Below are 42,423 nucleotides of genomic sequence, written 5' to 3'. Positions count from 1 at the left end.
GGATCACCGGCCGTTCGAACTCCCCCGCCACCTCACGGAAGATGTGCACGGCCTCCGACTCCAGCGCGTCCAGATGGGAGAGGGCGTACGGCACGCCGGTACCCTCCTCCACCTTGGCAACGGTCGTCGTCATGCCAGTCCCCTCTCGGTGAGCAGCGCGTGGACCGCGGCCGCGGACTCCTGGACGGTCTGGTCCTGCGACTCGATCCGCAGATCCGGCGTCTCGGGCTCCTCGTACGGGTCGTCGACCCCGGTGAGCCCGGTCAGCTCGCCCGCGGCCTGCTTGGCGTACAGACCCTTCACATCGCGTACGGAGCACACCTCGACCGGAGTCGCCACATGCACCTCGATGTACGCGGTGCCGCTCTCCTGGTGGCGCTTGCGCACGGCCTCGCGGCTGTCCGCGTAGGGCGCGATCACCGGCACCAGCGCCTTGACGCCGTTGCGGCCGAGCAGCTCGGCGAGGAAGCCGATGCGCTGTACGTTCGTGTGCCGGTCCTCGCGGCTGAAGCCGAGGCCCGCCGAGATGAACTCACGGATCTCGTCGCCGTCCAGCACCTCGACGAGGTGGCCCTCCTCGCGCAGCCGGCCGGCCAGTTCGTACGCGATGGTGGTCTTGCCGGCGCTCGGCAGACCCGTGAGCCATACGGTGGCTCCGGTCGTCACTGGTATCTCCTGGTCCTCGGGGGTCTTGGTCATGAGCCGTGCAGCCCGCACTCGGTCTTGCCGCGGCCCGCCCAGCGGCCGGCGCGCGCGTCCTCGCCCTCCAGCACCCGGCGGGTGCAGGGCGCGCAGCCGACGGACGTGTAGCCGTCCATCAGCAGCGGGTTGGTGAGTACGCCGTGTTCGGCGACGTACGCGTCCACGTCGTCCTGCGTCCAACGCGCGATCGGGGAGACCTTGACCTTCTGCCGCTTCTCGTCCCAGCCGACGACCGGGGTGTTCGACCGGGTCGGGGAGTCGTCGCGGCGCAGCCCGGTCGCCCAGGCCGCGTACCCCTTGAGACCCCGCTCCAGGGGCTCGATCTTGCGCAGCTTGCAGCACAGGTCGGGGTCGCGGTCGTGCAGCTTCGGCCCGTACTCGGCGTCCTGCTCGGCGACCGTCTGGACCGGGGTGAGGGTGAGGACACGGACGTCCATCACGGCCTCGACCGCGTCACGGGTGCCGATGGTCTCGGGGAAGTGGTAGCCGGTGTCGAGGAACACGACGGCGACGCCGGGCATGGTGCGGGAGGCGAGGTGGGCGACCACCGCGTCCTCCATGGAAGAGGTCACGCAGAAGTTCTTACCAAAGGTGGCTGTGGCCCACCTGAGAATCTCCAGCGCGGAGGCGTCCTCCAGCTCACGTCCCGCCTGCTCGGCGAGCGCCTTCAGATCGTCGGTCGTACGGTCTTCCTGAACCGCGGTCATGTTCCGTCCCCTCCGGTGTCCCGGTGCTGAAGGCTCCCCTTGTGAAGGGCGTTCGCCTCCGGAGCGCTGGAGACGTTGTCGAGCGGACGCTCGTGCTCAGCCCCTCCTTCGCCGGGGCCTCCGCGCGCCCCACCACTCGACTCCGTCGCGCTCCTCCGGCTCACGCCCCGGGCCAAAAGCCCGAGGAACTTCAACTGGAAGGCTCGATTGCAGGCTCCGCATTCCCAGGCGCCGTGGCCCTGTTCGTTCGGACGCAGGTCCTCGTCGCCGCAGTAGGGGCAGTGGAAGGGGGCGGCGCGCTCGCTCACGACAGCGACTCCTCGCCGGCCCGCGCGGCCCACGTGGCGAACCGCTCGCCGTCCTCGCGCTCCGCCTGGAAGTTCTTCAGCACACGCTCGACGTAGTCCGGCAGCTCGTCCGACGTCACCTTCAGACCACGGACCTTGCGGCCGAAACCGGCCTCCAGCCCGAGGGCGCCGCCCAGGTGCACCTGGAAGCCCTCGACCTGCTCGCCGGCGTCGTTCAGGACCAGCTGGCCCTTGAGACCGATGTCCGCGACCTGGATACGGGCGCAGGCGTTCGGGCAGCCGTTGATGTTGATGGTGACCGGCTCGTCGAACTCCGGGATACGGCGCTCCAGTTCGTCGATCAGGGAGGCACCGCGCGCCTTCGTCTCGACGATCGCCAGCTTGCAGTACTCGATGCCGGTGCAGGCCATCGTGCCGCGCCGGAAGGGGGAGGGCCTGACGCTCAGGTCGAGCGCCTCCAGGCCCTCGACCAGCGAGGCGACCCGGCCTTCCTCCACGTCGAGCACGATCATCTTCTGCTCGGCGGTGGTACGGAGGCGGCCCGAGCCGTGCGCCTCGGCCAGCTCGGCGATCTTCGTGAGGATCGTGCCGTCCACACGGCCCACGCGCGGGGCGAAACCGACGTAGAAGCGGCCGTCCTTCTGGCGGTGCACACCGACGTGGTCGCGCCAGCGCTCGACGGGCTGGGCCGGGGCCGGGCCGTCGGTCAGCCTGCGCTTGAGGTAGTCGTCCTCCAGGACCTGGCGGAACTTCTCCACGCCCCAGTCGGCGACCAGGAACTTCAGGCGGGCGCGGGTGCGCAGCCGCCGGTAGCCGTGGTCGCGGAAGATCGAGATGACGCCCTCGTAGACGTCCGGGACCTCGTCCAGCGGGACCCAGGCGCCCAGGCGCTGGCCGATCTTCGGGTTGGTGGAGAGGCCGCCGCCGACCCAGACGTCGAAACCGGGGCCGTGCTCGGGGTGCTCCACGCCGACGAACGCGACGTCGTTGATCTCGTGCGCCACGTCGAGCAGGGGCGAGCCGGAGATCGCGGACTTGAACTTGCGGGGCAGGTTGGAGAAGTCCTTGTTGCCGATGATCCGGCGCTGGATCACGTCGATGGCGGGCGAGCCGTCGATGATCTCGTCCTCGGCGATCCCGGCGACCGGCGAACCGAGGATGACGCGGGGTGTGTCACCGCAGGCCTCGGTGGTGGACAGGCCGACCGCTTCGAGACGCTCCCAGATCGCCGGCACGTCCTCGATGCGGATCCAGTGGTACTGGACGTTCTGCCGGTCCGTGAGGTCGGCCGTGCCGCGCGCGAACTCCTGCGAGATCTCGCCGATCACCCGAAGCTGTTCGGTGGTGAGCCGGCCGCCGTCGATCCGGACGCGCAGCATGAAGTACTCGTCGTCCAGCTCCTCCGGCTCCAGGATCGCGGTCTTGCCGCCATCGATCCCGGGCTTGCGCTGCGTGTACAGGCCCCACCAGCGCATCCGGCCGCGCAGATCGTTGGGGTCGATCGAGTCGAAGCCCCGCTTGGAGTAGATCGTCTCAATGCGTGTCCGCACATTGAGACCGTCGTCGTCCTTCTTGAACTGCTCGTTGCCGTTGAGCGGGGTGAAGTGTCCCGCGGCCCACTGACCCTCACCACGGTGACGGCTCACCTTGCGGCGGGGCGCGGCGGCAGGGTTCTGCGGGGTGGCGGCCATGTTTTTTGGTCCTTCGGGACAGGCGGAAAGCTGCTCTTACCTGCGCGCACGGGCGCATGGTCAGACTGGCGCGGCTCTGCGCAGGCTGAGGCAAAGGGAGGGGGGCGGTGCTGAGCCCGTGGCCGGAGGCCACGTTGGATGCAGCGTCAGCTCGCCGGACAGATGGCGCTGGACATGCGGCCGAGGTCGACGTGCCGCCGACTCACCAAGGCAATCCCAGTTCCAGACATGACGGAAGCGTGTCACGGCGATCTGGACACAGTCCAGCATTGTCCGTCATGCGGACACCCTTGTCTCGCACGGTGAGACGCGGGTGTCGTCGGTCACATAGCGGGGTCACAGCAGGCCGAATGCTTGCCGGCCGGCCGTCTCCGGGCAGGTCAGATTGCGTGCGCCCCCGGCCAGGGGCCGGGGGCGGGCACCTCCGTCTCCTCCTCGACCTTGGTGTCGAAGAGGGCGAAGCCCCGGCGCAGATAGTTGTCCATCGCGTGCTCCCCGTCCTTGCTGCACGTATGCAGCCAGACCCGCTTCGTGGGCGCCAGGCCCGGCCACCGCTCCCCGAGATCCCAGGCGCGGGCGGTCCCGTACGACAGCAGGTGCCCGCCGATCCGCCGGCCCCGGAAGCCGGGGATCAGCCCGAAATAGGCGATCTCCACGACCCCGTCGTCCTGGGGGTCGAACTCCACGTACCCGGCCGGAGTGCCCCGGTCGTAGGCGACCCAGGTCTCCACGCCCGGCCGCTCCAGATACTCCTGCCACCGCGCGTACGTCCAGCTCAGCCGGTCGGTCCAGCGGATGTCGCCGCCGACCGAGGCGTACAGGAAGCGGCTGAACTCCGGCGAGGGCACTTCGGCGCGGACGATTCCGACGTCCCCGTCGGGGACCTGGGCGGGCAGCAGGTCGGTTTGCGCGGTCTGTTCCAGGGACCAGGTGGTCACGGCGATGTTGCTCATGGGGATCAGGGAATCATGGTTCGATTCGCCGCGGGCCCGGTGAGGGCTGGTCGCGCGGTCCCCGCGCCCCTGAAAGGGGCGCGGCTGTGCGCCGGGATCCACCAGCGCCGTCCGGCTCGTGTGGGCGTTATCTCAGGGAACCGGTGATCGACGACAGGGGTACGGCGTACAGGACCCGCTCGGGGATCGCCTCCCCGTGCCAGCCCGACCGTTCGTCCGCCGCCCGCTCCGTCAGTGACCAGACCTCGCCGGTGCCCTCCCAGTAGGAGAGCGACTCGGCGTGCTCGCCCCAGCAGCGCCGGGACTCGTCGTCGGAGCCGCAGCGGGCCGCCTTCGCGCCCTCGGAGTCCAGTCGCCACAGGGTGCCGTGCCGGTCCTTGGCGCCGGGGGCGTGACCGACGTACCAGTCCGCCTTCTCCTCGCCCGCCGAGCGGTGCGAGAGCACGCCCTGTATGCCGGTGGCCTTCGTCGAATACGCCTCGACCGCGTTCACACGGCCCAGGACGTTGGCGGCGAGGAGGCCGGAACGGTCGGCCGCGCCGCTGAACGAGTAGCGCCACAGCCGGGAGCGCTGATCGGCGCCGGCCGGGAACCACTCGCTCGCGACCAGGCTGTCGGGCGTGGAACTGCGGTCCAGGGAGAGCGAACCGAAACAGGGGGTGAGGTCGTCAGCCGTCGGGTCGCACGCGCCGCCGGTCAGGCTGTACGAGGCGACGGCGGGCATGACGTACCCGTATCCGTGCGCCGACCAGCCGCCGGGCACCCGGCCGACCGCCGGGCTGTCGACCGAGGCGCGCTGGATGCGGTTCATGTCGTAGACGTACAGGGACCGGTGGTCGGAGTCCGTGGCCGAGGCGGTGACCAGCAGCTTGTCCTGGTACCAGACCATGCCGGAGATCGACGAGGAGAGCTTGCGGTAGTCCGAACCGTCCTCGGTCGGGACGACCAGGAGCACCCAGCGGTACGTCAGCCTGCTCAGGTCGTTCGCGTCGATGACGGCGACCCGGGCGAGACCTCGGGAGACCTCGGGCTCGCCCGGTTTGGCGTCGTTGTGCGTCCAGCCGGAGAGGATCACACGGTTGGCGCCCCAGTGGCCGTCCTCGTCCGCGTCGCCGGAAGTGGTGACGGACTGCGGCAGCCAGCGCTGACTGGCCGCGTCGGCGTCGTCCCAGCAGTACGCGCGGGTGGCGGCCGGGGCGACCGGCAGCGCCTCCGCCTCGGTGGAGGCACACCCGGCCGCGTTGCGCATAGTGCGGTTGGTGTGCTCGAGGACGCTGCTCACACCCACCGTGCCGCCCATGGAGGTGGCCAGCCGGTCGAGGGAGGCCTTGGCGACCAGGTGTTCTTTGAGCTGGAAGTCCTTCAGTTCGGCGGCGGACGTGACGGACTTCAGGGGCCCCGGGTTGTCGCTGCTCACGGCCTGGGAGACGCTGACGATGGTGGCCGCCGCGGTGAGGGCGAGAGCGGTTCCGGCGAGGACGCCGCGCAGCGCTCTGCCCCTCCTCTGCCTGCGGTGTCTGCCGCGATGTTTCATTCATCCTCCCGAGGCAGGCCAACTGTGGCTCGCGGTCCGTGCGTTGCAACCGGGGACGCAGTGTGGGGGGCCGTGGGAAGGATGGTACGTCAGGGGGCACCGGGCCCGGTCGAATACCCAGGAATCCGTGCACCTGTGTTGACATCGGGGGCCGTTCGGGTGTGTTTTCTCACCCCGGCGTCACGGCCGGGTCACTGTGCGTCGCCCGGTGCCGCCCGTCCCTCGGCGCTCCGCCCCCGTGCCACGGCAGGCGCCGTCGAGTGGGGCAGCAGATCGCGGGGGTCGTCGGGGAGGAGGACGGCCACCTCCACGTCCTCGCTGAAGCGGTACGGGCGGTGGTCGAGAAACGCCCCGAGATACCGCCGTATCCGCGACATCTCCGCGCGTACGGTCACCGTGCGGGCCGGGTCGCCGAACACGTCGTCGGCCAGGCCCGCCGCGCTGCGGCCGACGGGGTGCGCGGCCAGGAGGTAGAGCAACTCGGCGTGCCGGGGACTCAGTTCGTGGGTCCAGGAACCCGCCGGACCCGACACCGTCACCGACCAGCGGCGCGGCCGGCCCAGGTCCAGCACGATCCGGGTGGCGCCGCGGGGCTCGGGCTCGGCGGCCGCGCGGATCAGCCAGCCACCGGCCAGCGGCTCCACCGCGCACAGTCCCAGCGCCGGCAGCCAACGGCGGCCCGGGGACAGCACCTTGGGCAGGGCGACGCGGTTCGTGTACGGCAGGCCGGTGACCGCGGCGGTCCAGCCGTCCCGGTCCACCGCCAGGGCCCGCCCCCCGAGCCGCGCCAGCACCGGCGCCGCCGCCGCGCGCAGCCGCTCCAGCGAGTGATGGTGCCGCTCCCGCAGCCGCGCCTCGGCGAGTTTGGCGACCGAGTCGACCCAGGCGAGCGTGGTCGGGTGCACGGTCTCCAACGGCCCGCTGACATCGACCACGCCGATCAGCCTGCCGTCGCGCGGGTCGGTGATCGGGGCACCGGTGCACGTCCAGGTGGCGAGCGACCGTACGAAGTGCTCGGAGGCGAAGACCTGCACGGGACGCCGGGCGACCACCGGGGTGCCCACGCCGTTGGTGCCGACGACATTCTCGGCCCAGTCGGCGCCGGGTTCGAACCCGAACGTGTCGGCCCTGCGCAGCACCGGCGTACAGCCCTCGCGCCACAGCACCCTGCCCTCCTCGTCCGCGACGACCATGATGTGCTGGGTGACGTCCGCGACCGACAACAGACCCTGCCGCAGCACCGGGAGGACATGCCGCAGCCGGGAGGACTCACGCCGCCGCTCCAGCTCCTCGGGGGTCAGCAGCCCGGCCCGGAAGTCGTGTTCGGGGTCGACGCCGCTGCGCAGCATGCGCTCCCAGGACTGGTCGATCACGGGGCGCGGCGCGAGGCGCGGTCGCTGTCCGGTGAGGCGGGCCGCGCGTACGTCGCTGAGCAGCCGCGCCGCCTGCGCCGCGTCACGGGCGGCGAGTTGCGTCACATCCATCGGCGGGTTCGCCACTGGGTCCTCCCGTACAAGGGCGCGGCCAACCGGTTGCCGTGCCGTGGGGCGACGCTGCCCGCGCCCCGTATTGACAGCTTGTCTCATGGTGGCGCCCCGCGGCGCCGGAGCGGCCCAGTCCGCACACATACGCCAACAAGTTGCAACCCCCTGCAACCCTGGTGAACGGCCCTGCGGTGCCTGAAACTTGGGCGACGCCGCCGCGCGGCGTCCGTGCTCCCGATACATGCGGGGCCAGTGCGCGGGGGTGGTGCCGTGTCGGCGCAGCACCACCCTCGCCACACGCGGGGCTATGCCACCGGCCGCGCCCGCTCCACCACGGACGCGAGATCCAGGGTGTGCGGGAGGGTGCCGAAGGCGTTGCCCCAGTCGCCGCCCAGGCGTGAGGCGCAGAACGCGTCGGCGGTCTCCGGGGGCGCGAAGCGGACCAGCAGCGAGCCCTGGAGCACCAGTGCGATCCGCTCCACCAGCCGCCGTGCCCGGCCCTCGATGCCGTCCAGGTCGGCGAGTTCGGCCAGCAGGTCCTTGATGGCGCCGTCCAGGCGGTGGTCCGCGCCGCGTGCCTTCCCGACCTCCTGGAGAAACGCGTTGAGGGCGGCGGGCTCCCGCTGGATCGCCCGCAGCACATCCAGCGCCTGCACGTTCCCGGCGCCCTCCCAGACCGAGTTGAGCGGCGACTCGCGCAGCAGCCGGGGCATGCCCGACTCCTCGACATAGCCGTTGCCGCCCAGGCACTCGGACGCCTCCACCACCAGAGGGGTGCAGCGCTTGGTCACCCAGTACTTGGCGGCAGGCAACGCGAGCCGCAGAAAGGCCCGTTCCTGCTCGCCGTCGTCGTCACAGGCGGCGGCCAGCCGCAGCGCGAGCGTCGTCGCCGCCTCCGACTCCAGGGCCAGATCGGCCAGTACGTTCCGCATCAGCGGCTTGTCGGTCAGCTTCCCGCCGAAGGCCTCGCGGTAGGTGCAGTGGTGTACGGCCTGGGCGACGGCCTGTCGCATCAGCGCGGCCGCGCCGAGCACACAGTCGAGCCGGGTCGCCGAGACCATCTCGATGATGGTGCGCACCCCGCGCCCCTCGTCCCCGACCCGGCGCGCCCACGTCCCGTCGAACTCGACCTCGCCGGACGCGTTGGACCGGTTGCCCAGCTTGTCCTTGAGCCGCTGGATGCGGAACTGGTTGCGCGTGCCGTCCGCGAGGACGCGGGGCAGCAGGAAGCAGGTCACCCCGCCGGGGGCCTGCGCCAGAACCAGGAAACCGTCGGACATGGGGGCCGAACAGAACCACTTGTGGCCCGTCAGCTCGTACGTCCCGTCCTCGGCGAGCGGCCTCGCGACGGTCGTGTTGGCCCGTACGTCGCTGCCGCCCTGTTTCTCCGTCATGCCCATCCCGAAGAGCACGCCGGCCTTCCGGTCCGCCGGGCCGAGCTCCTCCTCGTAGACGGTGGACGTCAGCCGGGGCTCCCACTCGGCGGCGAGTGCCGGGTCGGTGCGCAGCGCGGGCACCGCCGCGTGGGTCATGGACAGCGGGCAGCCGTGGCCCGCCTCGGCCTGCGTCCAGACCACGAATCCCGCGGCCCGCCGCACATGTCCGCCGGGTCGCGTCCAGGCCGCTGTCAGCCCGGCCGAGACGCCCTTGCCGAGCAGCCGGTGATAGGCCGGGTGGAACTCCACCTCGTCGATCCGGTTGCCGTACCGGTCGTGCGTCCGCAGCTTCGGAGGGTTCTCGTTGGCGAGCGCCCCCCATTCCTGCACCTGCGCGGAACCGGCGGACTTCCCGAGACCGGAGAGGTCCCCCCGGGCCTCGTCCAGGAGTCCGGGATCCAGGTGCCGCTCGACGGCCGCCACCAGGGCCTTGTCGGCGGTGAACACGTCATATCCGACCAGGGGCGGCGCCTGGTTGGTCACGGTGTGGGTGCTGGCTGCCATACGAAGAACGTACCCCCCAGTACGGTGTGCTCACCGGATTCCCCCGCAGCACAGCACCCGTGCCCGGACCGCCGCTCAGGCCGGCCGGGAGAGTGCCGCCAGTTCGTCGGAGGCCAGGGACGTCATGTCCTGGGTGTCCTGAAGGGTCTCCAGCCAGCCCGGCCGGTACACCGTGTCGAGGTAGCGCTCGCCGAGGTCCGGTGCGATCGCCACCGCCGTGAGGTCACGTCCGTCGTGCCGGGCCAGCCACTGTGTCGCCCCGCTGATCACCGTGCCCGTGGACCCGCCGAAGAGGAAGCCCCGGGAGGCCAGCCGGCGGCAGACGCGTACCGCGTCCGGTTCCTCGACGCGGATCACCTCGTCGATGTACGACTCGTCGAGCAGCTGCGGCCGTACGCTCGTGCCCAGGCCCGGGATCATCCGGGGTCCCGGCGGCCCCCCGAAGGTGACCGAACCGACGCTGTCCACGGCGACGATCCGCACCCGCCGGTGCCACTGCCAGAACCAGCGCGCGCAGCCCATCAGCGTCCCGGTGGTGCCCGCCCCGACGAAGAGGACGTCCAGGCCCGGGAACCGGCGGGCGATCGCCGGTGCCGTCGTGCGGTAGTGCGCCCGCCAGTTCCCGTCGTTGGCGTACTGGTTGAGCCATACGTACCGCTCGTCGGAGGCGCACAGCGCCCGGACGTAGCCGATCCGGGCGCCAAGGAAACCGCCGTGCAGGTCGGGCCTGTCGATGATGTGCACCCGGCTGCCCAGCGCCTCCATCAGGCGGATCGCCTGCGCGTTGCAGCGTGAGTCCGTCACGCACAGGAAACGGTAGCCCCGGCTGGCCGCGAGCACACTGAGCGCGACGCCCAGGTTGCCCGACGAGGACTCCACGAGAACGGATCCCGGCCGCAGCCTGCCGCCCCGCTCGGCGGCCGTCACCATTTCGCAGGCGGCCTTCATCTTGATCGAACCGGCGAAGTTGAAGCCCTCGCACTTCAGGAAGAGGGGGAGCCCCACGGTGGCCCGCAGGTCGACGTAGAGCTCATCCTCGTTGAAGTCCGATGGTTGGGAAATGACTGGCATGTTGTCCCCCTGTGTGCGGCGTGTCCGTCCTCGGCACGCCTGATCCGTGGCACGGCACCCGGTGAAGGGCGCCGCGACTGTCCCCCCTGAACGGGTCAGCCGTGCCGGCGCAGTTCGTGGAAGAACCCGTCGACGACACGCAGTTCGCCGCGGCGGGTCACCTCGTCGTGGACGAACCTGCCGACGGCGAGGTCGAGCACTCCGAGGCCGAAGGGCGAGAACACCACCGGCCGGTCCACCGGGACCCTGGTGCGTCCGGTGAGTACGTCGTCCAGCGTGCCGTCGATGAACTCCCGGCCGCCGGTGAGCTGTTCGGCCAGGTGCGGAGAGGTCTCCGCCTTCAGACAGTGCTCGACGTCGTCGACGTAGTTCGCCGAGGCGAGCAGGATCTCGGGCGCGAGGTCGCGCAGCGAGACGTGCAGGACGAGCGGATGGTGGTCGAACCACGACACGTCGTGGATGTGCGGTTTCGCGGCGACGGTGGCGAAGACCAGCAAGTCGCTCGCGCGGACGAGCTGTTCGGCGCTGTCGTGCACGGTGACCTTGCCGCCGGCGTCCGACCTCTCCAGGTAGTCCCGGAAGCCGGCCGCGCTGTCGGCGGACAGGTCGTACACGCCCGTCTCGTCGAACTCCCAGCCGGTGGCGGCCAGATAGGTGTGGATGTAGCGGGCGATGAGCCCGGTCCCGACGAATCCCACGCGAGTGGGCCGGGTCCGCCCCTGGCTCAGCCGGCCGGCGGCCAGCGCGGCCGAGGCCGCCGTGCGGGAGGCGCTGATGATCGAGCTCTCCAGACAGGCGAACGGATAGCCCGTGTCGTGGTCGTTGAGGATCAGCACGGCCGACGCCCGCGGAATCCCGCCCGCCACGTTCTCCGGGAAACTGGAGACCCACTTCAGCCCGTCCACGCGCACGTCCCCGCCGATCGAGGCGGGCAGCGCGATGATCCGCGACGACGGACGGTCCGGGAACCGCAGGAAGTACGAGGGCGGGTTCACCGAGTCCCCGTCCCCGTGCAGCCGGTACACCGCCTCCACCAGGTCGACGACGTCCGACTCCCGCCCCTGGAGAGCCTGTTGGACCTGTTCGCCGGAGACGACCGCGAACGGCGGGACGGTGACCTGGGTGGGGGTCTGCGAGTTGGCCGTGGTCATGAGGCTGTCCCTTCGAAGGAACCGGCAAGGCCGGTGGTGTCGGCGGAGTCGGTGCGGCGAACCGGGTCGGCCAGGGCGGCCAGGACCTCGCGCGGTCCCTCGAAGGGCTCCCGGCTGTGTGCCGTACGGATGTTGTCGACGAGCAGCAGATCGCCGCCGCGCCACGGCTCGCGCACGGTGGGCGCCTCGTACACCTCGTTGAGGATCTGGACGACGTCCTCGCTGATCGGATCGCCGTTGCCGTAAAGGGTGTTGAAAGGGAGACCGTCGGCGCCGTACACGTCGACCAGGTACTCGTGGACCTCCGGGTCCATCGTCCACTCGTTGAGGAACGCGATCTGGTTGAACCAACAGCGGTGGCCGGTGACCGGGTGGCGCAGAACGGCGCTGCGGCGCTGGCGGGTACGCAGGGAGCCGTCCAGCTCCCAGACGAACTCGATGGCGTGAGCGCGGCAGTAGCGCTCGACGGAGGCCCGGTCGGAGGTGCCGAAGGCCTCGGCGACCGTCGCGCCTATCTCGTCGTTGAACGTACGGGTGAGCAACCAGCCCTCCTTCTCGAAGCGCTGGACGAGTTCGACGGGGAGCGCTTCGAGTACGGCCGCGGAGTCGGCCACCCCGGTCGCACCGCCCTCGGCGGGCGCTTCGAGGCAGGCGAACATCAGCAGGCTTGGGAACTCCAGCGCGTAGCTCAGCTCGTGGTGCATGCACATCGGCTGGTTGGGCGGCCACTTGGAGGACGAGTACACACCGTCGGCGTACCGCCGCCGGGGCGCGAATGCCTCCTGGTCGCTCATCAGGCCGTCGGCCAGCCGTCGCAGGACGGCGCCGGTCGTGGCGGGCTCGTGCAGGCCGAGGCCGCGCACCAGCAGCGAACCGTGCTCGGCGACGGCGGCCCGCAGCGCGTCCCGGTGGGCGCCCGCCCACTCCGCCGGGTCGGTGACGGGCGGGGTGCGCAGGGTCGGCGGCCGGCCGGGGAGCAGCTCGATGCCGGGAAGTACGGCCTGGGGCACGTGAGCTGACGTCGAAGGAGTGGATGAGAGTGCCATGGTGTCGTTCCTTTCGGTGCGGCCGTCGTCAGGCTGTGGCGGCCGGTGCGTCGAGCAGCTCGGCCAGGTCCGCGAGGACCGGGTGACGGACGACGTCCTTGAGGGCGATCGCACGGTCCAGGGCGATCACGAGCCGGACCGCCGACAGCGAGGTGCCGCCGCGGTCGAAGAAGTGGTCCAGGCGCCCGATCCGGTCGACCGGAACGCCGAGCACCTCGGCCCAGGCGCCCGCCAGTCGCCGTTCGCCGGCCGTCTCCGGCCTCCCCACGCCGTCCTCCTCCGCCGTGCAGTCGAGTTCCTCCGCGAGCGCGATGAGCGTCCTGCGGTCGGTCTTGCCGTTGGCAGTGAGCGGCAGCCGCTCCCGCCAGTGCACGGCCGCCGGGACCATGTACGCGGGCAGCGCCTGCGCCAACCGCTCCTGTACGCCGACGACTTCGGCGCCGGTGCAGAACGCCACCAGCCGCGCGCCCCGCACGACCACCACGGCGCCGCCCCGGACCCCGGGCACCCGCAGCAGCGCGCTCTCGATCTCGCCGATCTCGATGCGGAAGCCCCGGAGCTTCACCTGGGTGTCCCGGCGCCCGAGGAACTCCAGCCTGCCGTCGGGCAGCCAGCGCCCGTGGTCACCGCTGCGGTAGAGCCGCTCGCCGGGCCGGTACGGGTCCGCTGTGAAGGCCGCCGCCGTGCGCTCGGGGTCGTTGACGTACCCGCGCCCGACACACACCCCGGAGAACACGATCTCCCCGGGTGCCCCGAGCGGCACGGGCGCGAGATGCCCGTCGACGACATACACGCGTACGTTGCGCACGGGCCGGCCGAGCGGAACGCGGGGCCCGTCCGGCACCCGGTCCATCACCTCGTGGTTGGTGTCGTCCGAAGTCTCGGTCAGCCCGTAGGCGTTGGCGACCCTGATACCGGGCTGGGCGGCGAACCAGCGCTGCACCAGCTCCCGCTTCACCGCCTCCCCGGTGACCGACACACAGTGCAGACCGGGGAGTTCGCGGGGCCGCTGCTCCAACTCCGACAGCACGGCTTCGAGATACGACGGCACGACCTGGAGGACATTGACCCCGCCCCGCACGATCGTGTCCACGAACCGGGGCACGTCCAGGATCACGTCCTGCCCGACCAGCAGAGTCCGGCCGCCGACCAGCAGAGCGGACACCAGCTGCCACAGGGAGATGTCGAAGCACTGGGGAGCGGTCTGCGCGACCACCTGCCCCTCGCCGACGCCCAGGTCCTCCAGCTTGGCGAGGACGTGGTTGACGAAGCCCGAGTGCTCGCACATCGCGCCCTTGGGTTCCCCGGTCGACCCGGAAGTGAAGTAGATGTAGGCCAGCTGGTCCGCGCCGACGTCCACACCGAGGTCGTCGTCCGCGTGACCCTGCGCCGCGATCTCGTCGGCGTACAGCCTCGGTACGTCCGTCCCCGTCCCGTCCAGCGTGGTGGTGCTGCCGTGTTCGGTGACGACGAACGCGCACTCGGCGCGGGTGAGGATGGCGGCGATGCGCTCGGCCGGGAAATGCGGCTCGACCGGCAGATAGACACCGCCCGCCTTGAGCACCCCGAGTACGGCGGCCATCCAGCCGAGGTTGCGCTCGGTGACCACGGCGACGACACCCTCACGGGTCAGCCCGCGGGCCAGCAGCGCCCGACCGAGCTGGTTCGCCCGGGAGTTGAGCTCCCGGTACGTCCACTCCGTCCCGTCCTGCACGGCCGCGACCGCGTCCGGGTGCTTCCCTACCCGCTCCTCGAACAGCTCGTGCACCCGCCGGTCCGGGAGTTCACGTTCGGGGCCCGCCAGCTCGTTCAGCTGAAAGGCGAGTTCGGCGCCGGACAGCAGGCTCTGCCGCTCGTGGTCGGCGTCCGGGTCGGCGGTCATCAGGGAGAGCGCGGTGAGGTGGTAGCCGGCGATCCGGGCGGCCGCGCCGGTGTCGAGGACATCGGTGCGGTGACGCAGTCGCAGGGTGCGCTCGCCGACGCTCAGGTGCAACACGGCGCTCTCGGCGCCGCTGACACCGTCGTCCGCGGGGTCGCCGCCGTGCGGGTCGAGCACGGTCTCGTACGGCGGCCGGTCCGCGTCGCCCACCTCGGCGGCGAGGTCCGTCAGCGCCAGCAGCTCCCGCCAGGAGCCGGGGCCCACCACCATCCGGCGGGGCACGGGCCGTTCGCCCTTCACCGCCACGTACCCGGTGGTGACCTCCCGCTCACCGGAGAGCGCGGCGAGGACCTTGGCGTGCGCGGCGAGCAGCGCGGACTCGAAGGAGGCCGACCTCAGCAGGGCGGTGTCGAGCGGGACTTCGTACTCGGCGAACACCGAGTGACGGCCGATCTCCGGGTCCTCGCCCGGGACCGGGCCGGGTGTCCAGCGTGGAATCGTGTTCATCGTTCTGCCCCCGTCGATATCTGTGTGGTCCGACCGGGCTGTGCGAGCCGGCCGGTCTGTGTGGCCGGTGCGGACCGGGTGGTCCGGGCGATCTGGTCGCTGCGCAGGGCCACCGCCGGGTTGCCGCCCCACCGCGCCCGGCAGGGCACGTCCTCGCCCTTCATCAGGAAGGAGTCCGGGGCGAGTTGGGAGCCGTCGCCCATCGACACGCCGTAGTGGACGAGCGCGCCGGTGCCGATCGTGACTCCCGCGCCGACGACGATGTGGTCGGACTTGAAGGTGCCGTCCTCCTGCGAGTGGGCCTGGAGCGTGCTGCGCGGGCCGAGGGTGCAGTCGTCACCGATCGTCGTGAGGGTGCGTTCGGTGATGACGGCCCCGTCGTCGAAGACCCGGCGCCCGATCCGCACTCCCAGCAGCCGCCAGGCCAGGTTCTTGAACGGCGTCCCGCTGAGCACGAGGAGGTAGGCGGCGGGCACCTTCCACAGCCGCTCCTGCCACCAGAAGTGCGGCTCGTAGATGGAGCACAACCGCGGTTCCAACGGCCGGAAGCGGGTCATGAGCCGCTCGACAAGCACGTAGTACCCGGCGGTGAGCACCAGCCCGAGAATCAGGGACGCGCCGACCAGCGCGCCGGCGGCGATGCCGTGTGTGCCGTGCACGGCGACGGCCGCGAAGCCGAGCACCGTGATGAGGAGGGAGTGCAGCCAGCGCACGAACAGGAACAGGCCCATCGTGCGCAGGTTGTAGCGGTTCTTCGCGGCGAGCCGGCGGTGGAACTCGTCGCCCTCGCGCAGATGGTCGAAGCTGCTGTCGCGCTCCACCGACCGCGGGATCTCGAACGACGGTGAGCCCAACAGGCCGACGTTCTCCCGGAGCTCGCCGTCGAGCGGCACCATCACCTTGGTCGCCAGCAGGACGTTCTCCCCGGTGCGGCCGCCGGACGGGTAGGCGATGTGGTTGCCGAGGAAGCTGTGCGGCCCGATCGCCGCCCGCGAGACGCGGAACGACGTACCGGAGTAGTCGGCGTTGAGGACGGACAGCCCGTCGGCGACCATCGTGCCCCGGCCGACGGACACCAGGTAGGGGGTCTCCTGCCGTACCTCCACGCCGAAGTTGGAGCCGGTCTGCTCGACGTGCGAGAGGTCGTAGCCGATGGCCCGCAGATAGTGGACGACGTACGAGCTGTCGCCGCACAGCCACAGGAAGAACTTCAGGTTGGTCATACGTGTGATGGCCCGCTGAGCCCCGTAGTGCAGGCCGTACAGCGGATAGACCCTGTCCGGCCGGATCACCATGTTCAGCAGCCGGGGGACCAGGGACACGCTCACGCCTCCGGTGACGATCACGGCGGCGAACAGCGCGAGGGACGCGCCCAGGGCCTCGGCGTAGAAGCGGATCGAGGTCATGTCGGCCACGTCCGGGTCGAACAGCGCCTCCAGCCGGGGCGCCAGGCCGAAAAGCAGATAGCCGCCACCGACCGCCAAGGGAACGTAGAGCAGGAGGAGCTGGAGGAGGCTGGCGAGACCGTAGGCCGCCCTGCGGGCGGTGGAGCAACGGGCCGCGGGGACCCGTACGTAGTCCACGTCCGTGGGCTGGGCGGGCGAGCCGTGCCAGCGTCGGCCCGCCGGCACCGCCTGGCCCTCGAACAGCGCCGAGGAGTGGCCGAGCTGGGCCCCGTCGCCGATCGACGTGCCGATGTCGAGAACGGTCTTCTCGCCGACGTACACGTCCCTGCCCAGGGTGACCGGGCCGGTCTGGATACGTCCGCCCACCGCCCGGTAGCAGAGGAAGAACGAGTCCTTGCGGATCACCGTGCCCGCGCCGACGGTGAGCAGGTCGGTGCAGAGCGGGAAAGCCGGCGAGAGGATCGTGACGCCCCTGCCGATCCGTGCGCCGAGCGCCCGCAGATAGAGCACGTACAGCGGGTTACCGGCGAACAGGCGCATCGGGTTGGCGTTCAGCAGTGCCCTGACCGTCCAGAAGCGCAGATAGGCGAGGCCCCAGACGGGGAACTCGGTCGCCTTCCACCGGCCGACCAGTACCCACTTGGCGACCACCGGCAGCGCGCACATCCCGGCGAAGGCCGCGCCGCCGAAGACCACAGACCGCAGATAGACGTCAACGGTCCCCGAACCGGCGTTGATCCACTCGTAGCCCTCGACGGTGACGAGTCCGGCGAGAAAGCAGTACGTGACGAAGACCAGCAACTGCGCGGCCCCGCACAGGACATACCGCCAGGTGCTGCCGGGCACCGGGGCCGCGGCCGGCGGCGCGACCGGGGCCCCGGCCGGGGCCCCGGCCGGGGCGCCGCCGAGTGCCGCCGCCAGACTCCGGATCGTCGGACTGCCGTACACGTCCTTCATAGACACCGACGGCAGATCGTCCCGCTTCCTGACCCGGGCACAGAAGTGCGCCATGACCAGGGAGTTGGCCCCCAGATCGTCGAAGAAGTGGCTGTCCACCGGAACGTGGTCCGTCTTCACGACGCCGGCGAGCACCTCCGCGAGGATCCGCTCGGTGTCTCCCCCCGCGCCGGGTGTCTGCCCGGTCGGACCGGTCGGCGGTATGGGCGCCAACTCGATCGGTTTTCCCCCCACAATGAGCTCCTTAGCGGTGCTGGTCCTGGCTTTCGGTTCGTTCGGATCGTTGGACCTGCGGACCGGCCTGGGTCCCCTGTTCCCGGCCCTGCGCCCGGTCTTGCTCCTGTTTCCGCGCCAGCGCCCTGGCCTTCCGTGCCGCCCCCGCGACCAGGGCTTCGAGGGGCCCCTGGCCCCTGGCGAGCCGCCAGCCGGCCGCGAAGAGCAGCGAGCCCGCGACCAGCGCGGCGTACTGCAGGTCGGGGGAGCCGTTCAGGGTGCCGGTGGCGAGGAACAGGACATGGGCGGTGTAGAGGGTCAGCGGCATGCTTCCGGCAGCCGCCAGCGGGACCAGCGCGCGCCGCGCCACGGTGATCCGGGTCAGCAGCAGGACCGCCGACAGCAGGGCCGTGGCCGCGCCGAGGGTGTGCAGCATGTCGAACGGCGAGGTGGAGTGCGGCGCGCGGGACAGCATCGACCACCAGGTCTCGCCGTCCGGGGTGTCCCACAGGACCGCGTCGCGGGCGTGCGGCCCGGTCGCGTCATGGAACTCGTTCTGTTGCAGTCGCTCCAGACCGCCCCAGCGAAACAGCAGCAGCGAGCAGGCCAGCCAGGCGGTGGCGGCCAGCGCCAGCCCGGCGGTCAGCAGCCGGGTCGCGGTGCGCCGGTCGAGCAGGTCGAGCCGCCCGATGGCGAGACCGGCACAGAGGTACGCCGTCCACGCCAGGACCGGATAGCCGCCGTGGACGAGAAGGCCGCCCAGGAGACCGGCCGGGTCGGTGACGACGTCCTGAAGCGTCGGATCACCCTCGAAGGCGGGTTCGGGCAGCGTCCCCCGGAGCAGGTGGACGAGGAACGGCGCGAGCACTCCCAGAGCGAGGGCGACGCAGGCCAGCGTCCGTGCCCGCAGGGCCGGCAGGGGCAGCGCGAGCAGGAACAACAGGGCGTAGAAGACGAGGATGACATCGACGTCCAGGCCGGCGGCGTTGGAGGCGTAGCCCAGCAGCAGCCCGATCAGACCCACGGACAGCGCCCGGGCGGTGACCGCGGCGAGGGAGCCGCGGTCGACGCGGGGCGTACGGCCGCCGGTGGTGAGGGCCAGGCCGACACCGGCCACCAGCGCGAAGGTCGCCGAGGACCGGCCGCCCGCCAACTGCCAGGCCACCGTGGGCGAATCGTCCGGCTCGAACGCTCCGAAAACATGCACGGAGAACATCCCGACCAGCGCGAGGCCACGGGCCACGTCAACACCGGCGATACGCGGTGCGCATAAAGGCATGGGTCGCTCCGTAAATCGGCACGATGGATTTCGCCTCCGCGGTGCAGCTGTGGACGGGAGTGACAGTTGACGCGATAGGGGAAACGGAGTGTGGGACGGATTGATGTACGAGCGGAAGTTTTCGATGAGCGCGGCGTGCGGCACGGATTCGATCCCCAGGTTTTCCTGCGGATCACGGGCAAACGCGGTTCCATCGGGCTTGGTCGTGGCCCGGATGCCCCCGTGTCGTGTTACTTCGCACTCCCCTGGGCGGGTGTGCCCCGGAGAATGCAATCCGAATTGTTTCGACCCGGTTATGAACGGGTCAAGGTCGACCGGCGTAATGTCGCTTTCCTGTTACAGAGTCACGACTTTTCGTACGGATTACGGCCGCCTGTTCCCCTGCTCCACCAGGAAGCTTTCCGCAGGGCAGGTGTAATTACCCGGCGGTATTCCGTTTAAGGGCGCCCGAATATGGCCGCCAAGGGCATGACAGAAATAGTATTCGATTTCTCTGCCGAATCGTTCCTCCCGGTTTCCGCTGGGTTTCTCGTCGTTTTCTCCTGCGTCACGGGAACGGAGGGGAGGGAGCGGCGCACGGGCGCTGCGCCGTGACCGGGGCACCGGAGGGTGAGGGGGGCACCGCCCGCCCGATACCGTTAGGGCGTGCAGGCAGCAAGTGAACTTCCCGAGAGCCCCAGCGGCCGACTCCACCGTGCGCGCGTCCTCTACCGGAACGTCTCCAAGCGCAGGACCGCATGGCTGTTGCTCAAGGACACCGTCAACTCGTGCATCGAGTACCGGATCCTGGGTCTGGCGGCGGAGGCGGCGTTCTTCACGCTCCTGTCCGTGCCGCCGCTGCTGCTGAGCCTGATCGGGCTGCTCGGTTACGTCGACGACTGGACCGGCACCGACACCATCACCAGCCTGGAGACCAACCTCCTGGAGGCGTCCCGCACGGTCCTGTCCGACAAGGGTGTCACCGAGATCGCCCGGCCGATCCTGGACGACGTGATGAATGGCGGCCGGCCCGACGTCATCTCCATAGGGTTCCTGTTCGCCCTCTGGTCCGGCTCGCGTGCGGTGAACGTCTTCATCGACACCATCACCGTGATGTACGGCCTCGACGGCGTCCGCGGCATCGTCAAGACCCGGCTCGTCGCCTTCGTGCTGTTCGTCGTGGCGCTGCTGATCGGGTCGGTCGCGCTGCCCCTGATGGTGGCGGGCCCGGACGCGGTACTCAACATCCTGCCGTGGTCGGAGACGCTCGTGCAGATCCTGTACTGGCCCGTCGTCATCCTGCTGTCCATCGTCTTCCTGACGACGCTGTTCCATGTGTCGGTCCCGGTGCGCTCGCCGTGGATCGAGGACGTCCCGGGCGCGCTGATGGCCCTCGGGATGTGGGTGCTCGGCAGCTTCCTGCTGCGCATCTACCTGACCAAGACGATCGAGGGCGCCACGATCTACGGATCGCTCGCCGCGGCCGTCGCCGTCCTTCTGTGGGTCGGGGTGTCCGCGTTCGCGGTGCTCGTCGGGGCCGCCGTCAACGCGGCGATCGACCGCGTCTGGCCGGCCGCCGCCACCGCCGCCGCGCGCGCCGCCAACGAACGGATCCGCGAGGAGGAGGCCGCCGAGTACGTCGCCCGCATGACCGCCGTCCGCTACCACGATGCCGACGACGACCCCGACGACTGCGACATGCCCTCCGAGTTCCCGGAACGCTGGTCGCGCTTCCTGCCCCCTGAGGACGTGACGTCACGTCTGCGGGCCCATGTGAAGAGCGCACCCAAGCCGGGAGAGGGCCCGCCCTCCGGCAAGTGACGGAGCGACGGGCCGCTGTTGTGCGTCTGCACTTCACGGTCACGTCCTCCCCACCGCTGCCGCCGCCTTCTCCCGTACGACGTCGGAGGATTCGCGCGCCTCGCGACCGGGAACCCCACGAACACCGTCCGTCACGCGGGAGGTGCGGTCACGTGCGAGTAGCCGCTCCGAGGACCGACACCAGCAACGCGGCCTCCTCCGAGGGTGATGCTCATGGTGCGGGGCGATGCCTGGATCACCCCGGATGCGAGGGCCCTGCCGGGCGCCGGGTGCCGCTACCCCGACGGCCGCTCGCTGGGCGGCGTGATGGACCTGGGCGTACGTATCAGGGGCGACCGCCTCGACGGCTCGGCCGGTGCCGCTGATCGGCACGTATCTCATACGGGGCGAGACCGGCGGCCGGTCGCGCTGGACGCGTTGCCGCGCTCCTGTCGCTCACCTCGAACGTGTGGCCGTGCCCGCTGGCACCGCTGCTCATGCGGGAGGCGGGAGGCGGGAGGCGGGACGCGGTGATCCGGTCCAGGAAGTGGTCCTGGACCGCCTGCTCGACCCGTGCCTGCCGGCCCTCGCGGCTCTGAGGGCCTGGTTCCCACGTCCGGAGGGGCGGCGCCGGCCTGGTACGGGGCGTCGGCGGACCCCGGTCGTGGGCCGCGTACCGCACCTGGTCCAGGAGGTCTCCGCCCACGCCTCGCCGCCGGCTTCGCCGGGACCAGGGCCGGGGTGTCCCGGGCCGCACCGGTCCGCCGCTGTACGGACCTGGCGGGCGAACCCCCGATGACCCACCTCGCCCGTCGGCGCCCGGCCCTGGCCGCCGCCCGCCTGCGCGACACGGGCCACCCGTCGGCCACGGCAAAGCGGGCGCTCTCCCCAGCGCATGTATTCGAACATCACATTCGACGCCAGCCCGTAGGGACACCTGGCCCCGCGACCGGGATGACGGGCGGCGTAGCCTTTCCACGTGTACGAGGAACGGCCCTCCCGACTGCCGGGCGCCGTGGTGTGGACGAACACCCCGGCCGGGCCCGGCCCACGGCCCGTACTGCCCGACGGCTGCATGGACCTGCTGTGGTGCGAGGGCCGGCTGCTGGTCGCCGGACCCGACACCCGCCCGTACGTCCCCGAAGGCGCCCCCGCGCACTGGGCGGGCGTCCGCTTCCTGCCCGGCACGGCGCCGGCCCTGCTGGGCGTACCCGCGTACGAACTCCGGGACCGGCGCGTCGAGTTGGCCGACCTGTGGGGAGTCGCCGAGGTGGGACGCCTGAGGGCACGCGTCGGCGCGGCGCCCGATCCGGCGACGGCACTCGAAGAACTGGCACTGCGACGGGCGGCGCACACGGACCCGCCCGATCCACTGCTCGGCGGCCTGGTGACGGCCCTGCGGGCGGGCCGCCCGGTCGCCCGTACTGCCGACGAACTGGGCCTGAGCGCACGCCAGTTGCACCGCCGCTCCCTGTCCGCCTTCGGCTACGGCCCCAAGACCCTGGCGCGCATCCTCCGCCTCCAGCGCGCCCTGGCCCTGGCGCGAAAGGGGGTGCCCTTCGCGGAGACGGCGGCGCGTGCGGGGTACGCGGACCAGGCTCACCTTGCGCGTGACGTACGGGAGTTGGCAGGGATGCCGCTGGGGCGACTGGTGGGCGGCGGGGCCTGAAGTGCCCTGAGGAGGCGCGGGGCTGTGACGTCTCGCGGTTCTGCCGCGTGGGCGAGACCAGCTCCCACCGGTCCGCCAGTCACTGAGCCTCCGGCGGAGCGCTGGGCGCGAACAGGTCGACACCGTTGCCGTCCGGGTCGAGCACACACGCGTACCGCTGTCCCCATACGGCGTCCCACGGCTTCAGCTCGCTCCGATGCCCGGCGCCCACCAACTCCTCGTACAGGGCGTCGACTTCCGCGGCCGAGCCGCACAGTACGGCCAGCCCGATCCGCCCGCCCCCGGTCGGTGGCTGCCAGCCGGGGTGGAAGGACCGGACGGTGTCCTCGGTGTCGAGCATCAGCCGCAGCCCGCCCGGCAGTTCGGCCTCGACGTGCGGCTGCCGCTCGGCCCCCTCGGGGAAGTCGAGCCCGAGCTGGCGGTAGAAGGCGACGGAGGCGGCGAGGTCGGCCGTGACGATGCCGATGGCGTCGAACCGGGGAGTGGGGCGGGGGGTCGGTTGTGAGGTCATACGGCCACGTTAGGCGCGACGCCGGTGACCGGTCTTGAAGGAATCGGACGCGAGGCGTCCTCGGTCCCACCCCGGTTGCGGGCCCGGGGGAGGGCGCCAATAGTGGGAGGGACAGCTGCACCTTGATCGGTGGCCAGAGCCCCTCGCCCGGAGCCGGCCCGGTCTCCCGACCGCGGCAGCCCACCGCCCCACACCCCTCCGCAGACCTCTCTCCCCTTGCCAAGTGAGGAGTGCTGCCATGCGCAAGCACACCCGGGCACACCGTCTTGTGACGGCATCGACGGTCCTGGTCGCCGGCGGCGTCCTGCTGCTGCCCACTCCCACGATCGCCCAGCCGGAGAAAACGGGCTCCCAGAGCTCCGCAGCAGTGATCTCGGGAGCCGCCTTCCAGATCAAGAACCCGCAGACCGGCAAGTGCATGACGGTCGCGGGCGGGCGTTCGACCGAGAACAACGTCCGGCTCGTCCAGTTCACCTGTGACACGGACCCCTCGCGCCGCTGGAGGCTCACCAACGGGGATGACAACTCCTACCAGCTCGTCAACGCGCAGACGCGCAAGTGCGCGACGGTCGCGGGCGGGCGCTCCACCGAGAACAACGTCGAACTGGTCCAGTTCACCTGCGACTCGGATCCCTCGCGCCGCTGGAGCCTCGTCAACTGGGACGGCAGTTCCTACGAACTCGTCAACGACCAGACGGGCAAGTGCGCGACGGTCGCCGGTGGCCGTTCCACCGACAACAACGTCACCCTGGTGCAGTTCGACTGCGACGGGGACCGTTCCCGCACCTGGAACCTGAACCTGGCGGGCTGACGGCGAGAACACGCCCTCGGAACAGGGTGGGTGCCCATGACACCGAGACTCCTCGTCCACACCCGCACCACCGGCTTCCGGCACGACTCGATCCCGGCCGCCGTGGCCGCCGTTCGCACACTCGGAGACTTCGACGTGGACCACACCGAGGACCCCGAGGCCTTCGAGCGAACCCTGGACGGGTACGCGGCCGTCGTGTTCCTCTCCACCAGCGGAGAGGTACTGACACCCGCCGGGCGCGAGCTGCTCGCCGCGTACGTCGAGGCGGACGGCGGGTTCGTCGGCGTACACGCGGCGGCCTGCACGGAGTGCGACTGGCCGTACTACGGTGAGTTGCTCGGCGCCCGGTTCGCGCAGCACCCGGCGTATCAGCCAGCCAAGGCCGTGATCGAGGACCGCGAACACCCCGCGACCGCGCACCTGCCCGCCGTCTGGCACTTCACCGACGAGTGGTACGACTTCCGCAGCAACCCGAGAGACACGGCCCACGTACTGGTCTCCGCGGACGAGTCCTCGTACGAGGGCGGCGGAATGGCCGACGACCACCCCCTGGCGTGGTGCAGGGAGCAAGGCGCCGGCCGGGTCTTCTGCACGTCCTTCGGTCACGCCTCGGAGGCGTACGACGACCCGGACTTCCGAGCCCACCTGCGAGGCGGGATCACCTGGGCGACGGGCGTCGGCCGAGCGGGCCCCTTTTAGGGGCGCGCGGAACTGCGCGACCAGCCCCCCACCGCCCCGCAGCCAGAAACCACACATCAGGCTCCTGGCCCGCCGGAGCCGTACGCAGCCGTACTGCCCCGCACAACCAGTCGCGTGGACAACTCCGTACGCGTTCCCTCCGGCCGCTCCCTCTCCATCATCCGCACCAGCAACCGCACCGCGGCCCCCGCCATCTCCGACAACGGCTGCCGGACAGTGGTGAGCGCCGGAGTGACCCACCGTGACTCGGGCAGATCGTCGAACCCGACCACGCTCACGTCCTCCGGCACCCTCAACCCCCGCTCCGCCAAAGCCCGGTACACCCCGAGCGCCATCTTGTCCGAGCAGACGAACACCGCCGTCGGCGGCTCGGGCAGGTCGAGCAGCTCCAGCATGCGCCGGCGGGCGACCGTCTCGTCGAAGCTGCCGTAGCGGATGTACTCGGGGCGCTGGCGCACCCCGGCCGTGACGAGCGCCGAGCGATACCCGGCCACCCGGGCGCTGCTGCACATCTTGCGCCGGTAGCCGGCGATGACCGCGATGCGCTCGTGCCCCAGGGCCAGCAGATGTTCGGCCGACGTCACTCCGCCGTGCCAGTTGGCCGCGCCCACCGACACCACCCCCGGCGGCGGTTCCAGCACCGGGTCGATCATCACGAACGGGATGTGGTGCTGGTCGAGCCAGGCGTACTGGGACGGGGTCAGCTCGGCGAGGTTGAACAGGACGCCACAGGAGCCACGGGTCGTCAGCTTGTCCAGCCAGCCGCGTTCCGGGCGCCCGCCCCGGGTCCGGGTCAGGCCCGCCGACACGACCACCTCAAGGCCCGCGTCGTGCGCCGCCTCCTCCACGCCGTGCAGGATCGCCCCCGACCAGGAGCTGTCCAGCGAGTGGACGACGAGATCGACCATGCCGGGCGCCTTCGACGCGTCGAAGCGGGGTCTGCGGACATAGCCGAGCCGGTCCAGCGCCTCGGAGACCCGCCGCCGGGTCTCCGGAGCCACGTCCTCCCGGCCGTTGACGACCTTCGAGGCGGTCGGCACGGAGACCCCGGCCTCCCGGGCCACGACCGCCAGCGTGGGGCCCGTCGGCGCGCTGCCACCCCCGGTGCGGACCATCTCCAACCGCCTCTCCGGCCCGCCCGAGGGCCATCGAAAGTTTCGAATAGCACTGCTCACACGACGGAAACATTGACCGCGTAGCAACCGGTTCCTACATTAAGCCCGCCTCAACACGGCGTGAAGACGCAGGAATTCAAAAGGATCACACCGACCGAAAATTTCGAAATACCGAACGCGAAAGCGGAACAGGTGTCAGGACAGGACATGAGAAGTGAGGCCATGACCGCAGGCCACATCAGCAACCCCGTGCTCCCCGGATTCCACCCGGACCCGAGCATCCTGAGGGTCGGCGCCGACTACTACCTCGCCACCTCCACCTTCGAGTGGTTCCCGGGCCTCCCCGTGCACCACTCGACGGACCTCGTCCACTGGAGACCCGCCGGTCATGTCCTGGACCGCGCCGACCTCCTCGACCTGCGCGGAGTCCCCGACTCGGGCGGGGTGTGGGCGCCCTCGCTGTCGTACCACGAGGGGCGGTTCTGGATGGTGTACAGCGTCGTCCGGACCGTCGGCTCCCCCTACAAGGACCTCGACAACCACCTCATGACCGCCGAGTCGATCGAGGGTCCGTGGTCGGACCCGATATTCCTGAACTCCTCCGGGTTCGACCCGTCCTTCTTCCATGACGAGGACGGCCGCAGCTGGCTGCTCAACATGCAGTGGGACCCGCGCGAGGGGCATCCGTCGTTCGCCGGAATCCTGCTGCAGGAATACGACGCGCAGAAACAGGCTCTGATCGGAGCGCCCCGGACGATCCTCACCCACGAGGAGCTGATCGAGGGTCCCAACGTGTACCGGCAGGGCGGCTGGTACTACCTGATGCTCGCCGAGGGCGGCACCGGCTGGAACCACGGCATCCTGATGGCGCGCTCCCGCGAACTCGCCGGACCCTATGAACTCGACCCGCGGGGCTCCCTCCTGACGACCCGGGACATTCCCGACTGGCCGCTGCAGAAGGCCGGGCACGGGGAGTTGGTGTGCACGGAGGCGGGGGAGTGGTACCTCGCCCATCTGGCCTCCCGTCCCGTGGCCACCCCCGACGGACCGCGCTGTGTGCTCGGGCGGGAGACCTGTCTGCAACGCGTGACCTGGACGGACGACGGCTGGCTGCGACTGGCGGACGGGGGACGCCGGCCGAGCCTGGAGGTCGTGGCGCCCGGGGGAGCGGATAGGCCGACCGGCGCTCCGGTAAAGGCCGCTGAGCACGACGACTTCGACGGCCCCGCTCTCCCCGGCCACTGGAGCACCCTGCGCGTCCCCGCCGCCCCCGACTGGCTCACCCTCGACGAGAGGCCCGGTCACCTGCGGCTGCGCGGCCGTCAGAGCCCGCACTCACGGTACGGCCAGAGTCTGGTCGCGCGCCGGCTGACCTCGGTGCGCTGCGAGATGACGACGGTGGTCGACTTCCGCCCCGCCCACTTCACCCAACTGGCCGGTCTGATCTGCTGGTACGACACCACCCAGCACTACTACCTGCGCCTCACCCACGCCGAGGGCAGGGGCAGGGTGCTGGGCGTGGTCCAGACCGACGACGGGGCGTACGGGGAGTTCCCGGACTCCGAACTCGTCGTCGACGACTGGCCTCTGGTGCATCTGCGGGCCCGCTTCGACGGCGCCGAGCTCCGCTTCTCCGCCTCCCCCGACGGCACGGACTGGCGGCCGGTCGGACCCGTCCTCGACGCGAGCAGGCTCTCCGACGACTACGGCGAACGGCTGCGCTTCACCGGCGCGTTCGTCGGCGTCTGCGCCCAGGACCTGGGCGGCACCCGCGCCCCGGCCGACTTCGACTGGTTCGACGTACGAGAACTGCCCGACCCGTCAGAAACCGGTTGCTGAACTGACTCGTGTCAACGAGGGAAATCAGTCTTCTCGAAAGTCGGCTGGGGGTCTTGACGCCTTTTGCTGACAGGAAGAAGCTCTGCCGCGACGGACAACAACCGGTTGCTGTCCGGGTTCTCGGCCGATATCCGCACCACGCACCAGACACAGCAGGAGGTGGGACGTTCATGCACGCACAGGTCACCGGTACACACCCGAGCCGCCGCCGGTCTCTCGCCCTCTCGGCAGCCGGTGGTGCGGCGGCCGGCGCGACGGCGCTGAGCGGCTGCGCCCTGCGGGTCGCCGGCGCGGCCACGGGCGGCGGTGAGTCCATCACCATGATGGCCGAACTCGACGACGTCTCCGCCGAGCAGGCGCAGCGCGAGCTGGGTATCGATCGTCTTCCCCTCCTTCCAAAGGAACCACTCCATGAAAGACACCGAGAGCACCGGTCTGTCCCGGCGCACCCTCCTTCAGGCCGCCGGTGCCACCGCCGCCGCCTACTCACTGATCGGCGCCGCGGCCGGTACCGCCAGAGCCGGCGACACGCCCGGAGCGCCCGACAAGCTGGTGGTGTACCCCATCCCGAGCGGGGTCCCGACCAACGCGAGCTTCTCCGTCAAAGCCCGGACGCCGGGCGGAGAGTGGCAGCCGGTGCCGATCTACCGCGCCAGAGCGAAGCAGATAGACGCGAACACGGGCAGTGGTCCGGTCTTCAATTCCTCCGTCGCCACGTTCGACTTCAACGGCACCGTGGAGGTCGCCGTCACCTCGTCCAAGGGGACCGTCGGCACAGCGCGGATCCGTCCCCTGTCGTACGGCACCCCGTTCACGGTGGACGGCGCCACGGTGAGCTTCACCCTCACCGAGCCGCGCAACCTCTCCATCGAGATCGACGGCGAGATCTTCAACAACCTGCAGTTGCACGCCAACCCGGTCGAGAGGCACGTACCCGACCCCGACGACCCGGACGTCATCTACTTCGGGCCGGGCCTGCACAACACCACCGACAACGTGGTGAAGGTGCCCAGCGGCAAGACGGTCTACCTGGCCGGCGGCGCCGTCCTGACGTCCCGGGTGGAGTTCGTCAACGTCGAGAACGCCCGGCTGCGCGGCCGTGGCGTGCTGTACAACTCGCCCAGCGGTGTCCTTCTCCAGTACTCCAGGAACATCGAGATCGACGGCATCATGGTGCTCAACCCGAGCAGCGGCTATGCCTGCACCGTCGGTCAGTCGAAGCAGGTCACCGTACGCGACTTCCACTCCTACAGCCACGGCCAGTGGGGCGACGGCATCGACGTCTTCTGCAGCGAGGACGTGCTCATCGACAACGTCTGGATGCGCAACTCCGACGACTGCATCGCTATCTACGCCCACCGCTGGGACTACTACGGCGACTGCCGCAACATCACCGTCCGCAACTCCACCCTCTGGGCGGACGTGGCGCACCCGATCAACGTCGGCACGCACGGCAACACCGACAAGCCGGAGACCATCGAGAACCTCGTCTTCAGCAACATCGACATCCTCGACCACCGCGAACCGCAGACGGACTACCAGGGCTGCATCGCGCTCAACCCCGGTGACAGCAACCTGCTGCGCAACGTCCGCGCCCAGGACATCCGGGTGGAGGACTTCCGCTGGGGTCAGCTGATCAACATGCGGGTCATGTACAACAAGTCGTACAACACCTCCGTCGGCCGGGGCATCGACGGGGTGTACATCAAGAACCTGACGTACAACGGGACGCACGCCAACCCGTCCGTCATGGTCGGCTACGACGCGGACCATGCCATCAGGAACGTGACGTTCCAGAACCTCGTCATCAACGGCAGGTTCATCGGCAACGGGATGAAGAAGCCCGGCTGGTACAAGTTCACGGACATGATGCCGGCGTACGCCAACGAACACGTCCTGGACACCCGGTTCCTGAACTCCACCGAGGCCACGTCCGCCGACAAGCCGTCGATCACCAGCCCGGACCAGGCCACGGCCACCAGGAACCAGGTCTTCAACCACCTGATCACGGCCGGCGCCCTGCCGACCTCGTTCGCCGCCCACGGCCTGCCGAAGGGTCTGGACATCGACACCGCCACGGGCCTGATCTCCGGCACCGTCAGGGACAAGGCCGGCAGGTTCACCGCCACCGTCTCGGCCGCCAACAGCGTGGGCACCGCGACCCAGACCGTCACGTTCACCGTCCAGCACGCGTGACGCACCATTCCCGAACGAACCATGGAGTCACCCGTGCTTCCTCTCAGCCGAAGAAACCTCCTCGGCGCGGCGGGCCTCGTGGCCGCGGCCGGAGGTGGACTGATGTCCGCCTCCGCCGCGGCGGCGGGGGCCCAGGACGCCAGGACCGCACCCCGCGCCTTCGCCCATCCCGGACTGCTGTACGGCGCCGACGACCTCGCCCGTATGAAGGCCGCGGTCGCCGCCCAGGAGTCCCCGGTCCACGACGGCTACCTGACGTTCGCGGCTCATGCCCGCTCGAAGTCGGCGTACACGGTCCAGAACACCGGCCAGATCACCTCGTGGGGCCGTGGCCCCACCAACTTCCAGAACCAGGCCGTCGCCGACTCTGCCGCCGCCTGTCAGAACGCTTTGATGTGGTGCGTCACCGGCGACCGCGCCAACGCGGACAAGGCCCGGGACATCCTCAACGCCTGGTCCAGGTCGCTCACCGCGATCACCGGGGCCGACGGCCCCCTCGGCGCGGGACTGCAGGCCTTCAAGTTCGTCAACGCGGCCGAACTGCTGCGGCACACCGGTTACGACGGCTGGGGCGCGGACGACATCGCGCGCTGCGAGCGGTCCTTCCTGGACGTCTGGTACCCGGCCGTGTCCGGCTACATGCTCTACGCCAACGGCAACTGGGACCTGACGGCCATTCAGACGATTCTCGCCATCGGCGTGTTCTGCGAGGAGCCCACCCTCTTCGAGGACGCGCTCCGATTCGTCGCGGCCGGTACGGGCAACGGCAGCGTCCGCGGCCGCATCGTCACCGACGCGGGCCAGGGCCAGGAAAGCGGCCGCGACCAGGGCCACGAACAGCTCGCCATCGGCCTGATGGGCGACGCCGCGCAGGTCGCCTGGAACCAGGGCGTCGACCTGTGGGGCTTCGACGGCAACCGCATCCTCGCCAACGCCGAGTACGCGGCCAAGTACAACCTCGGCGGAGACGTCCCCTTCACCCCCGACCTCGACCGCACCGGCAAGTACATCAAGACGACCGTCTCCAACAAGGTCCGAGGCAACCTGCCCCCGGTCTACGAGATGTACTACGCCCACTACTCCGGCGTCCGGGGCCTCGACACCCCGTACACCAGGGCCGCCGTCTTCCGCGGCACCGGCGGCATCCGCGTCGTCGAGGGCAGCAACGACGACCTGCCCGGCTTCGGCACCTTCACCTGCGCGGGCACCAGGGCACCCTCACCGGCCGGGCCCACGACTCCGGCGGGCGTCACGGCGGTGGGCGACAACCAGACCGTCACCGTCGGCTGGGTGCCGTCCGCCTGGGCGGACGGGTACACCGTCCAGCGGGGCACCAGGCCCGACGGACCGTACGAGGAGATCGCCTCCGGCATCGACCAGCCCACGTACACCGACAAGGGCGTACGCACGGGACGGACCTACTACTACAAGGTCACTGCCATCAACTCCATGGGCAGGAGCGGCAGTTCGGGATGGGTGGCGGCCACCGCAGGCCTGCCCGAGCCCTGGGCCACCCGGGACGCCGGGGACGTGAAGCGCGCCGGATCCGCCCACTTCGACGGCGAACGGTTCGTCCTGGAGGCGAGCGGCACCGCGGACACCCACCGGGTGGCGCACCTGCTGCTGCCCGGCGACGGCTCCGTCACCGCGCGCGTCGTGTTCCCGCTCAGCTCCCAGTACTCCAAGATCGGCGTCACCCTGCGTGGCTCCCTCGACGCCGCCGCCCCGCACGCGTCGATGCTGATCCAGGGGCTGCCGCTGCACACCTGGAGCGGTGTGTGGACCGTTCGCCCGAAGGCCGGGGCGTCGGTGTCCGCCACCGGCAGCACCCCCGTGCCGCCCAGTCAGCAGACGGCCATCACCACGAGCGCCTCCTTCCCGATCTCCAGCCTCGGGGAGCTGCCGGAGTCGGCGACCCCGATCGAGGCCCCGTACGTCGAGGGCGCGGGCGACGGCTACCGGCTGCGCATGCCGTACTGGGTGCGTGTCACCCGCGAGGGCCGGCGCTGCACCGGAGCCATCTCGCCGGACGGCATCCACTGGACGGAAGTCGGTTCGACGGAGGTGCGGTTGGGGCGAACCGCGTACGCCGGGCTCGCCCTCACCTCCTGTCTGGGCGTCGACGAGGACTACGCCGAGACCGGCACCGGCGCCTTCGACAACGTCACCGTGACGTCGTCGGCCACCGGCGCGGTGTGGAGCACTCCGCGCCCCGGACGCACCGTCACCGACCTGCGGGCGACCGCCGGCGCGGACGCCGTGGAGCTGGCCTGGACCGACCCGGACCTCTCGGCCCGGTACAGGGTGCTGCGGTCCACCGGCGCGGACGGCCCGTACGCGACGATCGCGACCGCCGTCGGCCCGGTCGGGTTCGGCACCCGCATCACGTACACGGACGCCACGGGCACGCCCGGTACGACGTACCACTACGTCGTCGCCAAGTCGAACGGTGGCGGACGCGGCCCGCTCTCGGCGCCGGCCGCCGCGCCGATGCCGGCCCCCTCGGTACCGGAACTCACCTCCACCACCGCGTTCGCGAACAAGGGTGTCCCCTTCCGGTATGTGCTGCGCGCCTCGCACGAGCCCATACGGTTCACCGCCGACGGCCTGCCGGACGGTCTGCGCCTCGACAGGCGCACCGGTGTCGTCTGCGGAACCCCCAAGGGGACGGGCGAGTTCACCGTCGCCACCGGCGCGGGCAACGCCGCCGGCGACGGCGCCGGCACGCTCGGTCTCACGGTCGCCACGGCTCCGCCCGAGCCGTGGACGTACGGCGACCTCGGCGACGTGGTCCTCGACGACCGGCTTTTCGGGACCCTCGGCGTGGTCGCGGTCAGGACGCCCGGCAGTACGGCGTACGAGGACGGGACCTTCGTCGTCCGGGGTGCCGGGGTCGACCTGAACGTCAACGGCCAGGGAGTGACGGGGCAGTTCGTCCGTCGGCCGGTCACCGGCGACTGTGAGGTCACCGCCCGGCTGGTCTCCCGTACCGGTGCCACGACCGCCGACCGGGTCGGGCTGCTGATGGCCAAGTCCCTGTCGCCGTTCGACCAGGCGGCCGGAGCGATCGTCACCGGGGGTGCCACCGCGCAGCTGATGCTGCGCAAGACGGTGGCGGGCGCCTCGACCTTCACCGGAACCTCCACAACTCTCCAACTCCCTTGTCTGCTACGGCTGAAGCGTGCCGGGACCACCTTCTCCGCAGCCTTCTCCACCGATGACGGCGTCAGCTGGACCCCCCTCACCGAGGGGGACGTCCCCGGCTTCGGTGACGCCCCCTACTACGTGGGCCTCGTGGTCTGCTCCCGCGACCCCCTGGCCCGCTGCACCTCGGTCTTCGACGAGGTGAGCATCATCCCCACCTGATCCACCTGGACACACGTCCCAGGATTGGAGATGCATCGCAATGAGCCGCGAAAACCCCCACCAGCACTCCTGCACGCACCAAGTTCACGACACCCGAACCGAGTTGAGCCGCCGCGGACTGCTGAGGTCCGCCGGCGGTCTCACCGCCGCTCTCGTCGTGGGCGCGTCAGCCGCCGCGCTCACGGCCCCCTCCGCCGAGGCCGCGCCCGCGGCCTTCACCCACCCCGGCATGCTGCACGCCTACGGCGAACTCAACCGCGCCAAGGTGCGGGTAGCCGCCGGCAACGACCCCTGGCTCGCCGGCTGGCACCGCCTCACCGCCAACTCCCACTCGGCGTCGACCTGGACGCCCCGGCCGCAGGCCACGATCATCCGGGGCGGCACCGGCGAGAACTACGGCATCCTCTACAACGACATCCACGCCGCCTACCAGAACGCCCTGCGCTGGAAGGTCGCCGGCACGACGGCCAACGGAGACACGGCGGTCGCCATCCTCAACGCCTGGTCGTCCACCCTCACCAGCGTCACCGGCAACGCCGACCGCTTCCTGGCCGCCGGGATCTACGGCTACCAGTTCGCCAACGCCGCCGAACTCATGCGCGGCTACAGCGGGTTCGACCTCGACCGGTTCAGGACGATGATGCTCGACGTCTTCTACCCCCTCAACAACCAGTTCCTCACCGGCCACAACGACGCCTGTATCACCAACTACTGGGCCAACTGGGACCTCTGCAACATGAACTCGATCCTCGCGATCGGGATCCTGTGCGACGACGCGGCCAAGTACGACCAGGCGGTCGGCTACTTCAGGTCCGGCGCCGGAAACGGCTCCATCACCCATGCCGTCCCGTACCTCCACACCGACTCCGCGGGCTACGCCCTCGGCCAGTGGCAGGAGTCGGGGCGCGACCAGGGGCACACCATGATGGGCATGGGCCAGATGGGTGCCTTCTGCGAGATGGCGTGGTCCCAGGGCGACGACCTGTACGGCTACGACAGCAACCGGTTCATGAAGGCCGCCCAGTACGTCGCCAAGTACAACCTGGGCAACGACGTCCCGTTCTCCACCTACACCTGGGGCACCGGCCAGAGCTGCTCGCGGCAGTCCCACACCGTGATCTCCTCCGCGAGCCGGGGCCAGGTCCGCCCGGTCTGGGACCTCCTCTACCACCACTACGCCAAGCGGCGCGGCCTGTCCGTCCCCTACATCCAGGCGATGGCCGAGAGCGTCCGGCCCGAGGGCGGGGGAGGTGACTACGGCACGACGAGCGGCGGCTTCGACCAGCTCGGCTTCGGCACGCTGATGTACGCCAAATAGCCGCCGGATCACCCATCGAATGGCTCCCTCCGCGGGAATACCGCCAGGTCATGTGTTGCTCTGATCTGAACGGTTCACGAGCGGCGGTGAGGGAGCTGGTGGGCGGATGACGGCAGAACCGGCGAGGCCCGTCGTGCGGACGCCCCACGGGAACGTCCGCGGCAGATACGAGGGCGACGGGATCGCCGTGTTCCGCGGCATCCCGTACGCCGCCCCGCCCTTCGGCCCCCGCCGGTTCAGGCCGCCCGTGCCGCCCGCCCCCTGGGACGGGGTGCGCGACGCGGGCGCCTTCGGTTCCAGCGCGCCGCAACCGCCGTACTCCGCAGCCTTCGCCCGGCTGCTGTCGGACCCGGTGGTGCCCGGCGACGACTGTCTCAACCTCAACGTGTGGACACCGGAGCCCGGCCATGGCGCCCGGCTCCCGGTCATGGTGTGGATCCACGGCGGCGCCCTGACCCGAGGCTCCTCGGCGGTGCCCGTCTACGACGGTCATGCCTTCGCCCGCGACGGCGTGGTCCTCGTCTCGGTCAACTACCGGCTGGGTGTGGAGGGTTACGGCCTCTTCCCCGACGCACCGCCGAATCCGGGACTGCGCGACCAGCTCGCCGCGCTGGAGTGGGTTCGGGTGTCGATCGCGGCCTTCGGTGGCGACCCCGACCGTGTCACCGTCTTCGGCCAGTCGGCCGGCGCGATCAGCATCGGCGCACTCCTCGCCTCGCCCCGGGCCCGGGGGCTCTTCCACCGCGCCGTCCTGCAGAGCGGGCCGCCCGAGGTGAGCGACCGCGACAAGGTACGGCGAATGGTGCGCCGGATGGCGACCCGGCTGAAGATCCCGGCGACCGCCGAGGCCTTCGCCGCCGTCGGCCGCGAGTCGCTGTTGCGTGTCCAGGGCGAGGTGGGGCGGCTGAGCAGCCCGGTCCTCGGCGGGCCCGCCTTCGGCATCGTCGTCGACGGCGACCTCGTGCCCCGCGACCCCCTGGAGGCACTGACCGACGGGGTCGCCACCGACATCGACCTGCTCCTGGGCTGGACGCGGGACGAGCACCGGCTGTGGCTGGTGCCGGGCGGACTCCTGGAGCGAGTCGACCGGCTCGGCACGGTCGCCCTGGCCGGCTCCATGGCCCGCTGCCACTGCGGCCCCGAGGTCCCGCGCGGCTACCGCACCCTGCACCCCGGCTCCGGCACGGCCGACCTCGTCGGCCGGCTGGTCACCGACCACCTGCTCCGCGTACCGCTGCACCGGCTCGCGGACACCCGCGGCGAGAGCGGCCGGGCGTATGTGTACGAGTTCGCCTGGCCGTCCACCAGGCCCGGCCTGGGCGCCTGCCACGCCATCGAACTGGGATTCGTGTTCGACACCCACCAGGCACCCGAGTCTGCCAAGCTCGCGGGCGAGGGTGCCCCCCAGGACCTTGCCGAGGCCATGCACACGGCGTGGGTACGCTTCGCCGTCGACGGCGACCCGGGCTGGCGGCCCTGGGACGCCTCCCACCCGGTGCGCGTCTTCGGCGACGGCGACCCGCACACCGTTGAAGGCCCACGGGACAGGGAACTGGCGCTGTGGGCGGCCGACGTCACGCCACCGGACTCCGCCCTGAGGCCGGCCCCTCGGCCCGGTTCGCTCCCGCGCAGTACGGAAACAGGGTCGGTCGTACGACGTCTCCGCCTCCCCGGTGCCGTCCACCGACACTGATCACCGACACCAGCCCCGGTGCGGCGCGGACGCGGAACGCTCAGCCGACCGCGGCTCCCGCTGCCGGTCCGGGGTTCCGTACCGAGTTGCGCACCGAGTTCCGTACGACGACATGTGTGCCCAGCAGCAGGTGCTCGTCCGGGGCGTCCGGGGTGCGGCCGAGGGCGGTGCGGACGGCGAGGCGGCCCAGTTCCTCGTACGGGACGTGGACCGTGGTGAGCGCCGGGTGCAGGTCGCGGGCGAACGGGATGTCGTCGTACCCGGCCAGTGAAACGTCGCCGGGCACGGAGAGCCCGGCCTCGTGGAGGGCGGTCAGCGCACCGGCGGCGACCATGTCGGTGGCGGCCATCACGGCCGTGAACTCCAGCCCCCGGGACAGGGCTTGACGCATCAGGCGGTGGCCCGAGTCCCGTGTGAAGTCGCCGTGCAGACACAGCGCCGGGTCGGGCTCCAGGCCGCGTGCACGATGGGCGGCGGTGTAGCCGCGTGCGCGGCCCTGGGCGGTGGTGTGGTCGGGGTGGCCGCCCAGGAAGAGGACGCGCTGGTGGCCCTGGGACAGGATGTGGGCGCACAGGGCGTAGGCGCCGCCCTCGTTGTCGTACTCGATGACCGTGACCGGCGTACCGGGGGTCAGCGGCGGCCGGCCGCACAGCACGAGCCGGGAGCCGACGGAGGCCAGGGAGTCGGCGATACGGGCCGTGCGGGTGCGGTACTCGGGAGTGTCGGCGGTACCGCCGACCAGGATCACGGCGGCGGCGCGCTGGGCGCGCATCATCTCGACGAACTCCAGTTCGTGCGCGGTGTCACCGTCCGTGCTGCACACCAGGCACAGATGACCGAGCCGGGTCGCCTCGCGTTCCACGCCGTGCGCCATGAGCGCGAACGACGGCCCGGTGATGTCGTCGAGCACGAAGGCGAGCGTGGGCGTCACCACACCGGCGATCGCCTTGGCGCGCGCGTCGGCGACATAGTCCAGCTCACGCACCGCCCGCAGGACGCTGGTACGGGTCGCGGTGCTCACCGGGTAGTCACCGCCGAGCACCCGGGACACGGTGGACGCGGACACCCCGGCGCGGGCCGCCACGTCGCGGATGGTGCTGCGCGTCGGGCTGTCCCCGGTGTTGCTCTTCCTCGTCATGGTGCTACCCCCCTCGCCGTGGGAAGTACGGCAGCAACAGTCGGCAACCGGTTCCCGTCCGGAGGCTAGCAGCGGACGTGAACGGACGGGAGCCGCAGCACGAGGGCCCGGAAGCCGAAAGTCTCACCACGCCGCGGACGGGTCACCGCAGCGTGTCGGCGATCGACGCGATCGCCCCCGGCCCCACCCGGCAGCACCCGCCGATCAGCCGCGCCCCCGCGTCCCGCCAGCCCGTCACCTGCCCGGCGGCGAAGGTCGAACTGCCGCGCCAGGCACGGGCGTCGGCGTCCCAGACCTCACCGCTGTTGGGATAGACCACGACCGGCTTCCCGGTCACCCGGGCCGCCAGTTCCACGGCCCCGTCCACGTCCTCGGGCACGCAGCAGTTCACGCCGACCGCGACGACCTCGTCCGCCTCCCCGGCCAACGCGAACGCCTCCGCCAACGGCTGACCGGCCCGCGTCCGCTCCCCGGCCACGCTGTACGACAGCCAGACCGGCACTCCGAGCCCGCGCGCCGCGCGCAGCAGGGCCTCGGCCTCCTCGGCGTCCGGAATCGTCTCCAGGGCCAGCACATCGGGCCCGGCGGCGGCCAGCACCTCCAGCCGAGGCCGGTGGAAACGCTCCAGCTCGTCGACGCTCAGCCCGTACCGCCCCCGGTACTCGGACCCGTCCGCGAGCATCGCTCCGTACGGCCCGACGGACGCCGCCACCCACAACGGCCGCTCCGTCTCCGCCCGGCGCGCGGCCTCACGGGCCAGTTCCACGCTCAGCCCGAGCAGCTCGCCGGCCCGCTCCCGGCCGATGCCCCGCTTGGCGAAGCCGGCGAAGGTGGCCTGGTAGCTGGAGGTGATCGCGACGTCCGCGCCCGCCTCGTAATAGGCGAGGTGCGCGTCGACGATCGCCTCGGGCTGCTCGACGAGCAACCGCGCCGACCACAGCTCGTCGCTCAGATCGTGCCCGGCGGACCCCAGCTGGTTGGACATGCCGCCGTCGAGGACGAGGGGCGCGCCGGTGGCCAGGGCGGCGGAGAAGGAAAGGGCGGAGGAGCGGAAGGCTTCGCTGGTCTCGCTGGTCATGCCTCGACGCTAGTCGACGGCGGACCCGACGACCGTATGTGTCCAGTACATGAACAGATGGCCCACCATGTGGGATGGCGAGTTACGATCGCGTCCTCCCCACCCCTTCCCGGCCCTCTTCTCGTATGTTCCCAGCCGTCCCCGTCCCCGTCCCTCCCCGCCCACCGGAAGTGTCATGACTGCTCCCAGCACCACCGAGGCCGACGAGCCGGAGCTGACTCCGACCTCGCCGACCGCGACCTCGCCCCGACGCCGCACCTTCGGTTTGGCCGCCGCCACCGCGCTCGTCATGGGCAACATCATCGGCGGCGGCATCTTCGTCCTGCCCGCCACGGTCGCCCCGTACGGCTCGGTCAGCCTGGTCGCCTTCCTGGTCCTGTCCGTAGGCGCGGTGCTGCTCGCCCTGCTCTTCGGCAGGCTGGCCCGCCGCAGCCCGGTCACCGGCGGCCTGTACGTCTACCCGCGCGACGCGTTCGGCCCCTTCGCGGGCTTCCTGTCGGCGTGGTCGTACTGGACGATGACCTGGGTCAGCATCGCCGCCCTGGCGGTGGCGGTGGTCGGTTACGTGGACGTACTGATCCCCTTGAACGACAGTCACACCCTGGCGGCACTGGTCGCGATACTGGCCCTCTGGCTGCCGGCCGCCGCGAACTTCGCGGGCACCCGGTGGGTCGGGACCGTGCAGATCGTGTCGACGATCCTGAAGTTCGTGCCGCTGCTGCTGGTCGCCACGGTCGGCCTGTTCTTCATCGACACGGACAACTTCGGCCCGTTCAACGCGTCGGGCGACAGCGTGCCCGGCGCCCTGGCCGCCTCCGCCGCACTGCTCCTCTACAGCTTCCTGGGCGTCGAGTCGGCGGCTGTCAGCGCGGGCGAGGTGGAGGACCCCGAGCGCAACGTGGGCCGCGCGAGCGTCCTGGGCACGCTGGGCTCGGCCCTCGTCTACATCCTCGGCATCGTCGCCGTCTTCGGCCTGGTTCCGCACGACAAGCTGGTCGACTCCGGCGCCCCCTTCGCCGACGCGGTGAACGCGATCACCGGTGGCAGCTGGGGCGGCACGGCCATCGCGCTGGTCGCGGTCGCGTCGATCGTCGGCTGCCTCAACGGCTGGATTCTGCTGGCCGCGCAGATGCCGTACGCGGCGGCCCGCGACGGCCTCTTCCCGGCACCGTTCGCGAAGGTCGGCAAGGGCGGGGTGCCCGGCTTCGGCGTCTGGGCCTGCGCGGTCCTCGGCACCATCCTCATCGCCTTCAACTACACGGCGGGCCCGGACACCACGTTCCGCGTCCTGGTCCTGATCACGACGTTCACGGGCTGCGTCCCGTACCTCCTCTCGGCCGCGGCCCAGCTGTACTGGCTGGCCAAGGGCACGCGCGACCGCGTCCGCCCGGCCGGCCTGGTCCGCGACCTGATCGTCGCCGCGCTGTCGTTCGCGTTCTCGTTCTGGCTGATCGCGGGCGCGGGGTACGCGGCGGTGTACCAGGGGGTGCTGTTCCTGTTCGCGGGGATTCCGGTGTATGTGTGGATGCGGGGGCGGCAGGCGTCGGAGGCGGCCGACGCTGCGGGCGAGCCTGAGATCAAGGCCGCCTGACCACACTCGCTCGCTTCACTCGCTCCGCACGTCGGAGAAGACGACCTCGAACTCCTCCAGCCCGGTCACGGTGACATGTGCCTTGGCGGCGCCCTCATGCCTGGCTGCCGCCTGGCCGCCGCGGGACGCGGCAAGGGACTCACGGTCCGCGAACACGGCCGCGACCAGCCCGCGTCCCCGGTCGCGGTCGATGAGCAGGGACGCCCCGGCCAGTCCCGGGAGCGTTTCGAGCTTGGGGATCACTGTCGCCCGGAACGTCTCGGCGAAGAGATCCGCGTCCGAGGGGTCGAACTCCACCCTGGTGACCCGCAGTCCCGCTCCCGCCCTCGGCTGTCGGACCGGGTGGAAGACCACCGCTTCGAAGTTGTCGGTCGCTGTCGTCGCCGCGAACCGCTCCAGGAGCGCCGCCCGCCGCTCGCGCAACGCCTCGTCGCTGTACCTCCGGCTCTCCTCCGTCTCCCACCAACTGGCCGTCAGCAGTTTTCCGAGCTTCCGGTCCACGAAGAGCCCGAAGCCGCGGAATCCTGGCTGCCGCGCGATCAATTCCCGGCCCTCGGTGCTGAGCCCCTCGATGGCCGTGTCGATGTTTGCCGGATCACCGGTCGCGTAAACCGCGCGTACGAACATGACGGCTCCCTGAAGCCGCGCGCACACCCGAAAATTCTGACAGTGGCCAGTCTTCTCCTGCGGTCGAACCTGGGCAAACCGGTAGCTGGGGGCGTCAGGGTCTCACGATTTTGGGCTCGCCCGGTTCCGGGTCGGTGGGCGGGCGTCCCACGTCCGACAGCGTCTCGCGGGCCCGTGCGTCGAGGAAGCGGGTCACGAGACGCTGGGCAGCGCCGAAAATGACGGCCCGGGCCACTACGCGGGCTGGAATAAGGAGTCGGAGGTCCACTGGACGGCTTCCGGCGACCCCCGGCACTGGAACTACTGGCGCCGAGAGGCCTACGTGTACGAGTCGGGTCTGGCGCAGGTGCGGCCGTACGGCATTCGCGGCCGTCTCGGTGGAGACGGCGCGCCACGACCTCCACTGCGTGCACGGATCATGAGCAACGGTGTGACGCCATAGGCTCCCAGGGTGATTGAGACCATCGTGTTCGACGTCGGCGAGACGATCACCCGAGACGACCGGTACTGGGAGGCCTGGGCGTCCTGGCTGGACGTACCCCGCCACACGCTCTCCGCGCTTGTCGGCGCTGTCGTCGCTCGTGGCCTGGACAATGCCGAAGCGCTGAGGCTCCTCCGCCCGGGCATCGACGTCGCCGCCGAATACCGGGCCCGTGAAGCCGCCGGCCGCGGCGAGTGCGTTGATGAGAGCGACCTCTACCAAGACGTACGGCCGGCTCTCGCCGCACTCCGCGAGGCCGGTGTACGTGTGATCATCGCCGGCAACCAGACACCTCGCGCGGGTGAACTGCTGCGCGACCTGGACCTTCCTGCCGATCTCATCGTCACCTCGGGGGAGTGGGGTGTCGCGAAACCGCAACCGGGTTTCTTCCGGCGGGTGGTGGAGGTCGCGCAGGCTGCTCCGAACTCGACGGTGTACGTGGGCGACCACCCGGCCAACGATGTCTTCCCGGCGAAGGCCGCGGGGCTGCGCGTCGCGCACATCCGGCGAGGGCCGTGGGGGTATCTGTGGGCGGACGACGCGGACGTTGTCGCGGCGGCGGACTGGCGGATCGACAGCCTCACCCAGCTCATGGCGATCACCGAGGGCTGATCAGAGGCGGATACTGCCATCAGCCAGTCCTAATGGGGTCATTCGCATACCCGCGCCATCTTTGTGTGGGTACGGTTCGGAAGGGATGCCCTGAAATGGAGTCAGTATGCCCGTGCGCAGCCACGGCGGGGTAGGCAGGCGGATTGCCTACTACCGCAGTGTCGCCCGCCCGAAGATGACGCAACAGCAACTCGCGGATGCCGCCTGCGTTTCTCTCGGCGCCATCCGCAAGGTCGAGCGCGGTGAGCGCGGTGTCAGCGAGGCTACCCTCGAAGCCATCGCCGACGCTCTCGGCATCGACTCCATGCGGCTGCTCACCGACCGCGACCCGGCCCACACTCGAGTCCACGACGCGTTGCCCGTGTTGTCTGCGGTGATCGCCACGTACGATTTTCCGCTGACGGCCCAGTCCGTCCTGTCGCAGAACTGCGCGCAGCCGTCGGGGAAGCCGCCCGCTGGAGGCTGGCGGCGCAGTACATGCGCATCGCCCGCGAGTTGCCCGTTCTCTTGGATGAACTTGCCCGCGCCTATCACGGGGCTTCCGCCGCGGAGCGAGCCGAAGTGGCCGGACTTCTGGTCAGGGCCTACCGTTCCGCGGATGCCGTCGCCTACAAGTTCGGCGCACGGGATCTGTCGGCGCGCCTGATCGACCTCATGCGGTGGGCCGTACCGGCGGCCGGCGATCCAGTCCTTTCCGCGTCCGTCGCCTACGTGCGCACCGAGACCTTCTTTGCTGCACACGCCTACGCCGCTGGACTGCGCGCCTTGGAACACGCCCTGGACGCCGCGCCAGCCGCCCGTACGGCGCCGGAGACCGCAGCACGCGGTGCCCTCCACATGCGGGCCGCGGTCATCGCGAGTAGGGCACATGATGCCTCGGCCGCCACCACTCACCTTGACGAGGCCCGTTCACTTGCCGACCAGGTGCCGGAGGACGTGTACTGCGGCACTGCGTTCGGTCCGGACTCCGTCCGTATCCACGAGGTGTCCGTCGCCGTCAGTTTGGGGAACGACCATGTGTCCCTCCCCTCGTAGCGTGGAGTCCGTGATTGCAGGGGAAGTTGGGGTTCAT

34 protein-coding genes and 1 pseudogene are annotated in these 42,423 nt (G+C 70.7%); 13 read left to right on the top strand and 22 right to left on the bottom strand.

All coding sequences use genetic code 11. The features are described 5' to 3' along the window. From RB628_RS26825 to RB628_RS26750, 16 genes and pseudogenes are all read right to left on the bottom strand, one after another. A pseudogene (locus RB628_RS26825) lies at positions 1-133 on the bottom strand (sulfate adenylyltransferase small subunit); the annotation flags it as partial. Further along, on the bottom strand, positions 130-666 hold the full coding sequence (cysC, locus tag RB628_RS26820) for an adenylyl-sulfate kinase (protein ID WP_318323087.1): 537 nt from the start codon (positions 664-666) through the stop codon (positions 130-132). The gene cysC and the pseudogene RB628_RS26825, both read right to left, overlap by 4 nt. A 29-nt stretch (positions 667-695) precedes the next feature. Then, the gene (locus RB628_RS26815) at positions 696-1,409 is read right to left on the bottom strand and encodes a phosphoadenylyl-sulfate reductase (protein ID WP_318323084.1); all 714 of its coding nucleotides are present in this window, start codon (positions 1,407-1,409) and stop codon (positions 696-698) included. Then, positions 1,406-1,717 (bottom strand): hypothetical protein, encoded by a 312-nt coding sequence (locus RB628_RS26810; RefSeq protein ID WP_318323089.1) that lies wholly within the window; start codon positions 1,715-1,717, stop codon positions 1,406-1,408. The genes RB628_RS26815 and RB628_RS26810 overlap by 4 nt, the downstream gene beginning before the upstream one ends. Continuing rightward, complete coding sequence (locus RB628_RS26805; RefSeq protein WP_318323083.1) at positions 1,714-3,408, bottom strand: nitrite/sulfite reductase; 1,695 nt, start codon at positions 3,406-3,408, stop codon at positions 1,714-1,716. Before RB628_RS26805 ends, RB628_RS26810 begins: the two co-directional genes overlap by 4 nt. 146 nt (positions 3,409-3,554) lie before the next feature. Beyond that, positions 3,555-3,638 (bottom strand): putative leader peptide, encoded by an 84-nt coding sequence (locus tag RB628_RS26800; RefSeq protein ID WP_309486338.1) that lies wholly within the window; start codon positions 3,636-3,638, stop codon positions 3,555-3,557. Between the two features lie 150 nt (positions 3,639-3,788). Continuing rightward, positions 3,789-4,361 carry a GNAT family N-acetyltransferase gene (locus RB628_RS26795; RefSeq protein WP_318323082.1) on the bottom strand — a complete coding sequence of 191 codons (573 nt, stop codon included), beginning with the start codon at positions 4,359-4,361 and terminating at the stop codon, positions 3,789-3,791. A gap of 127 nt (positions 4,362-4,488) precedes the next feature. Further along, the gene (locus RB628_RS26790) at positions 4,489-5,895 is read right to left on the bottom strand and encodes a hypothetical protein (protein WP_318323081.1); all 1,407 of its coding nucleotides are present in this window, start codon (positions 5,893-5,895) and stop codon (positions 4,489-4,491) included. Positions 5,896-6,086: 191 nt separating this feature from the next. After that, positions 6,087-7,379 carry a helix-turn-helix domain-containing protein gene (locus tag RB628_RS26785; RefSeq protein ID WP_318323086.1) on the bottom strand — a complete coding sequence of 431 codons (1,293 nt, stop codon included), beginning with the start codon at positions 7,377-7,379 and terminating at the stop codon, positions 6,087-6,089. A 305-nt stretch (positions 7,380-7,684) separates the two neighbouring features. Then, entirely contained in the window at positions 7,685-9,319 is a 1,635-nt protein-coding gene (locus tag RB628_RS26780; RefSeq protein ID WP_318323080.1) for an acyl-CoA dehydrogenase family protein, read from the bottom strand. A gap of 75 nt (positions 9,320-9,394) precedes the next feature. Beyond that, positions 9,395-10,390, bottom strand: a complete 996-nt coding sequence (gene sbnA, locus RB628_RS26775; RefSeq protein ID WP_318323079.1) for a 2,3-diaminopropionate biosynthesis protein SbnA — start codon at positions 10,388-10,390, stop codon at positions 9,395-9,397. A 95-nt stretch (positions 10,391-10,485) separates the two neighbouring features. Next, positions 10,486-11,541, bottom strand: coding sequence for a 2,3-diaminopropionate biosynthesis protein SbnB (gene sbnB / locus RB628_RS26770; RefSeq protein WP_318323078.1), 1,056 nt, complete (start codon positions 11,539-11,541; stop codon positions 10,486-10,488). Continuing rightward, positions 11,538-12,587, bottom strand: coding sequence for a TauD/TfdA family dioxygenase (locus tag RB628_RS26765; protein ID WP_318323077.1), 1,050 nt, complete (start codon positions 12,585-12,587; stop codon positions 11,538-11,540). The genes sbnB and RB628_RS26765 overlap by 4 nt, the downstream gene beginning before the upstream one ends. 28 nt (positions 12,588-12,615) lie before the next feature. After that, on the bottom strand, positions 12,616-14,973 hold the full coding sequence (locus tag RB628_RS26760; protein ID WP_318323076.1) for a non-ribosomal peptide synthetase: 2,358 nt from the start codon (positions 14,971-14,973) through the stop codon (positions 12,616-12,618). Next, positions 14,970-17,549 carry a Pls/PosA family non-ribosomal peptide synthetase gene (locus RB628_RS26755; protein ID WP_412180728.1) on the bottom strand — a complete coding sequence of 860 codons (2,580 nt, stop codon included), beginning with the start codon at positions 17,547-17,549 and terminating at the stop codon, positions 14,970-14,972. The genes RB628_RS26760 and RB628_RS26755 overlap by 4 nt, the downstream gene beginning before the upstream one ends. Before the next feature lie 31 nt (positions 17,550-17,580). Continuing rightward, a complete protein-coding gene (locus tag RB628_RS26750) occupies positions 17,581-18,828 on the bottom strand; it encodes a heparan-alpha-glucosaminide N-acetyltransferase domain-containing protein (protein ID WP_318323075.1) in 1,248 nt (415 codons plus the stop codon). 645 nt (positions 18,829-19,473) lie between these two features. On the opposite strand from RB628_RS26750, the gene RB628_RS26745 reads away from it, so the two are divergent. Beyond that, positions 19,474-20,628, top strand: coding sequence for a YihY/virulence factor BrkB family protein (locus RB628_RS26745; RefSeq protein ID WP_318323074.1), 1,155 nt, complete (start codon positions 19,474-19,476; stop codon positions 20,626-20,628). A 958-nt stretch (positions 20,629-21,586) separates the two neighbouring features. Continuing rightward, positions 21,587-22,276: a helix-turn-helix transcriptional regulator gene (locus RB628_RS26740; protein ID WP_318323073.1), complete on the top strand. Its 690-nt coding sequence runs from the start codon at positions 21,587-21,589 to the stop codon at positions 22,274-22,276. Positions 22,277-22,355: 79 nt separating this feature from the next. Here the strand turns inward: RB628_RS26740 and RB628_RS26735 are convergent, their stop codons facing one another. Further along, the gene (locus RB628_RS26735) at positions 22,356-22,787 is read right to left on the bottom strand and encodes a VOC family protein (RefSeq protein WP_318323072.1); all 432 of its coding nucleotides are present in this window, start codon (positions 22,785-22,787) and stop codon (positions 22,356-22,358) included. Between the two features lie 238 nt (positions 22,788-23,025). On the opposite strand from RB628_RS26735, the gene RB628_RS26730 reads away from it, so the two are divergent. Both RB628_RS26730 and RB628_RS26725 read left to right on the top strand, forming a co-directional pair. Then, positions 23,026-23,598, top strand: coding sequence for an RICIN domain-containing protein (locus RB628_RS26730; RefSeq protein ID WP_318323071.1), 573 nt, complete (start codon positions 23,026-23,028; stop codon positions 23,596-23,598). Positions 23,599-23,634: 36 nt separating this feature from the next. Next, positions 23,635-24,297 (top strand): ThuA domain-containing protein, encoded by a 663-nt coding sequence (locus RB628_RS26725; protein WP_318323070.1) that lies wholly within the window; start codon positions 23,635-23,637, stop codon positions 24,295-24,297. Between the two features lie 56 nt (positions 24,298-24,353). On the opposite strand, the gene RB628_RS26720 is transcribed toward RB628_RS26725, so the two are convergent. Further along, on the bottom strand, positions 24,354-25,412 hold the full coding sequence (locus RB628_RS26720) for a LacI family DNA-binding transcriptional regulator (protein WP_318323069.1): 1,059 nt from the start codon (positions 25,410-25,412) through the stop codon (positions 24,354-24,356). 222 nt (positions 25,413-25,634) lie between these two features. On the opposite strand from RB628_RS26720, the gene RB628_RS26715 reads away from it, so the two are divergent. Beyond that, entirely contained in the window at positions 25,635-27,251 is a 1,617-nt protein-coding gene (locus RB628_RS26715; RefSeq protein WP_318323068.1) for a glycoside hydrolase family 43 protein, read from the top strand. A gap of 11 nt (positions 27,252-27,262) precedes the next feature. On the opposite strand, the gene RB628_RS26710 is transcribed toward RB628_RS26715, so the two are convergent. Then, positions 27,263-27,673 (bottom strand): hypothetical protein, encoded by a 411-nt coding sequence (locus RB628_RS26710; RefSeq protein ID WP_318323067.1) that lies wholly within the window; start codon positions 27,671-27,673, stop codon positions 27,263-27,265. Between RB628_RS26710 and RB628_RS26705 the strand changes: the two genes are divergently transcribed. The 4 genes from RB628_RS26705 (at position 27,663) to RB628_RS26690 (ending at position 35,824) form a co-directional block, all read left to right on the top strand. Then, a complete protein-coding gene (locus RB628_RS26705; protein WP_318323066.1) occupies positions 27,663-29,447 on the top strand; it encodes a glycosyl hydrolase family 28 protein in 1,785 nt (594 codons plus the stop codon). The two genes, RB628_RS26710 and RB628_RS26705, sit on opposite strands and share 11 nt — an antisense overlap. A gap of 102 nt (positions 29,448-29,549) precedes the next feature. Beyond that, the gene (locus RB628_RS26700) at positions 29,550-32,813 is read left to right on the top strand and encodes an alginate lyase family protein (protein WP_412180727.1); all 3,264 of its coding nucleotides are present in this window, start codon (positions 29,550-29,552) and stop codon (positions 32,811-32,813) included. 40 nt (positions 32,814-32,853) lie between these two features. Beyond that, positions 32,854-34,131, top strand: a complete 1,278-nt coding sequence (locus RB628_RS26695) for an alginate lyase family protein (RefSeq protein ID WP_318323064.1) — start codon at positions 32,854-32,856, stop codon at positions 34,129-34,131. Positions 34,132-34,237: 106 nt separating this feature from the next. Further along, on the top strand, positions 34,238-35,824 hold the full coding sequence (locus RB628_RS26690; protein ID WP_318323063.1) for a carboxylesterase/lipase family protein: 1,587 nt from the start codon (positions 34,238-34,240) through the stop codon (positions 35,822-35,824). Positions 35,825-35,864: 40 nt separating this feature from the next. On the opposite strand, the gene RB628_RS26685 is transcribed toward RB628_RS26690, so the two are convergent. Continuing rightward, positions 35,865-36,962 (bottom strand): LacI family DNA-binding transcriptional regulator, encoded by a 1,098-nt coding sequence (locus RB628_RS26685; RefSeq protein WP_318323062.1) that lies wholly within the window; start codon positions 36,960-36,962, stop codon positions 35,865-35,867. A 142-nt stretch (positions 36,963-37,104) separates the two neighbouring features. After that, complete coding sequence (gene mmuM, locus RB628_RS26680; RefSeq protein WP_318323061.1) at positions 37,105-38,040, bottom strand: homocysteine S-methyltransferase; 936 nt, start codon at positions 38,038-38,040, stop codon at positions 37,105-37,107. 175 nt (positions 38,041-38,215) lie between these two features. Here mmuM and RB628_RS26675 point away from each other — a divergent pair, with 175 nt between their 5' ends. Then, positions 38,216-39,631, top strand: a complete 1,416-nt coding sequence (locus RB628_RS26675; protein ID WP_318323060.1) for an APC family permease — start codon at positions 38,216-38,218, stop codon at positions 39,629-39,631. A 15-nt stretch (positions 39,632-39,646) separates the two neighbouring features. Here RB628_RS26675 and RB628_RS26670 read toward each other — a convergent pair whose 3' ends face one another. Then, positions 39,647-40,258, bottom strand: coding sequence for a hypothetical protein (locus RB628_RS26670; RefSeq protein ID WP_318323059.1), 612 nt, complete (start codon positions 40,256-40,258; stop codon positions 39,647-39,649). Positions 40,259-40,709: 451 nt separating this feature from the next. Here RB628_RS26670 and RB628_RS26665 point away from each other — a divergent pair, with 451 nt between their 5' ends. The 3 genes from RB628_RS26665 (at position 40,710) to RB628_RS26655 (ending at position 42,386) form a co-directional block, all read left to right on the top strand. Beyond that, the gene (locus RB628_RS26665) at positions 40,710-41,351 is read left to right on the top strand and encodes an HAD family hydrolase (RefSeq protein ID WP_318323058.1); all 642 of its coding nucleotides are present in this window, start codon (positions 40,710-40,712) and stop codon (positions 41,349-41,351) included. 106 nt (positions 41,352-41,457) lie between these two features. After that, on the top strand, positions 41,458-41,997 hold the full coding sequence (locus RB628_RS26660; RefSeq protein WP_318323057.1) for a helix-turn-helix transcriptional regulator: 540 nt from the start codon (positions 41,458-41,460) through the stop codon (positions 41,995-41,997). Then, positions 41,913-42,386: a hypothetical protein gene (locus RB628_RS26655; RefSeq protein WP_318323088.1), complete on the top strand. Its 474-nt coding sequence runs from the start codon at positions 41,913-41,915 to the stop codon at positions 42,384-42,386. Before RB628_RS26660 ends, RB628_RS26655 begins: the two co-directional genes overlap by 85 nt. Positions 42,387-42,423: the final 37 nt, after the last annotated feature.

It is taken from the genome of Streptomyces sp. ADMS (assembly GCF_033441795.1).
In the GTDB taxonomy this organism is placed as follows: domain Bacteria; phylum Actinomycetota; class Actinomycetes; order Streptomycetales; family Streptomycetaceae; genus Streptomyces.
The sequence above is the reverse complement of the archived record's forward strand: the minus strand, read 5'-3'. Positions and strand labels throughout refer to the sequence as shown.

Coding starts and splice junctions, on each gene's coding strand:
- RB628_RS26815 (WP_318323084.1), bottom strand. CDS start 1,409: ATGACCGCGGTTCAGGAAGACCGTACGACCGACGATCTGAAGGCGCTC.
- RB628_RS26805 (WP_318323083.1), bottom strand. CDS start 3,408: ATGGCCGCCACCCCGCAGAACCCTGCCGCCGCGCCCCGCCGCAAGGTG.
- RB628_RS26800 (WP_309486338.1), bottom strand. CDS start 3,638: ATGTCTGGAACTGGGATTGCCTTGGTGAGTCGGCGGCACGTCGACCTC.
- RB628_RS26795 (WP_318323082.1), bottom strand. CDS start 4,361: ATGAGCAACATCGCCGTGACCACCTGGTCCCTGGAACAGACCGCGCAA.
- RB628_RS26790 (WP_318323081.1), bottom strand. CDS start 5,895: ATGAAACATCGCGGCAGACACCGCAGGCAGAGGAGGGGCAGAGCGCTG.
- RB628_RS26785 (WP_318323086.1), bottom strand. CDS start 7,379: ATGGATGTGACGCAACTCGCCGCCCGTGACGCGGCGCAGGCGGCGCGG.
- RB628_RS26780 (WP_318323080.1), bottom strand. CDS start 9,319: ATGGCAGCCAGCACCCACACCGTGACCAACCAGGCGCCGCCCCTGGTC.
- sbnA (WP_318323079.1), bottom strand. CDS start 10,390: ATGCCAGTCATTTCCCAACCATCGGACTTCAACGAGGATGAGCTCTAC.
- sbnB (WP_318323078.1), bottom strand. CDS start 11,541: ATGACCACGGCCAACTCGCAGACCCCCACCCAGGTCACCGTCCCGCCG.
- RB628_RS26765 (WP_318323077.1), bottom strand. CDS start 12,587: ATGGCACTCTCATCCACTCCTTCGACGTCAGCTCACGTGCCCCAGGCC.
- RB628_RS26760 (WP_318323076.1), bottom strand. CDS start 14,973: ATGAACACGATTCCACGCTGGACACCCGGCCCGGTCCCGGGCGAGGAC.
- RB628_RS26750 (WP_318323075.1), bottom strand. CDS start 18,828: ATGCCTTTATGCGCACCGCGTATCGCCGGTGTTGACGTGGCCCGTGGC.
- RB628_RS26735 (WP_318323072.1), bottom strand. CDS start 22,787: ATGACCTCACAACCGACCCCCCGCCCCACTCCCCGGTTCGACGCCATC.
- RB628_RS26730 (WP_318323071.1), top strand. CDS start 23,026: ATGCGCAAGCACACCCGGGCACACCGTCTTGTGACGGCATCGACGGTC.
- RB628_RS26725 (WP_318323070.1), top strand. CDS start 23,635: ATGACACCGAGACTCCTCGTCCACACCCGCACCACCGGCTTCCGGCAC.
- RB628_RS26720 (WP_318323069.1), bottom strand. CDS start 25,412: ATGGTCCGCACCGGGGGTGGCAGCGCGCCGACGGGCCCCACGCTGGCG.
- RB628_RS26715 (WP_318323068.1), top strand. CDS start 25,635: ATGACCGCAGGCCACATCAGCAACCCCGTGCTCCCCGGATTCCACCCG.
- RB628_RS26705 (WP_318323066.1), top strand. CDS start 27,663: ATGAAAGACACCGAGAGCACCGGTCTGTCCCGGCGCACCCTCCTTCAG.
- RB628_RS26700 (WP_412180727.1), top strand. CDS start 29,550: ATGTCCGCCTCCGCCGCGGCGGCGGGGGCCCAGGACGCCAGGACCGCA.
- RB628_RS26695 (WP_318323064.1), top strand. CDS start 32,854: ATGAGCCGCGAAAACCCCCACCAGCACTCCTGCACGCACCAAGTTCAC.
- RB628_RS26690 (WP_318323063.1), top strand. CDS start 34,238: ATGACGGCAGAACCGGCGAGGCCCGTCGTGCGGACGCCCCACGGGAAC.
- RB628_RS26685 (WP_318323062.1), bottom strand. CDS start 36,962: ATGACGAGGAAGAGCAACACCGGGGACAGCCCGACGCGCAGCACCATC.
- mmuM (WP_318323061.1), bottom strand. CDS start 38,040: ATGACCAGCGAGACCAGCGAAGCCTTCCGCTCCTCCGCCCTTTCCTTC.
- RB628_RS26675 (WP_318323060.1), top strand. CDS start 38,216: ATGACTGCTCCCAGCACCACCGAGGCCGACGAGCCGGAGCTGACTCCG.
- RB628_RS26670 (WP_318323059.1), bottom strand. CDS start 40,258: ATGTTCGTACGCGCGGTTTACGCGACCGGTGATCCGGCAAACATCGAC.
- RB628_RS26660 (WP_318323057.1), top strand. CDS start 41,458: ATGCCCGTGCGCAGCCACGGCGGGGTAGGCAGGCGGATTGCCTACTAC.